Annotated in this window: 57 protein-coding genes (1 of these 57 running past the window's edge); 18 read left to right on the top strand and 39 right to left on the bottom strand. The window is 50.9% G+C overall.

Annotated features, from left to right (window positions below):
- On the bottom strand, window positions 1-194 hold the beginning of the coding sequence (locus tag PG728_RS01835; protein ID WP_270625439.1) for a serine/threonine-protein kinase. Its footprint begins 1,645 nt before the window's first position; the window shows 194 of its 1,839 coding nt (coding positions 1-194); its start codon is at window positions 192-194; its stop codon lies beyond the left edge, outside the window.
- Between the two features lie 110 nt (window positions 195-304).
- Between PG728_RS01835 and PG728_RS01830 the strand changes: the two genes are divergently transcribed.
- Window positions 305-1,579 carry a DUF4032 domain-containing protein gene (locus tag PG728_RS01830; protein WP_270625437.1) on the top strand — a complete coding sequence of 425 codons (1,275 nt, stop codon included), beginning with the start codon at window positions 305-307 and terminating at the stop codon, window positions 1,577-1,579.
- A 22-nt stretch (window positions 1,580-1,601) separates the two neighbouring features.
- Here PG728_RS01830 and PG728_RS01825 read toward each other — a convergent pair whose 3' ends face one another.
- Genes PG728_RS01825 through PG728_RS01815 form a run of 3 tightly spaced genes read right to left on the bottom strand, consistent with a single transcriptional unit; the run spans window position 1,602 to window position 4,772 of the window.
- Complete coding sequence (locus PG728_RS01825) at window positions 1,602-2,924, bottom strand: sensor histidine kinase (RefSeq protein WP_270625436.1); 1,323 nt, start codon at window positions 2,922-2,924, stop codon at window positions 1,602-1,604.
- 6 nt (window positions 2,925-2,930) lie between these two features.
- Complete coding sequence (locus tag PG728_RS01820) at window positions 2,931-3,611, bottom strand: response regulator transcription factor (RefSeq protein WP_072509300.1); 681 nt, start codon at window positions 3,609-3,611, stop codon at window positions 2,931-2,933.
- A gap of 60 nt (window positions 3,612-3,671) precedes the next feature.
- A complete protein-coding gene (locus tag PG728_RS01815; protein WP_072509299.1) occupies window positions 3,672-4,772 on the bottom strand; it encodes an adenylate/guanylate cyclase domain-containing protein in 1,101 nt (366 codons plus the stop codon).
- 337 nt (window positions 4,773-5,109) lie between these two features.
- Here PG728_RS01815 and PG728_RS01810 point away from each other — a divergent pair, with 337 nt between their 5' ends.
- Together PG728_RS01810 and PG728_RS01805 are read left to right on the top strand one after the other, a co-directional pair.
- The gene (locus PG728_RS01810; protein ID WP_270625433.1) at window positions 5,110-5,811 is read left to right on the top strand and encodes a Maf family protein; all 702 of its coding nucleotides are present in this window, start codon (window positions 5,110-5,112) and stop codon (window positions 5,809-5,811) included.
- A 37-nt stretch (window positions 5,812-5,848) separates the two neighbouring features.
- Entirely contained in the window at window positions 5,849-6,832 is a 984-nt protein-coding gene (locus tag PG728_RS01805; RefSeq protein WP_072509296.1) for a DapH/DapD/GlmU-related protein, read from the top strand.
- Window positions 6,833-7,104: 272 nt separating this feature from the next.
- On the opposite strand, the gene PG728_RS01800 is transcribed toward PG728_RS01805, so the two are convergent.
- From PG728_RS01800 to PG728_RS01755, 10 genes are all read right to left on the bottom strand, one after another.
- A complete protein-coding gene (locus tag PG728_RS01800; RefSeq protein WP_270625430.1) occupies window positions 7,105-7,335 on the bottom strand; it encodes a hypothetical protein in 231 nt (76 codons plus the stop codon).
- A gap of 1,223 nt (window positions 7,336-8,558) precedes the next feature.
- Entirely contained in the window at window positions 8,559-9,179 is a 621-nt protein-coding gene (locus tag PG728_RS01795) for a response regulator (RefSeq protein ID WP_072509294.1), read from the bottom strand.
- A gap of 148 nt (window positions 9,180-9,327) precedes the next feature.
- The gene (gene mutM, locus PG728_RS01790; protein ID WP_072509293.1) at window positions 9,328-10,236 is read right to left on the bottom strand and encodes a bifunctional DNA-formamidopyrimidine glycosylase/DNA-(apurinic or apyrimidinic site) lyase; all 909 of its coding nucleotides are present in this window, start codon (window positions 10,234-10,236) and stop codon (window positions 9,328-9,330) included.
- Window positions 10,237-10,294: 58 nt separating this feature from the next.
- Window positions 10,295-11,014 carry a ribonuclease III gene (rnc, locus tag PG728_RS01785; RefSeq protein WP_270625427.1) on the bottom strand — a complete coding sequence of 240 codons (720 nt, stop codon included), beginning with the start codon at window positions 11,012-11,014 and terminating at the stop codon, window positions 10,295-10,297.
- A complete protein-coding gene (locus PG728_RS01780) occupies window positions 11,011-11,601 on the bottom strand; it encodes a YceD family protein (protein ID WP_270625426.1) in 591 nt (196 codons plus the stop codon). Before PG728_RS01780 ends, rnc begins: the two co-directional genes overlap by 4 nt.
- 55 nt (window positions 11,602-11,656) lie before the next feature.
- Complete coding sequence (locus PG728_RS01775; protein ID WP_072509290.1) at window positions 11,657-12,346, bottom strand: hypothetical protein; 690 nt, start codon at window positions 12,344-12,346, stop codon at window positions 11,657-11,659.
- 15 nt (window positions 12,347-12,361) lie between these two features.
- Complete coding sequence (coaD, locus tag PG728_RS01770; RefSeq protein ID WP_072509289.1) at window positions 12,362-12,880, bottom strand: pantetheine-phosphate adenylyltransferase; 519 nt, start codon at window positions 12,878-12,880, stop codon at window positions 12,362-12,364.
- Window positions 12,881-12,941: 61 nt separating this feature from the next.
- Entirely contained in the window at window positions 12,942-13,556 is a 615-nt protein-coding gene (gene rsmD / locus PG728_RS01765; RefSeq protein ID WP_072509288.1) for a 16S rRNA (guanine(966)-N(2))-methyltransferase RsmD, read from the bottom strand.
- A gap of 62 nt (window positions 13,557-13,618) precedes the next feature.
- Window positions 13,619-15,907 (bottom strand): ATP-dependent DNA helicase RecG, encoded by a 2,289-nt coding sequence (locus PG728_RS01760; RefSeq protein ID WP_270625422.1) that lies wholly within the window; start codon window positions 15,905-15,907, stop codon window positions 13,619-13,621.
- The gene (locus PG728_RS01755; RefSeq protein ID WP_270625420.1) at window positions 15,904-17,841 is read right to left on the bottom strand and encodes a hypothetical protein; all 1,938 of its coding nucleotides are present in this window, start codon (window positions 17,839-17,841) and stop codon (window positions 15,904-15,906) included. The genes PG728_RS01760 and PG728_RS01755 overlap by 4 nt, the downstream gene beginning before the upstream one ends.
- 193 nt (window positions 17,842-18,034) lie before the next feature.
- Here PG728_RS01755 and rpmB point away from each other — a divergent pair, with 193 nt between their 5' ends.
- The 11 genes from rpmB (at window position 18,035) to PG728_RS01700 (ending at window position 25,590) form a co-directional block, all read left to right on the top strand.
- Entirely contained in the window at window positions 18,035-18,220 is a 186-nt protein-coding gene (rpmB, locus tag PG728_RS01750) for a 50S ribosomal protein L28 (RefSeq protein ID WP_072509285.1), read from the top strand.
- 210 nt (window positions 18,221-18,430) lie between these two features.
- Entirely contained in the window at window positions 18,431-18,745 is a 315-nt protein-coding gene (locus tag PG728_RS01745; protein WP_270625418.1) for a hypothetical protein, read from the top strand.
- A gap of 1 nt (window position 18,746) precedes the next feature.
- Complete coding sequence (locus PG728_RS01740; protein ID WP_270625416.1) at window positions 18,747-19,037, top strand: NINE protein; 291 nt, start codon at window positions 18,747-18,749, stop codon at window positions 19,035-19,037.
- Between the two features lie 282 nt (window positions 19,038-19,319).
- Complete coding sequence (gene infC, locus PG728_RS01735) at window positions 19,320-20,033, top strand: translation initiation factor IF-3 (RefSeq protein WP_270625414.1); 714 nt, start codon at window positions 19,320-19,322, stop codon at window positions 20,031-20,033.
- 60 nt (window positions 20,034-20,093) lie between these two features.
- The gene (gene rpmI / locus PG728_RS01730) at window positions 20,094-20,294 is read left to right on the top strand and encodes a 50S ribosomal protein L35 (RefSeq protein WP_072509282.1); all 201 of its coding nucleotides are present in this window, start codon (window positions 20,094-20,096) and stop codon (window positions 20,292-20,294) included.
- 21 nt (window positions 20,295-20,315) lie between these two features.
- A complete protein-coding gene (gene rplT, locus PG728_RS01725) occupies window positions 20,316-20,696 on the top strand; it encodes a 50S ribosomal protein L20 (RefSeq protein ID WP_072509281.1) in 381 nt (126 codons plus the stop codon).
- Between the two features lie 23 nt (window positions 20,697-20,719).
- Window positions 20,720-21,550 (top strand): TrmH family RNA methyltransferase, encoded by an 831-nt coding sequence (locus PG728_RS01720; protein ID WP_270625412.1) that lies wholly within the window; start codon window positions 20,720-20,722, stop codon window positions 21,548-21,550.
- A 107-nt stretch (window positions 21,551-21,657) separates the two neighbouring features.
- Complete coding sequence (locus PG728_RS01715) at window positions 21,658-22,701, top strand: ABC transporter ATP-binding protein (RefSeq protein ID WP_270625410.1); 1,044 nt, start codon at window positions 21,658-21,660, stop codon at window positions 22,699-22,701.
- A 1-nt stretch (window position 22,702) separates the two neighbouring features.
- Window positions 22,703-23,587 carry an ABC transporter permease gene (locus tag PG728_RS01710; protein ID WP_072509279.1) on the top strand — a complete coding sequence of 295 codons (885 nt, stop codon included), beginning with the start codon at window positions 22,703-22,705 and terminating at the stop codon, window positions 23,585-23,587.
- Between the two features lie 69 nt (window positions 23,588-23,656).
- On the top strand, window positions 23,657-24,853 hold the full coding sequence (locus tag PG728_RS01705; RefSeq protein ID WP_270625408.1) for a sensor histidine kinase: 1,197 nt from the start codon (window positions 23,657-23,659) through the stop codon (window positions 24,851-24,853).
- A gap of 116 nt (window positions 24,854-24,969) precedes the next feature.
- Window positions 24,970-25,590: a response regulator transcription factor gene (locus tag PG728_RS01700; RefSeq protein ID WP_270625406.1), complete on the top strand. Its 621-nt coding sequence runs from the start codon at window positions 24,970-24,972 to the stop codon at window positions 25,588-25,590.
- Between the two features lie 2 nt (window positions 25,591-25,592).
- On the opposite strand, the gene PG728_RS01695 is transcribed toward PG728_RS01700, so the two are convergent.
- The 17 genes from PG728_RS01695 to ftsZ all read right to left on the bottom strand — a co-directional run bounded on the left by PG728_RS01695 (window position 25,593) and on the right by ftsZ (window position 39,800).
- A complete protein-coding gene (locus PG728_RS01695; protein WP_270625404.1) occupies window positions 25,593-25,871 on the bottom strand; it encodes a type II toxin-antitoxin system YafQ family toxin in 279 nt (92 codons plus the stop codon).
- Window positions 25,868-26,143, bottom strand: coding sequence for a type II toxin-antitoxin system RelB/DinJ family antitoxin (locus tag PG728_RS01690; RefSeq protein ID WP_270625403.1), 276 nt, complete (start codon window positions 26,141-26,143; stop codon window positions 25,868-25,870). Before PG728_RS01690 ends, PG728_RS01695 begins: the two co-directional genes overlap by 4 nt.
- 84 nt (window positions 26,144-26,227) lie before the next feature.
- Window positions 26,228-27,895 (bottom strand): sensor histidine kinase, encoded by a 1,668-nt coding sequence (locus PG728_RS01685; protein ID WP_270625401.1) that lies wholly within the window; start codon window positions 27,893-27,895, stop codon window positions 26,228-26,230.
- Window positions 27,888-28,640, bottom strand: a complete 753-nt coding sequence (locus PG728_RS01680) for a response regulator transcription factor (RefSeq protein WP_270625399.1) — start codon at window positions 28,638-28,640, stop codon at window positions 27,888-27,890. Before PG728_RS01680 ends, PG728_RS01685 begins: the two co-directional genes overlap by 8 nt.
- Before the next feature lie 72 nt (window positions 28,641-28,712).
- Complete coding sequence (locus tag PG728_RS01675) at window positions 28,713-29,495, bottom strand: hypothetical protein (RefSeq protein ID WP_270625396.1); 783 nt, start codon at window positions 29,493-29,495, stop codon at window positions 28,713-28,715.
- Between the two features lie 176 nt (window positions 29,496-29,671).
- Window positions 29,672-30,067: a Fur family transcriptional regulator gene (locus tag PG728_RS01670; protein ID WP_270625394.1), complete on the bottom strand. Its 396-nt coding sequence runs from the start codon at window positions 30,065-30,067 to the stop codon at window positions 29,672-29,674.
- A gap of 33 nt (window positions 30,068-30,100) precedes the next feature.
- On the bottom strand, window positions 30,101-31,069 hold the full coding sequence (gene holA, locus PG728_RS01665) for a DNA polymerase III subunit delta (protein ID WP_270625392.1): 969 nt from the start codon (window positions 31,067-31,069) through the stop codon (window positions 30,101-30,103).
- A 3-nt stretch (window positions 31,070-31,072) separates the two neighbouring features.
- The gene (locus PG728_RS01660) at window positions 31,073-32,665 is read right to left on the bottom strand and encodes a ComEC/Rec2 family competence protein (protein WP_270625390.1); all 1,593 of its coding nucleotides are present in this window, start codon (window positions 32,663-32,665) and stop codon (window positions 31,073-31,075) included.
- A 6-nt stretch (window positions 32,666-32,671) separates the two neighbouring features.
- Window positions 32,672-33,433, bottom strand: a complete 762-nt coding sequence (locus tag PG728_RS01655; protein ID WP_270625388.1) for a ComEA family DNA-binding protein — start codon at window positions 33,431-33,433, stop codon at window positions 32,672-32,674.
- A gap of 343 nt (window positions 33,434-33,776) precedes the next feature.
- Window positions 33,777-34,049 (bottom strand): hypothetical protein, encoded by a 273-nt coding sequence (locus PG728_RS01650; protein ID WP_270625386.1) that lies wholly within the window; start codon window positions 34,047-34,049, stop codon window positions 33,777-33,779.
- A 131-nt stretch (window positions 34,050-34,180) separates the two neighbouring features.
- Window positions 34,181-35,062 (bottom strand): RluA family pseudouridine synthase, encoded by an 882-nt coding sequence (locus tag PG728_RS01645; RefSeq protein ID WP_270625384.1) that lies wholly within the window; start codon window positions 35,060-35,062, stop codon window positions 34,181-34,183.
- A gap of 46 nt (window positions 35,063-35,108) precedes the next feature.
- Window positions 35,109-35,642 (bottom strand): signal peptidase II, encoded by a 534-nt coding sequence (gene lspA / locus PG728_RS01640; RefSeq protein WP_072509267.1) that lies wholly within the window; start codon window positions 35,640-35,642, stop codon window positions 35,109-35,111.
- Between the two features lie 144 nt (window positions 35,643-35,786).
- Window positions 35,787-36,593, bottom strand: a complete 807-nt coding sequence (locus PG728_RS01635) for a DivIVA domain-containing protein (protein ID WP_270625381.1) — start codon at window positions 36,591-36,593, stop codon at window positions 35,787-35,789.
- Between the two features lie 206 nt (window positions 36,594-36,799).
- Window positions 36,800-37,105, bottom strand: coding sequence for a YggT family protein (locus PG728_RS01630; RefSeq protein WP_072509265.1), 306 nt, complete (start codon window positions 37,103-37,105; stop codon window positions 36,800-36,802).
- A gap of 3 nt (window positions 37,106-37,108) precedes the next feature.
- The gene (locus PG728_RS01625; protein ID WP_072509264.1) at window positions 37,109-37,573 is read right to left on the bottom strand and encodes a cell division protein SepF; all 465 of its coding nucleotides are present in this window, start codon (window positions 37,571-37,573) and stop codon (window positions 37,109-37,111) included.
- A 109-nt stretch (window positions 37,574-37,682) separates the two neighbouring features.
- Window positions 37,683-38,429, bottom strand: coding sequence for a peptidoglycan editing factor PgeF (gene pgeF, locus PG728_RS01620; RefSeq protein ID WP_072509263.1), 747 nt, complete (start codon window positions 38,427-38,429; stop codon window positions 37,683-37,685).
- Window positions 38,430-38,435: 6 nt separating this feature from the next.
- Window positions 38,436-39,800 (bottom strand): cell division protein FtsZ, encoded by a 1,365-nt coding sequence (gene ftsZ, locus PG728_RS01615; RefSeq protein WP_270625378.1) that lies wholly within the window; start codon window positions 39,798-39,800, stop codon window positions 38,436-38,438.
- A gap of 196 nt (window positions 39,801-39,996) precedes the next feature.
- Here ftsZ and PG728_RS01610 point away from each other — a divergent pair, with 196 nt between their 5' ends.
- A complete protein-coding gene (locus tag PG728_RS01610) occupies window positions 39,997-40,425 on the top strand; it encodes an HIT family protein (RefSeq protein WP_270625376.1) in 429 nt (142 codons plus the stop codon).
- A gap of 131 nt (window positions 40,426-40,556) precedes the next feature.
- Here the strand turns inward: PG728_RS01610 and PG728_RS01605 are convergent, their stop codons facing one another.
- Window positions 40,557-41,159 carry a DUF6912 family protein gene (locus PG728_RS01605; protein ID WP_270625375.1) on the bottom strand — a complete coding sequence of 201 codons (603 nt, stop codon included), beginning with the start codon at window positions 41,157-41,159 and terminating at the stop codon, window positions 40,557-40,559.
- Window positions 41,160-41,417: 258 nt separating this feature from the next.
- Between PG728_RS01605 and PG728_RS01600 the strand changes: the two genes are divergently transcribed.
- Window positions 41,418-42,041, top strand: a complete 624-nt coding sequence (locus tag PG728_RS01600; RefSeq protein ID WP_270625374.1) for an Rv3235 family protein — start codon at window positions 41,418-41,420, stop codon at window positions 42,039-42,041.
- Between the two features lie 58 nt (window positions 42,042-42,099).
- Here PG728_RS01600 and secA read toward each other — a convergent pair whose 3' ends face one another.
- Complete coding sequence (gene secA / locus PG728_RS01595; protein WP_270625372.1) at window positions 42,100-44,877, bottom strand: preprotein translocase subunit SecA; 2,778 nt, start codon at window positions 44,875-44,877, stop codon at window positions 42,100-42,102.
- A 521-nt stretch (window positions 44,878-45,398) separates the two neighbouring features.
- Window positions 45,399-46,592: a methionine adenosyltransferase gene (gene metK / locus PG728_RS01590; protein WP_072509257.1), complete on the bottom strand. Its 1,194-nt coding sequence runs from the start codon at window positions 46,590-46,592 to the stop codon at window positions 45,399-45,401.
- On the opposite strand from metK, the gene PG728_RS01585 reads away from it, so the two are divergent.
- A complete protein-coding gene (locus PG728_RS01585) occupies window positions 46,591-46,782 on the top strand; it encodes a hypothetical protein (protein ID WP_270625369.1) in 192 nt (63 codons plus the stop codon). The genes metK and PG728_RS01585 overlap by 2 nt on opposite strands.
- Before the next feature lie 75 nt (window positions 46,783-46,857).
- Here PG728_RS01585 and PG728_RS01580 read toward each other — a convergent pair whose 3' ends face one another.
- Together PG728_RS01580 and PG728_RS01575 are read right to left on the bottom strand one after the other, a co-directional pair.
- Window positions 46,858-47,040 (bottom strand): Txe/YoeB family addiction module toxin, encoded by a 183-nt coding sequence (locus PG728_RS01580; protein ID WP_270625368.1) that lies wholly within the window; start codon window positions 47,038-47,040, stop codon window positions 46,858-46,860.
- The gene (locus PG728_RS01575; RefSeq protein WP_072509255.1) at window positions 47,033-47,290 is read right to left on the bottom strand and encodes a type II toxin-antitoxin system RelB/DinJ family antitoxin; all 258 of its coding nucleotides are present in this window, start codon (window positions 47,288-47,290) and stop codon (window positions 47,033-47,035) included. Before PG728_RS01575 ends, PG728_RS01580 begins: the two co-directional genes overlap by 8 nt.
- Window positions 47,291-48,422: 1,132 nt before the next feature.
- Between PG728_RS01575 and PG728_RS01570 the strand changes: the two genes are divergently transcribed.
- On the top strand, window positions 48,423-49,673 hold the full coding sequence (locus PG728_RS01570; protein ID WP_072509253.1) for an ATP-binding protein: 1,251 nt from the start codon (window positions 48,423-48,425) through the stop codon (window positions 49,671-49,673).
- Window positions 49,674-50,519: 846 nt separating this feature from the next.
- Here PG728_RS01570 and PG728_RS01565 read toward each other — a convergent pair.
- From PG728_RS01565 to PG728_RS01555, 3 genes are all read right to left on the bottom strand, one after another.
- On the bottom strand, window positions 50,520-51,422 hold the full coding sequence (locus PG728_RS01565; RefSeq protein WP_270625367.1) for a universal stress protein: 903 nt from the start codon (window positions 51,420-51,422) through the stop codon (window positions 50,520-50,522).
- A 74-nt stretch (window positions 51,423-51,496) separates the two neighbouring features.
- Window positions 51,497-52,876, bottom strand: coding sequence for a class C sortase (locus tag PG728_RS01560; RefSeq protein ID WP_270625366.1), 1,380 nt, complete (start codon window positions 52,874-52,876; stop codon window positions 51,497-51,499).
- Window positions 52,877-53,127: 251 nt separating this feature from the next.
- Complete coding sequence (locus tag PG728_RS01555; protein WP_270625364.1) at window positions 53,128-56,352, bottom strand: SpaA isopeptide-forming pilin-related protein; 3,225 nt, start codon at window positions 56,350-56,352, stop codon at window positions 53,128-53,130.
- Window positions 56,353-57,365: the final 1,013 nt, after the last annotated feature.

The following is a 57,365-nucleotide window of genomic DNA, read 5'->3' as shown; positions in this document are numbered from 1 at the left end:
GAGCTGACCCGGTTAATCGCGTCTGCTTCCCGCTCCAGGCGTTTTCTGGCAGTGGGATCATTAGCTATCTGCGGATGCAGGAACTTTAAAGCAACCAGGCGACCATCGGCAGATTGGGCTTTATAGACCGAAGCCATTCCCCCTGCCCCCAGGGTTTCAAGAACCTGGTATCCGCCTATTTGCTGCTCGACCACGCTTTCCCCACCTGTTTCGTAATGTTCCTAAATCGAGTTTAGCTAACCACGTTCGCACTTACCCAACCACTTGTGAAACAATTGTCCGGTGTTAGGTAAGAGGAGGAAATATGCCAGGTAAACAAAAACTGCGAGTCACTACCTCGGGAACCTCTTCTTTTTATTCTCTGATTCCCTCTCTGCCCTGGTCACTACCATTAAAGGACTGGCCTAACGACTTATTGGCTGCGCTTCCACGCGGTATTTCTCGTCACGTGGTGCGTTTCATTAAGGCTGGCGGGGCGATTTTCGCGGTAAAAGAGATACCGGAAGAGGACGCGCTTCACGAATACCAGATGTTGCGGGAGCTGCACCAAAAAGAACTCCCTTCCGTTAGTGTTGCCGCCGTGGTTGCCGGGAGGGTTGAGGAGAATGGCGAAGAGCTTTCCGCCGCCTTAATCACCCATCACCTGCAATACTCTCTCCCCTACCGGGTATTATTATCGAAGCATTTATCTAGGGATAACTTGGAACGGGTTCTGGATTCTCTAGTAGTTTTGCTGGTACGTCTCCATTTGAATGGTTTTTATTGGGGGGACGTATCTTTGTCTAACACTTTGTTCCGTCGGGACGCGGGTATCTATGCCGCTTACCTGGTAGACGCGGAAACGGGACGCTTTTACGATAATCTGTCCGACCGGTCTCGCGAATACGATGTTTCCTTGGGTGCAATGAATATCATCGGAGAATTGATGGATTTGCAGGCCGGGGGTCTGGTAAACGCCGATATTGACGTTACCGCAATCGGCGATTATCTAGAGCAGCGCTACCAGGATTTATGGAATGATTTAACCGGTTCTGAGCGTATTCCCGCCGATGAGATTTGGCGGGTTGGGGCGAGGGCGGAAAGACTTGGGCAGCTGGGTTTCGATATCGGTCAGGTTGATATTGAATCTGACGAGGACGGCGATTTTCTTCGTTTCCAACCCCGCGTGGTCGAGGCGGGGCATTTTCAGCGTCGCGTAAAAGATTTAACTGGTTTGGAAGTTCAAGAGGAACAGGCAAAACGCATTTATACCGACATTTTGACTTATCAGCGTCGCAAAAAACTTGAGAAAACCCCGCTGCGTCTGGTGGCGAACACCTGGATGGATCGGATTTATCTGCCCACTATCAGCGCGATTCCCGATGATTTGCAAGCAAAACTTCAGCCTGCCCAGATTTTCCACGAAGTGTTAGAACATCGCTGGTTTATGTCAGAAAAAGCTGGACATCATGTCCATACCCGCAAAGCCGTCAAAGATTATATTCGCACCCAACTAGCGGCACGTCCTGATGAACAGGTGGTGCTACCTATGCCACTGACGGCACCTGTGGATTCGGCCGGGTTCATGGATTCTGAATAAGAACCCAAAGGCGCTAGCTACCTTAATGCCGTCCGTGCCGCCGTCCCACTACTACCAGACCGCCTTCTGGGAGCAGACGGTCTGGGGACATGGATTCCGAAACTGCCGATAGTGAAATCGTGAACATCACCGGTTTACGGCTAGTTAGCTCAATCCGTCCCCCATCCGCTTCTATCAGGTCTTTTGCGAGCGCCAGACCGATTCCGCTAGAGCCATGACCGCTAACTCCCCGCCGGAAAATATCGGGAGCTATTTCTTCGCTCACGCCCTCGCCCTCGTCAGTAACTTCTACGAAAATCGAGCGTTTTGACACTCCTTTGCGGGTCGAAACCGTAACTGTACCTGCCCCATATTTGAGGGAGTTTTCTACTAATGTGGCTATCGCTTGCGAAAGTGAGGAGGGCGTGGCTAGGGGTAAGCGGTCACTCACCTGGTTAATAAACAGAATTTCGCGTCCTTTTGCCGCGAATTGACCTGCCCATTCGTCCTTTTGCTGACGGAAAATTTCCTCTATTTTTACGGCTTGAGTATTGCCATGGGTAGCTTGTCGGGCACGTTCTTTCAAGTCCCCAACTACTTGAGTTATCCGTTCTATTTGCTCTAGACAGGCTTCGGCTTCGTGTTTTACTTCCTCATTGTCGGTTAAATACTCGATTTCTTCAATCCGCATTGACAGCGCGGTTAGCGGGGTACGCAGCTGGTGGGTGACATCGGAAGCGAACTGACGTTCTTTCGCGATTCTGCCGATAATGCGTTCTCCTGAGCGGGAAAGCTCCTCACTAACCAGGTCAATTTCTTCAATCCCTGTGGGTTCAATCCGGGCTTGAACTGCCCCTGAGCCTACTTGTTCTGCCTGTGCAGACAGATAGATTAGGGGCGCTGCCAAGCGTCTAGAGCCGCGGAATGCAAAAGCAGTACCCGCGCCGAGCGCCACTGCTGCGCAGATTAGAACTGCACAGACGGCTCCGATGGAGGACCAGATTACTGGAACAGCGGAGGAGCGGATAGTGATATACAGACCGCCTGCACTGCGGGTATGGGATTGTAGTTTCCACCTGTTAGCGATAGCACCAGAATCATATATTCGTTTTTCTCGCTGGTCAATGGTGATTTGGGATTCGGGAACGTTTACCTTTTGCCATTGGGATACCGCTTGGCGCATCCTCTCTAGGTCATGCACCCCAATCTGGTCGAGATAACGCGACAACGTAGCGACCTGACCGTTTTGAGCACTTTGAGCCGACTGCCACACATAGGAGGGAGCCAATACCGCCAGGGGAAGCCCGAGCAGAGTCAGGGATACCAGGACGGATTGGAAAACCATTAGCAACGCGCGGCGGCGCATCGCTGGCTACTTTCGTTCAGTCTCGAAACGGAAACCCATCCCTCGCACCGTGGAAATGTAATAGGGATAGGCGGCATCGTCGCCAAGTTTGCGCCGCAACCAGGATATATGCATATCTAGGGTCTTGGTAGAGCCAGCGGGATCTGAGCCCCACACCTCTTGCATAATTACTTGGCGGGAAACCACGTTACCAGCTTCTTTAATCAATATCCGCAGTAAATCGAATTCTTTAGCGGTCAGCTGCAATTCTCGCCCATCTTGGAAAGCTCGATGAGCAGAGACATCAATTTTTATGTCTTGTGCTTCGAGGGTGTCATCTTGAAAGTCACTACCGGCACGGCGCAAAAGGGCGCGCACCCGGGCTAACAGTTCCGCTAGGCGGAAAGGCTTGGTTACATAGTCGTCTGCTCCCGCGTCTAGCCCGACTACCATATCGACCTCATCGGTGCGCGCGGTGAGCACCAGAATCGGCAGAGATGACCCTTGGGAACGAATCTCCCGAGCTACGTCTAGACCGTCAATATCCGGTAACCCTAGGTCTAAAACCACTAAATCAGCACCGATAATGTCGCCGAGAGCTCCCCTACCGGTACCGTGGGAACGCACTTCATATCCCTCACGCCCTAGGGCGCGCGCCAATGGTTCGGAGATTGCGGGATCATCTTCAACAAGTAAAACTGTAGTCATATTTCCATGGTAATCTAAACAATTCTTTAGCGCTAGCGGCTCAGATTTATATTAGCTTTACTATTCCTTTGCCACCGTTGGAAGTATCTCTAAGATAGTACGACGAATCAAAGGTTTGGAAGCACCATCAGTTTTACCGCGAGTAAGCTGCCAAGCTTCCACTTCCCCCAATCCCTGCAAGTCGGCAGTCTCTGCCTGTTTGACTGTAAACAGTCCCTCTCTGTCCAGTTCGCGAAGCTGGTTCGCCGAGGTAGCATCCATTAAGATTTGCCCGCGAGGAGCAATATCAACCAGGCGCGAAGCCAGATTAACTGGGGGACCAAAAATATCTCCAGAACGCGAAACCACCCGCCCATGCACCAGGGAAGCACGCACCGGCAAAATCTCGGGGCGAGAGTTCAAGAAATCAACCATGGCACACACAATATCGGCGGCAACTAGCAAATCGTCAGCGACAAACAGGACGGCATCCCCTAAGGTCTTGACCACTCGTCCTCCCCGAGTGGTTATCACGTCCCGACAAGCCATTTCAAAACTTTGCACTAAATCCGCGAGCGCCGCTCCGCTCATAGTTGAGGAGCGACGTGTATAGGCAACCATATCCACGAATCCCATGCAACGATCGAGAGGATAGGAATCAGATACCGCGGCTTTCGCGTCGCGCATTTCAACTTCTCGGTTGGTGTTGAGCAAAAGGTATGCCATTTGCCGGCGCCAGGCATATCCCAGTTGGGATTGCAGCAGCTCTATATATTGGTCAATCTCGTCCAAGACGACTAAACGGGCAGAGGTATCGTCCAGTTGCATTCGTTCCTGAAAGTCAGCCACGATTGCTTCTAGTTGCCACAACACCAGGCGATCGGCCATATATGATTGGGCGCGTAGCAGAGAAGTTACCGTATTGCGGGCGAGTGCCCCCTCCCCGACTTCTTGATTCCATTCTTTAATTGCTTGCGCATCTTGCTCGGTGAACATATAGGTGTCGGGGTCAGCTTTAGGGAAACCGCAGGAAGTCCAAAATCGATCAACTACTTCAATTTCTACCCCTAATTGTTCTGCCATTTCCCGCATGGTCATAGTGGGTGCACCCCCTATAAGTTTCCATACCGGACGCATCACGGTATTTCGCGCGAGGTGGGCAGCTGACATGAAATCACTCACTCTTCAACCTTAAGGTGAACGACCTCACTTTTCCTAACAGACGCGGTATTTCGGTAACTTTATTTGAAAGTCTTTTCTGTGTTCCGTAGTTTTTCTGACGTTTCGGTCTTCGTAGTGGGAGAATTTGTTTTATTTTCGGGACTTTTCCTGTGCTTTTGCTTTTGCCGCTCAGAGGAGGCTTGCTTTTTTGTTTCCGTCTTTTCCCTCCCGATTCACCCACTCTCCCTCCCGATTCACCCACTCTCCCTCCGGGTTCACCCTCACTCGCTCCCTAGCACCCCCTCTCTCCTTCTCCTATGCCTCTCCCTGCACGCGCCATCTTCTTATGATAGAGAGTATGACTGATCGACTTCTTTTAGCCTCTGCGTCCTCGGCGCGCGTAAAAGTCCTGACTGGGGCGGGGATTTCCCCTTTGGTTTGGGCGGCCGATATTGACGAGGACGCAGTGCGCGCCCGACTGGGTGATGCTGCCCCTTCACAGGTGGTTACGGCATTGGCGCACTCGAAAGCCCATAAAATAGCAGATTTATTAACTGTCACCAGTATTTCTGACTTGGGATCTTTACCGGCTGAGACTACGACCCGGCAAGCGATTTCCCGCATTTCAGTCGGAGACCGCCTGGTGGTGATGGGGTGTGACTCGATGTTGTTGCTGAACGGGCAACTGCGGGGTAAACCCCATACTTTTGAGCGCGCCCTCTCCCAAATCAGGGAGCTTTCTGGAGCTTGCCCAATACTGTTTACCGGTCACTGCACACTTTCTTTACTTCGCACTGAAAACGGCTTTAGCTTTGATAAAGAGGCTGAGGGACATTCTGAAGCGACCCTTTACTTTAGCGAAATTTCCCAGGACGAGGCGCGAGCCTATGCTGAAAGTGAAGAGCCTTTGGAGGTGGCAGGAGGATTCACCATTGATGGCTTAGGGGGAGCGTTTATTGATTCAATTAAAGGTGACCCTCACGGTATCATTGGTATTTCTTTGCCATTAACTCGTAAACTATTAAACGAACTTGGGATTTTTTGGCCAAATTTATGGTAAAAGCTACCATTCAAAGCCCAAAGGATAAGGTTAAGTTATGAATGAACGAAAAGCACGCGGAGTAGGGCTCGCTACCGTCAGCGAAAACGGGCAAACCTTGGATGTATGGTATCCGCGTCCTTATCTAGGCGAGGAACCTCAACCTATCGATGATGATTTAATAGCTAAACTCAGCCAAATTGAGGGGCGTGATGAGGGGCGAGGCGTCAGCCGTACCGTCACCGTGGTAACTATTGATTTGGATGAGTCTGCCCGTTCTACTGCCGATGCTTATCTGCGTCTGCACTTACTGTCGCATCGTTTAGCGAAACCGAACACCATCAACCTAGATGGTATTTTTGCTCGTCTGCCAACGGTGGCGTGGACTACGGAAGGCCCTTGCTCGATTGAAGACTTTGAGGAAACCCGGATGCGTATGCGTTTGCAGTACGGACATCCTATTCACTTACTCAGCGTGGATAAGTTTCCACCGATGGTGAACTATATTATTCCCTCGGGGGTACGTATTGCCGATGGCGCGAAAGTCCGTTTAGGTGCATATTTGGCACCGGGCACTACGGTTATGCATGCCGGGTTTGTGAATTTTAATGCCGGCACTTTGGGGGCTTGCCTAATTGAGGGTCGGGTTGCTCAGGGAGTTGTCATTGGTGATGGCTCCGACATAGGTGGCGGAGCCGCTACTGAAACCACTATTCCTGGTGAAAGTGGTAAACAGATTTCCTTAGGTAAACGGTGTTTGTTGGGTGCTAATTCGGGACTCGGTATTGCTTTGGGAGATGACTGTGTGGTTGAGCCGGGTCTAATTTTGACTGCTGGCACGAAGGTTTCGGTGCTCCCTCATGCCGGGGTTGCCCCCTCTGCCGAGGGTTATTTCGCAGAGCCGGTAGTAGTTACTGCGGTTGAACTATCAGGGGTTTCGGATGTTATCTTCCGCCGTAACTCTCAGTCAGGTCGCGTTGAGGCATTGCCCCGTGCTGGGAAAGAAATCAAGCTAGCTGCCATTTCTCGCATCAACGCCTAGTTTTCTGCCCTCCCTGATTAGCTACAGGAAGTGCGGGGAGCGGTTTTATGCCGAAGGACAGGATTTCACAACACAAGGGGCGCGACCGGCAAAAAATGGGAGTAATAACAGGAAAAGCAGGGGAAAGTTCAGTCCGAGTGGGCGGGGTGGAGGATTTATGCCGAGGGGTAGACACCCTAGCCACCAAGATTCCATAGAATCGGATACCCGGTAACAAATCTAAAAATCTGTAATTCTTAAGGCGTTAAATCCGTAAAAATGCGAAAGCATTTTTACGGATTTCGGGGCGCGAGGCAAAATCCTCCTCCCCGCAACACCCCAACAAAGCCGGTAACAGAATCCCGGAGTGCTTTTACCGAGCCAGCCCCGACACAGGAGACAACCAACCCCCGCACCCACAACTTCCAGGCATATAACCAGACAATCACGCTCACCTGAGCAACATTTTCGCCCTCCCAAGACAAAACCACCCTCCCGATTTCAGGCATACGCGCCGTTTTCACCCTCCCGAGACAAAACCACCCTCCCAATACCGGCAAAACGCCCCAATAACGACCACAATTCCCATCTCGGGAGGGCGCAACCGCACCCGGAGGGCGAAAACGTCACCAAAAGAAGGGGCGCGACCGGCGAGAGAAGCGGAAGGACTGACAAGAAGGGCGGGGGAAAGTTTGATCCGAGTAGGTGCGGTGGGCATAAGAATTCGGAAAACGCCGCCACGTTTTCCAAAGTCTTGGGCAGAAGGACAAACTTTCCCCCGCCCCCACAGTTTTCAGACAGGCAAGGGGCGCGGCCGGTAAAAGATACGAGAGGGGCTTGACCGGCGAAGCCGGTCACGGGGTCCCCGGAGTGCTTTTACCGAGCCAACCCCACACCACGACATCTTTCAGACAATCACGCCCACCAAGGCAACATTTCCACCCTCCCAAGACAAAAACACCCTCCCAATAACGGCAAAACGCCCCAATAACGACCACAATTCCCATCTCGGGAGGGCGCAACTGCACCGGGAGGGCGAAAACGTCACCAAAAAAGGGCGCGGCGGGTAAATATGCGGAAGTAATGACAGGAAAAGCAGGGGGAAAGTTTGTCCTCCTGCATCCACAGCTTCCAAACACGCAAGGGGCGCGACCGGTAAAAGATACGAACGGGGCTTGACCTGCGCAGCAGGTCACGGGGTCCCCGGAGTGCTTTTACCGAGCCAGCCCCACACCACGACATCTTTCAGACAATCACGCTCACCTGAGCAACATTTTCACCCTCCCAAGACAAAAGCACCCTCCCAATCCGGGCAAAACGACCCAATTCCGACCACAATTCCCATCTCGGGAGGGCGCAACCGCACCGGGAGGGTAAAAACGTCACCCAAAAGGGCGCGGCGGGTAAAAGATATGGGTTTAAGTACTGGAAGTGCGGAGAGCAGTTTTATGCCGAGGGATAGGATTTCGGAACATCAAGGGGCGCGGCCGGTAAAAGATACGGGAGTATTGGCAGAAGGGCGGGGGAAAGTTTGATCCGAGTAGGTGCGGTGGGCATAAGAATTCGGAAAACGCCGCCACGTTTTCCAAATTCTTGGGCAGGAGGACAAACTTTCCCCCGCCCCCAGCCCCGACACGGGAAACAATCACCCCCCGCACCCACAACTTCCAGGCACCCAAGAGACGCGGCCGGTAAAAGATATGGAAGTAAAGCGGGGACTGCCGGGGCGGAAGTAATGCGCGGGCAGTTATGACTGATGACGCCAACCGGCACTGCGCTGACTGGCAACCCACGCAGCAACCTGCGTGCGCCGCTGCAACCCCATTTTTGCCAGTAACGAAGTGATATGGTTTTTAACAGTCTTTTCCGCTACCCCGAGTTTCTCGCCGATTTCACGATTAGATAACCCCTCACCGATTAGGTTTAACACTTTGCGCTCGGCGGGAGTCAGATTAGCGGTGGGGTCTTCATTTCCGGCGCGTCGGCGGGTAACTGTGCGTTCATCCAGCAGTACCCGTCCTCCTTCGACTGCTCGGATAACATCGGTTATTTCTGCTCCCCGCACGGTTTTCAACACATAGGCTTTTGCCCCTGCCTGTAGGGATTCTGCTAAAGCATCATCATCGTCAAAGCTAGTGAGCACAATAGCCAATGATTTGGGTGAAACCTCACGCAACTGTTTCATGACGTCAATACCGGTTCCATCAGGCATTTGTAAATCTACCAGCACCACGTCGGGGTGAACCAGTTCGGCGCGACGAACCGCGTCTTCAACGGTTCCAGCTTCTGCCACAACCTCCATTCCCACGGTTCGATCCACTATGTCAGCAATGCCTCGCCGCACGATTTCGTGGTCGTCAATTATCATCACCCGGGTGGGGTGTTCCTCCGTCCTTGACTGTTGGATGCTCATTTTTTGATTCTATCTAATCGCGGTAGTAGATAAATACTATTTTTACAATAGTTTGCTCTGCTGGGCGTTGCCACCAAAATATATATCCTTCAGAAAACTATACCTAGTTATCTAGGGGCTGACATTTGGGGCAGTAGGTGGCATTGCGCCCTGATTGCTGCAACTTTTCTAGGGTCGCGCCACAGATTTTGCAGGGTTCTCCGCCTCGCCCATACACCATTAGTTCCTGCTCGAAATAGCCAGGGTTGCCGCTGGTATCTACGTATAGCTCATCGAAAGATGTACCGCCTTGTTTGATGGCAGCTTTCATGATTTCACCTGCACATCTAAATACTTCCTTGATTCGCTCTGCGGGAAGGGAATTAGCGCTTTGTGCGGGGCTCATCTTGGCAGCAAATAGAGCTTCATCTGCATAAATATTACCGATTCCGGAAACCAGTTTTTGGTCTAGTAGGGAGTGTTTGATGGAGCTCTTGCGTTTTTGAACGGTGTCAATAATTTTTTGGCAGTCTACTCCCGGATCAAGCACATCTCGAGCCACGTTTTGTTCTACCCGCCGGGGAATCAAGCAGGAGTTAGCACCCCAACCGGCAGGTTTCTTGTCCTTGGTTTCTACTAGCGGTTCAACCAGCATCCGTCCGAATGTCCGTTGGTCTACGAAATTAACTTTGCGTCCATCGACTAGCTCTATCGCTACCCGCAGGTGTGCGCGATTTTTTGAGGAGATATCGATTCCTGGTTGGTTAATAAGAATCTGCCCGGACATCCCGAGATGAATTACCAGCGAATACTGGGTTTGTTCCCCGGTATTATCTTTGCCTAGCAACCAGATAAACTTCCCGCGCCGCACGGCGTGAGTAATACTCCATCCTTCCAGGGCTTCTATGAAACGTTTCGGTTCCTGTCCGCGCAAAGATCCGGGAAATAGTACTTTAACGTTTTTTATTTGCGCTCCGATTAGTTGTTTTTCTATGCCGCGACGCACAACCTCAACTTCTGGTAATTCTGGCATTTTTGATTCCCCTCAACCTTAGTGTCGTCTTTTGATCTCAAAATATTAAAGTCAATGGTTAAAAACCTAGTGGCGTTGTGATTCCGTGTTCGTCTCTTAGGTTCATGACCGCTTGCCTGGCAGCTTCGTGTTCTGCCACTTTCTTTGACCGTCCTTTTCCAAATCCTATTTCCCGTTCGCCGAGTATCGCTCGCGCACTGTAGCGGCGGTTGTGGTCTGGCCCGGTTCCTGTGACTGTAAATTCTACGGAATGCACTCCTAGCTGCCCGGTTAGTTCTTGTAAAGTTGTTTTCCAATCCATTCCGGCACCGCGTTCTAGGGCGTGGTCAAGCAAATCTTTTAACAGGTTTTCTACAACTTCACGGGTAGCTTCCAGACCGTGGCAAAGATAGGTGGCTCCGATTAGGGCTTCTACCGTGTCAGAGAGGATGGAGTCTTTTTCTCGTCCTCCGGTTTTTTCCTCGCCGCGTCCTAATAAAATGTAGTCCCCTAATCCGATGTTTCTAGCTACGGACGCTAATGGTTCTTGGGAGACGGTGGCCGAGCGCATTTTGGCTAAATGCCCTTCGGGGTGAGAGGGATAGGAACGGTAGAGGCGTTCGGTAACTATCAGTTGCAGAACCGCGTCTCCTAGGAATTCGAGACGCTCATTTGTGGGTAGCCCGTCTTGTTCGTGTGCAAAAGAGCGGTGGGTTAAAGCCAGCACTACCATTTCGGGGTCTAGTTCTATCCCCCATTTAGATAGCAGTTTCGCTAAATCTTGCGAACCGCGGTTCATTCTTTCTTCTTTCCCTGCTCATCAAATATCCCTGCTAGCGCTGACCAGCGTGAATCTATCACCTCGTGGTGGTGATCTTCTTCAGCGGCGGCTAACGAAATTCCGCATTCAGGGCAAAGTCCCAGACAGTCTGGGGTGCAGAGCACCGAATAGGGAATTTGTGGAACGATTGCGTCTATCAAAAGTGGTTCTAAGTCTATGCGAGAATCAGAGCGAACTTGATAGGCATCGTCTAACTCATCATACACGCTTGAGTCGTCACTCACCTCATTGAGGAGGCGCGCTAACACATCGGGATAGTAGTAGATGCGGGTTAGAGAAAACTCCAGGGACTTTTCTACCGGCGTCAAACAGCGTACGCATTGACCTTCAGCTCTACCGCTACCGCTAACGCTGAGGGAAACTCCCTCCGAAATAGCTACCGCCAACAGGTCTAATTCCAGTGATTGCCCGGCGCGAACCGCCATATTTTCGGTGCCGATAGCGGCAGGAATGTCTACTGTTACCTGCCAGCTTTTACTGTCTCCCTCAGCAGAACCTAGCCCGGTTAATTCCAAAGGAATTACGGCTTTATTTTCTTTTCTCACTCCCCATAGCCTAGGCGCTATTGTCTTTTAACGCCAGCAGCCAAGGCTGGGCAGTTTAGAACTGAGGACGTTCTTGGCGAGAAAACTGGGCGCGCCCTTGGCGTGTTTGTTCCGCAATCCCTCCGAGCAGCTCTTCAAGCTGTGCCAATGATTCATTTACATATTGGTCTGATTGGTTCATAAAGTCGCTGGCTTGCTGGCGTGCCTCTTGAACGGTTTGCCTTGCTGCTTGCTGCGCTTCTCTATAGATGTTTTCTTGAGAAACTAGCTGGTCTGCACGCTGGCGTGCCTCTTGAAGTATCTGATCAGCCCGCTGATTAGCTTGGGCAATGGTTTCTTCGGCTTGCGCATCAGCATGGTTTATCGTGGACTCTGCCCGTTGATTCGCCTCTGCAATTGTCTGTTCGGCTTGCGCATTTGCTTGCGTAACCGTGTTATGAGCTTCTTCTTCAGCTTCCCGAGTTACCTGTTCTGCTTCAACGCGAGCATCGGATATAGTTTGCGCTGCTTCCTCATCGGCAGCGTCCAAAACCTTGTTAGCATCAGCCACAATTCTGTCCGCGTTCACCAGGTCAGCGGGTAGGGCGGCGCGAGCGTTATCTAGCAGCTCCACTCCCTCTGCCTGGTTAATCATCACCGAAGCTGAGAAGGGAACACCACGCCCCTGTTCAATCATTTCGCTCAGACGGTTTAATACCGCGATTACATCTGAGGGTGCATACTGGGCTTCTTCCTGGGGAGCCATGATTATCCTTTCTGTTTATAGAGGTAAACTTGGGTTTGAGCTTGGATTATTTTCCGAGGACGCAGCAAATGCTTTTTGTAGGGCTTGAGCTACCTGTGGGGGAACAAATCCGGATACGTCTCCGCCGTAAGCTGCGATTTCTTTAACTACTGAGGAAGAAATCAAAGCGTTTTCGGGGGAAGTCGGAATTAAAACTGTGTCAATGCCAGATAGTTGTCGATTCGCGAAAGCCTGGGTCAATTCACTGTCGGTATCTGTTGAGTTCCGTATTCCTTTTACCAGGGCTTTCGCCTGATAGCGGGCAGCTAAATCGCAAGCTAGCCCCGCCCAAGTAACTACCTGGACATTAGCTAGAGTTTCGGTTGCTTCCGTGATAAATGTAGCCCGCTCGGCTACGTCAAATAGATAGTTTTTCTTTGAGTTTTTCGCTACTGCCACGATTACCCGGTCAAAAAGATGGGCTGCGCGGTCGATAACATCTAGATGACCATAGGTTAGAGGGTCGTAAGAGCCGACACACACAACAGTACTCATAGCTACAAAATACCCGCAAGCTGCCACTTAATGCGCTGTCCCACGCGGAAGAGGACGTAAACTATTTTTCTTCTTGAAGATTTGTAGCGTTTTCCGGGACATCTTTTAGGGCTGGACGCAGGAAATAGATAATGCTTTCTCCATAGATTTTTTGGGATTGTTCTTCCCAAAATTCCCTGTCCCATTCCGGGGCTTCATCACGGGCGGAGCGCTCTACCACTATCCAGGCGTCCGGGTCGCATAGCGGGTGCAGATTGCTGAGGGTTTTCAGGATTTCCGCATTTTCCATAGCGTAGGGCGGGTCAATAAATACCAGTTCCCACTGGGGATTAGGGTTGGCTCCCACCCATCGAGAGGCTAGGAAAGCTAGTGCTGGCTGCACATACAGTTTGGCTTCTTTGAAAACTGGATTGGCTGCCAGGTTCTTTCTGATGGCTTTGGCTGCTTCTTGAGATTGATCAACTAGGTCGAGACTTAAGGCGCCTCGGGACAGGGTTTCAAACCCGTAGGCTCCGGAACCGGCGAAAAGGTCGAGAACGCAGGCATTTTCCACAGCTCCTCGGGCTTGCAGGGCGGAAAAAACTGCCTCTCGAACCCGGTCTTGGGTAGGACGCGTACCGCGGGAGGGAACACTTAAATGAGTCCCCCTAGCAGTGCCCGCTATTATTCTCATCATGATGTCAGTCTAACCCGAGCAAAGTATCAAGCTAGAAACTACGGCATTACCAGCGTTTACATCTATCCGCGCTCTAGATATTCTTGCTCTTCTTCACTGATGCGTCTGCTAATTGCCGCTTGTAAATAGGGATGTTTCCGTAGCTGAGAATCGCCCGCTATCAGACTTTTCGCGTCTTTTTGCGCCTGGGAGATTACTTTCTCATCCGCTAGCAAATCAAGAATTTTTAACGAGGAGGAACGTCCCGACTGGTTTTGCCCCAGAATGTTCCCACTTTCTCGTAAACGCAGGTCAATCGCGGCAAGTTCAAAACCATCGGTAGTGTTTACAAATGCTTCTAGGCGACGGCCTGCCGGACTTTGAGCTTCGACTCCTGACCACACTAGACACACTCCCCCATGTTTGCCTCTCCCGATACGTCCGCGCAGCTGATGTAGTTGCGCAATCCCGAAACGGTCAGCATCAAGAATCACCATCATCGTGGCTTCGGGAACATCAACTCCCACTTCAATCACCGTGGTAGCTACCAGTAGTGGGGTTGTTCCGCTTATAAAATCTGCCATGGCGCGGTCTTTTTCTTCCGCGCTCATTTGCCCATGCAATACTCCGATTCTTACGCCCGCTAAAGCGGGCAGGTTTTTGAGCTGAGCAGCCGTTTCACTGACGTTAGCTATTTTTCTATTCTCGTTTTGAACCCGGGATTCACCCCAGTTCTGCCCGGAACCTGCTGTTCGCGCCCCTTTTAGGCAGGTTACATTTCCCCTCTCGTCCTCGTTATCGGAACCGTTTTCTGTCTCTTCGGTTCCCGGATTAATCGCGGGACACACCACAAATACGCGATGACCTGCCATGATTTCTTCTTTGGCGCGTTGCCAGGTGCGCTGCGTCCAAGATTGATTAGCGCTGTTCACTCGATAAGATTCCACTTTTGCGCGCCCAGGTGGCAGACCTTTGAGGGTGAGTAGGTCGAGGTCACCAAAAGAAGTCATAGCAACTGAGCGCGGTATCGGGGTTGCGGTCATTACCAACAGATGAGCAGTGCCAGTTTCGTTTTGCCGCAGCCTGTCTCGTTGCTTGACCCCAAATTTGTGTTGTTCATCAATAACTACTATTCCGGGGCAAGTCGGGGCTACCTGATTAGAGAGCAGGGAATGAGTACCGACAAAAATACCAGCCTGCCCCTGATTTAAAGCCGCTAAAGTCCGCTGCTTTTCGCCGCTAGGAAGAGAAGAAGAAAGCCGATAGATAGGTATGCCCTCCCCTCCGCGCAGGTTAAACCCACCCGGTTGCGCCAAATCCCCTAACAGAGCGCACAGGGTAGAAAAATGTTGATGCACCAAAACTTCGGTGGGAGCCATAAAAATGGCTTGCCGCCCACAATCTAATGCCCGCAGCATTGCTAGCAGCGACACTACGGTTTTACCGGATCCCACGTCTCCTTGTAACAGCAGATTCATAGGGCGCGGGGAAGAAAGTCGCTGCGAAATATCGTCCAAGACTTCGCTTTGGAAAGCGGTCAGGGTGAAGGGTAGTGAACTTGCTACCCGGTCGCTGAAGCCGCCAGGTATTTTTTTAAGGCAGGGTGCGTCCTCGGATAATTCCGCCCGACGCTGAGCCAGTGCCACCTGCAAAATAAAGGCTTCCTCGTACCTAAAACGTGCTTGTGCCTGCGCGAAATCTTTGCGTGATTGGGGGCGATGAATCTTTTCAAAAGCCTCGTTTAGCTCTAATAGCCCCCGCTTTTGACTAATGTCCTCGGGGAGCGGATCTGGTAAGGGAATTGTTTTTAGCTCATCAAGCAGCACCGCGATTGCCTTTTGGGTGGTCCAAGTGGGCAGTCCCACTTTCGCGGGATATATCGGTTCTGGACGCATAGCTTGTGCTTGAACCTGCTGGTTATTGCCCACGTCCAAATTCTCATCATCGACTTCCTGATAGGAGGGGTGAGAAAGTTGCAGCCTACCTCGATAAAGGCTGGGTCGGCCGGAGAATAGTTTAGTTTGCCCCACCTGCATTTGCGCAGACATCCAGTTGATTAAATACTGGTTTTTTGCCCAAAATACCGCATCCATCCGGTTGTTACCGTCACTGAGTTTTAGGGAAAGCATCCATTTTCCACCGTGGGTACGCCGCCGGCTAGAGTCTACGATTTGAGCAATCACTGATTGTTCTTCCCCGATAGTTAGCTGCGCAAATGGCGTGAGCTCACCTAGTTGATGATAGCGGCGCGGAAAGAAATATAGGAGGTCAATAGTAGTTTTTAACCCGAATTTGCTATCGAGTTTTCCCGCTACTCGTCCTAGAATTTTCTTTAGGGGTTCCCCTCCCCCTAGGGAAGTGTCTCTATTCACTGCGAAAGTACCCCCACTAAAGTGGCTCCGCTTTGCCCGCCGCTAATCAGCTCGATGCGTATTCCCGGAGAGCCCTGGGAAAAAGCGGTTTGTACCCGGGAAATAATGTCAGGATCTTCTCCGCTGCCGATAAGGATTCGCGCTTGAATATCTGTGGGGGTAACGGCAGAAGATAGCAGTTCAAACGGGGTTTTAGAATCAACACTCCAGGTGCGCTGAGTTGCTAAGGCATCGAAAGCCCGGCTACGCTGCAATTGCAGCAATTCTGGCGGTTCGATAGCCGAAGATACCACTTGTGTCAATGCGCGAGTAACCTCTAGAACTTGCAGGTCATCTTGGGTTGGTGCGACCAAAAGTTCAATTCCTTTATCTTTGGCTGGTCTTACCAGATTGGCAAGCTCTGCTGCCGCCAGTTGATTACAGGGCAGCACTGAGACTACCTCTTGTTCCATTTCCGCGATTACCGGCAACACTTCTAGCGGAATTCCCTGGCGAGATAGCACCACGACCGCCCCCAGGTTGGCAAGGTCCCCAACTAATCCCGGCGAGGAAGTATAGGCTAAAACAGCCGGTCTAACCGGACGGATTTCCCGTGAGGAATCGAGACTGACCAAATTGGAGTTAGTGGGATTTTCTGAGGTTACCGGCAGCGGCGGTCTGGTCAAAATCATTCCCGTTTTATCTGGTAAAAGTTCAATTACCCGCCGGGGATGTCGCGTACGCACCAGCAGCATTCTGGAACCTATCCCGAGCATATCGGCGCGACCAGTCATAGCCCCGTATACCCCGTTTTCTTCTAGCTGGGTTCGCAGCTGTTCAAATCGGGGATTATCGGCTTGCCCACGCCAGGTAAGTACCAGGGAGTTAAGACGCGAAACCGCCGCTAGGCGCTGATTAGAGGCGGGCACCATATCGCTAATCATTTGTAAACTGGTGTTTACCGCCCCGGCTTCTTGGTGATTCTCTAGGGCGTAGGTTTCCACCATTGCCGCGATTAACAGCATCAATACCGCTGCTCTCGCATCGGGACGCCCATGATTTTCTTCGGCTCCCTCTACTAGCGCCACCTGACTGGATAGCCATGCACGTGAGAGGATGTCTTCAATCGACATTTGTTTCGGTTGAGTGTCTAGTTCCGCGTTTACATCTTCTATCAATCCTGACAGAGTTGGTGGATCTAAGGTTTCTACTGCTGGTAGCAGGCAGCGATTTGGAACTTCGCGGCTAGAGCGTAGCACCTTTAACAGCTGCACCGGATTTAGGGCGGCAGAGTCGGTTATTCCAGCGGCAATGTCGGCTAGTTCGCACAGCACTATCCCAATCATGCCTCTAGCTCCCGCCAAGGCGGCATCGGCGATAGCTTCCAATACCCATTTAGCATCCCTATCGGCACTAACGGGTAAGGAAGCCACCGTCAAGGCGACTTTATCCCAGGTAAATAAGGCATTTGAACCGGTGTCAGAGTCCAGCTCACTGAGTCTGTCCATAGCATCTAAGGCGCTTTGCCCCGCTTGGAGCACCTCAGCACACATTTTTACCCAACGTCGAATATTTCTTCCGGTCACCAGGAGGTCTAGCCGTTCTGTGGATTCCAGCGCCGAGGCAACGTTTTCTCGTTTTCGTTTTGTCTTCGGTTTCGCTGCTTTCGGAGGAAGTGTGGGTACTTCAAAATCTAATAGTCCGGTGCTGCCAGTAGTTTCATAACTGTTACTGGTTTTTTTAGTTTTTTCTCTTTGGCGAGGACGCGGGGCAGTTTTGGCTTTTTTCTCGCTTTGGGCGGGGCTATCTTTTTTGGTTTTCCCGCTTTGGGCGGGCAGATATTCCTGTTTCGAGGACGAGAAAGAATTTCCTACCTCACCTGAGTGTTTTGCGCGTGAGGCACGAGCGAAATCTGCGAAAGAAAACAAATCCGCTAAGGGTTGTTCTTCGCCCACTATTGCCTCCTTGGGTATACAAAAGCTGCGAGCGCTGCTATGCCCGCTCTCATAGTCTAGCGAGTTTTCAGTGAAGCCCGGCACAATAACTACCTGGTAGTTGGCTGTTGGTCAGTAAATCAGTTAATCTAGTCGGGTTGTGAAACTCTGGACGGCTATGTCCAGACTCAAAGAATACTTGAAGGAGACTATCGTGGCTGCCACCTGTGACATCTGTGGGAAGGGTCCCGGTTTCGGGAAGAGCGTTTCGCACTCCCACCGGCGCACGAACCGCCGTTTTAACCCCAACATTCAAAGCGTGCGCGCCGTTGTTGGTAGCATGCGCAAGCGCATGAATGTTTGCACCAAGTGCCTAAAATCTGGTCGGGTAACCCGCTAGATTCCCAGGTTAAACTGGACGCCGTCTACTTTTAGTAGGCGGCGTTTTTCCTACTAGCGCGTCTTTGGTTGGAATTAGCAGGCTAGTAGGGCTAATAGGGGGCTAAGGGCTAATACCCAAATGGGTGAAAATCTGGATTACCGAGCTTCCTTGAGTTTTTTACCGGTAAACTTATACCCAGTTGTTAATACCTCAAACTAAAGGACACTTATGACTTCCAATATTCCTAACCAGCCAGCCAGTTCCCCTAATCCATCTGGTCAGTCACTACCCCCAAATCAGGGAGGCATGAACAACGGGAACTTTGGTAACGAAAACAACCCAGGTAATCCCTACCAGGCTTCTCAGGAGAATCAATACCACGCTCCTATGGTTAATAATCCTGGTAATCCGCAAGGCAATGGCTATGCTGCCCCCTCAAAACACCCCTTACCCGCAGGCACCGGGCAACTTCCAGCAGCAGCCTTACCCGCAGGCACCGGGCAACTTCCAGCAGCAGCCTTACCCTGGTCAGCCAGTACCTAATATGAACGGTGGCTACCCCGCCCCCGGGGCGTTTGCGCAGCCATATCAAGATCAAAAATCCAAGATGGCTGCCGGTCTGCTGGGGATTTTCTTAGGTGGTCTTGGAATACACAATTTCTATCTTGGATATACCGGCAAAGCTATCGCGCAGCTGCTAATTTCCCTGCTTTCTCTGGGATTCTTAGCGATTATCTCGGGCATTTGGGGACTAATCGAAGGTATTCTAATCCTGACTGCAAAGCCCGGTACTCCCTGGTCGTTGGATGCAAGCGGAGTTCCGCTTTCTTCCTAGGTTAAAAGCTACTTAACCAATAGTTTCCAGCAGTTGTCCGTGAGCCATCCGCTATGGCTCACGGACATTTTTTATCAGATTTTCTTTCTCGGCTGTGAGGAAGTTCAAAGGTTATCGGAGTGCTCTCAGCTTTCATCAAGGCCTGCTGGTCTGCTAGATTAGTTAGTAACCGACCAGGAAACTGGTACGAAAGTGGAGGTTTTCCCACCTGGATACTTTTGGGTATCGGGTAAGAACAGATGCGTTCGTATTCGCGCGCATTTTGCTGCCTCCACTAGCCAAGTGGGGGGTTTTCTTATTTTTAGGTTAGCTCCCAAAAATCTCAAGCAAGGAGCAGCTATCAGCACCGAGACACGGATTAATGACCGCATCCGGGTGAAAGAAGTCCGCCTAGTTGGCCCCAGTGGCGAACAGGTGGGGGTAGTCCGGATAGAGGACGCATTACACCTGGCCAGCGAGGCTGGTTTGGATTTAGTAGAGGTCGCGCCGACGGCGAAGCCTCCAGTTTGCAAGTTAATGGATTATGGCAAGTTCAAATATGAGGCTGCCCAAAAGGCTCGTAACGCTCGCCGTAACCAGGCAAATTCTCAGCTCAAAGAGATTCGTTTCCGCCTAAAAATTGACGACCACGACTATGAGACCAAAAAAGGTCACGTAGTGCGGTTCCTCGAGGGCGGGGACAAAGTTAAAGTCATGATTATGTTTCGCGGGCGCGAACAGTCCCGTCCCGAAATGGGGGTTAAGCTCCTAGAACGCTTAGCCGAAGACGTAACCGAAATGGCCATAGTGGAATCTATGCCCCGCCAGGACGGACGCAATATGACTATGGTGCTTGCACCCACTAAACGTAAACACCACACCAAGTCGGATCAGCGTCGCCGCCGTGATCAAAAACGTGGCGAAACTATGAACCGGCAACAACTTAAAGATGCCCGCAAAGCCCGAAAAGCTAAAGAAGCTCAGGAAGCTGAAGCCGCATCTAACAACGAAAAATAAGGCTCGTCCTAGAGACAAAAGCAGGCAAAACCACCGGCTTGCCGGTAGAGAGGAAAAAAGATGCCGAAGATGAAGACGCACTCCGGTGCGAAAAAGCGTTTCCGCAGAACCGGAAGTGGCAAACTAATGCGGGAAAAGGCTGGCAAACGCCACCTATTAGAACACAAGTCTTCCAAACTGACCCGCCGTCTCAGCCGTGATCAGGTGGTAGCACCCGCGGACACTAACCGCATCAACAAGCTGTTGGCTGGCAACAAGTAGGCAAGGAGAGGATTAAGAGATATGGCACGCGTAAAACGAGCAGTTAATGCCAAGAAGAAACGTCGCACCGTACTGGATCGCGCCTCTGGTTACCGGGGTCAGCGTTCCCGCCTGTACCGTAAGGCCAAAGAACAGCTACTACACTCGGGCGTTTATTCCTACAACGACCGCCGCAAACGCAAGAACGACTTCCGCAAACTGTGGATTCAGCGTATTAACGCTGCTTGCCGCGCTCAGGGAATGACCTACAACCGCTTCATCCAGGGGCTACGTCTAGCCGAAATCGAAGTTGATCGCCGGATGCTTTCCGAACTTGCGGTTTACGATATCGACACCTTTAATCAGCTGGTAGAAAAAGCTAAAGCTGCTCTACCCCAGGACGTAAACGCTCCAGCTGCTTAAAGCCTCTAACAGAAGTTAGCTTTTTGCTTAATCTACGCCTAGACACGATTGATAATCCTCGCTCCCAGCGGGTGCGGACTCTGGTCAATCTGTCTAGGCGTAGTTTTCGTTTAAAACAAGGTCTGCTCCTGGTAGAAGGACCGCAATCTTGCGCGGAACTGCTGCGCTTTTACCCGGAAGCTGTTCGGGATGTCTATCTGTGCACCGATGCGCCCTCTCCCGCGATCCAGGTAGCGAGGACGGCTTTAGGGATTACCCGCTGGGTACACCCGGTTGCCCCTTCGGTAATGAAGTTATTCGCGCCCTCGGCGCAAGGTATCGCGGTAACTGCTGACCTCTCAGCGCTCCCGCGCGAAGAACTCCCGTCCGCGGAGGTTTTGAAAGAGGGCGCCTGGGCAGTATGCGCACGAGTACAAGACCCCGGGAACCTGGGAACTATTATCCGGATTGCTGATGCCTGCGGCCTAGCCGGGGTTTTAGCCCTTTCGGGCTGCGCTGATGTTTCTAGCCCGAAAGTTATTCGCGCCAGCGCCGGGAGCCTTTTCCACTTGCCGGTTTATTCCGGTGCTGCTTTTGCCGATTTAGCGAGGCTGAGCGAGGAAAACGGCGGCTGCCTAGTGGGATTAGCGGGAAAAGCGACTGTCGATTTACCCAGCTTTACTGCCTCCAATAACGCTACCGCCTCTCCCCTATTTATCTGCCTGGGTAACGAAGCCCAAGGTTTAAGTAACGAGGAAATCGCCCTCTGTAATCAAACTATTGCCATCCCTATGTGGGGCCGGACTGAATCCTTAAACGTGGCAACAGCCGCCGCCATCGCCCTGCACGCCATCGCGAGTGCCCGCACTCGCTAAAGGCAATCCGCCTCACTTCGCCTTATGCAGGGAAAATGACAAATATCATTTCTAAAAAGTGACAAACCCTGATGGTATAGCTGCAGATTAACCGCGATAATTTGGGTATGAAAGAAGAAACAGACCCCAACCTATCTACCTCCATAGAGGCAGTGGATAAAGAAGCATTAACAAATGCTGCCACAATAGCAGAAAGTTACGAAACTACCCGGAACAGTAGAGAAAATAAATCCCTTATTTCCGCTACCCCGAAGCCGGCAATAGCGATTGAAAACCTGACCCAAACTTTTGGCGCAATCCGCGCCCTGAACAATATAACTTTAGCTATTCCTGCCGGAAAAGTAACCGCCCTGCTTGGACCAAATGGAGCCGGGAAATCAACCCTAATTGATTTAGCTACCGGACTTACCAAACCAAAATCCGGGAACATTAAAGTATTCGGTTTTGATCCGTTACGTGCCGTTCGCTCCGGCAGGATAGGAGTCAGTCAGCAAAGCGGTACCTTTCCGGAAATACTCACGATTAAATCCGCTTTACAACTCCTAGCGGCAGCCTGGCCAAAACATTTGCCAATAGAGCAATTAATGGAGCTTTGCGACCTGAATAAAATAGCCAAACGGAAAATAAAAAAGTGTTCCGGCGGAGAAGTTCAACGGCTTAAACTTGCTTTAGCGCTCCTGCCTAATCCGGATTTACTTATTCTTGATGAAGCCACCACCGGAATGGATGTAAACGCGAGAGCAGCATTTTGGCAGATTATGCACCACCTAGCCCAGCAGAAGCGCACTATTGTTTTCGCCACCCACTATTTAGCGGAAGCCGAAGATTTCGCGCACAATATAGCCATCCTAGATCACGGGCAGCTGGCGGCAAGCGGCAGTCCCGATAAGATTCGCTCCTTGGCCCGCTCGCACCTATCAGCCCTATTAGCGGAGCCCTCACGCACCGGTGCTCAGCGCGCCCTCACCAAAGTTCAAGGAGGGCGAAACTGGAATATCTGGTTCGATAACGAGCGCATCCATATAGATGGGGCTGACCTTGATGATGCGTTACGCACCCTCGTCCAATTCGATGAAGCCGCCGATTTCAGCCTGACCCGGGCATCCTTGGATGAAGCCTTTACCCATATCACCCAGGAAGCGAATCGTTAAGATGCCTATTGCTAATACCTACTCGTCCTTAAAAAAGAGAAATACCATGTCGAAAAATAATGATTTTGCTCTAAACCTAAAAACCGATAATAAAATGTTAAAAATGCTTGATTTTCCCGCCTCCTCTAAAAGTCAATCCCCCTATAAGTCCTGGCGGAATCTGGGATTAATTATTCGGCGTTGCTTTTTTGTTTGGGTGCACCCGGCTACTTTAATTCTGTTTACATTTATCCCGATTGCCTGTTTCTCGATTTTCGGTTTAGGGCAGGAATACTCGAATATCGATTTAGGGGAAACCACCATTTCCGGTTCCATCATGTGCAATATGTGTCAATACTCGGTAGTATTTGTCGCCGCCTGTATCACTGCCCGTATCGGCACCGAACAGGCAACCGGCTGGACGCGACAAATCGCCCTCACCCCGATAACTTCCCGGTTGTATGGCACTGGCCGAGTTATCGCGACCGCTATTTCTTGCCTGGCAATGACCATTATTACTTACAGCTACGGGTTCGCTACCGGGGTACGCATGAGCGCAAAGGCTCTAATATTATCCCTAGGTGTTTTAGTGATTTCCACACTTTTTGGAGCGGTATTTGGATTATTAACAGGTCTGCTCATCCCCTCAGATGCGGCGCAAGGAGTAGTTGGAGGTGGTTCGTCACTAATCGCTATTTTTTCGGGAATGTTTACTCCTTTAGAACAGATGGGAGCGTTTGTCCAAAAACTGGGTGAGTTTATGCCTATGTGGGGATATAATCAGCTTTTACAAGCCACATTTAATAATCAAACTATTTTGGGGTGGAAAATCTATTTGAATATAGCAGTGTGGACTGTGCTGCTATTGGGAATAGTGTTAGCGTTACTGCAACGAAAAAAGTCGTAGTTACCGCCTAGAACTTTATCGCCGATAATGCCAGCAAAACTGACTAGCGACTGGTGGAAATGAGGGAATATGTTAAAAAATAGGGACTCTTGGGCTTTCGCTTTCCCTCCCCTACTATTTCTTATTCTGCCCCTTTACTATATGTCGGCAGGATTTCCACAAATCAGTTACCTTGTCGCTTTCTTTTTGATGATGCTGTTTGGCGCCTTCTACGTGGCGGCTTGGCTACAAATCCCCTATCGTCCGCGCAGTTTATCCTCGCTTAATATCGCTATTCTAGCCGGGCTAATCGCCACCTATTTGGGAGGATGGTGGATAGCTGGAATTAACGCCCCGGTAGCCTTTCAAGCTTCCTATCTTTGCTCGGTAGCTATATTTTTACTACCTGCCCGTCTTGACTATTACGCATTAGGGATAATTTATCTGCTGACAATGCTGCAAGTAGCTATCTCTCCCTCTATAACCAACTGGTCGGCGGTGCTGATAACTATCTTTACTTCTTTAGCCTGCTTTGCTGGTCGCAGCTCCGTTGAGGCTGAAAAACGCCGGACGCTGGCGGCAGCTAGTGAAACACAGGCGGCTAAAATGCGCGAGCGAGCCAGGATTAACGCTGATTTGCATGATGTTTTAGGGCAGACCTTAACGGCTATTTCCTTAAATGCTCAGCTCAGTTCCCGGCTTTTGCAACAAGGCAGGAATCAGGACGCGGCCTCGGCTCTCCGCACTGTTCAGCTCCTTTCACGACAGGCTCTCGCGGATGTGCGACAGGTGGTTAGCGCTTCTCGCGAGATTGTAATCGCTGAAGAAATAGAAAATGCACGGGCACTTTGCCAGGCAGCAAATATTACTTTTTCTGTTAGCGCCCTGGATACTATCAAGCCCGAAATCGAGAATCTGGCTGCTTGGATGATTCGCGAGGGAATCTCTAATCTGGTTCATCATTCCGGCTCCGATAAGGCCTGGCTGCTCTGCACCGCTAAAAGCGTTTGTTTAATCGATAACGGTAAAGGTTACCAGGAGCTAGTTTCAGATAGTGATAACGCCGAGTCAAATGGTAACGATGCTACCGGTAATGGTCTTTGTGGTCTTAAGGACAGAGCCAAAAATCTAGCAGTTATTTCTTACGGTAACCTGTTTAGCTCGGCTTGGGAGCAGCTAATAGCGATAGACCCCGAGATTTCTACTCGGGCAGATGAGCTGATTTTACCCCCTAAACATCCTCGTAAACGGCCTCAGGGATTCTTCCTTGCGCTTTATACTCACTAGCTTACGGATCGGTTTATTTAAGGCATTCACCGAAAACCAGCCATTTGTCGCTACTGCGACTGTTGTGCCTAATGCTTGTCGTACTTACTCAGCTAGCGCTATGGAATAATTGGAACATGATTTCGCTACTGCTGGTAGATGACCAAACCCTGGTGCGACAAGCTTTATCCAGTTTGCTTAGTTTAGAGGACGACCTCAAAGTTTTAGGGCAGGCTGACAGAAACCAGGCAGCGTTACAGCAGCTGCACGCCCTACAAAATAGTGGACAGGCAGTTGATGTGGCGTTGGTAGATATTGAGATGGGCTCAGATTCCGGACTGGATTTAACTCGCGAAATCAAACAGGCTTTCCCAGACACAAAAGTGCTGATAGTAACGACTTTTGGTCGTCCCGGATATTTAAGCCGGGCGCTTGCGGCAGGAGCTAGCGGTTTTATTGTCAAAGACACCCCCGCGGATCAGCTGGTGAGCATTATTCGCAATATCTATGCGGGAGCTAAACATATTGACCCTAAATTGGCTGCCGATGCCCTAGCCCAAGGCCCTAATCCTTTAACCCCGCGAGAAATCGAGACTCTGAACTGTGCCTTAACTGGGGCTAGTATCGAGCAAATAGCGGCTACAGTTTTCCTAGCTCCCGGTACGGTACGTAATATCATTTCCGGTGCAATGACCAAGCTGGGAGCTAAAAGCAGAATCGAGGCTGCTCAAACCGCTAGCGCCGCCGGTTGGCTATAATCCTACTGTAATAAGTCCGAGTGCGTTCCCGTTCGTGTTAGCAAAAGCGCAATTTGGTTAGAACTGATTTTATATATCAGTAGCCAATCAGGGCGGATATGGCATTCCCGATGCCCCAACCAGTTTCCCGTTAGTGCGTGATCCTTTAGTGCTTTTGGAAGCGCTTCTCCAGCTGCTAACAACCGGATAACGTCATCTAGCTCCTCGATGGGCAGCCCGCGCCGAATAGCCTGCTTGTAGTCTTTCTTAAACCGGCTAGTCCATTGAATCTGGTAGCTCATGATTTAAGTTCTTTTAACGCCTCATCGACATCCGAATAGCGTTTTGCATCCGGGTCAGCTAGTAATCTCTCTGCTTCTGCTAGAGCCATCTGGGTTTGATAGTTGGGCGATTTTTGACGGATTTCAAACGGAAATCCCCCCGCCTGGATAGCCTGACGCAAAAAAATATTAATCGCGGTAGTCATATTAACCCCTAGACTTTGAAAAATATCTTCGCTTTGCTGCTTAACATCCTTATCCATGCGCACACTGAAACTGGTTGTACCAGACATATCAATTCTCCTTTACCCAATAATATGTATCTAATACAACTCTATTATCTAGGCAGTAGATACACAATAGCTATCTAATTTATGCTAACTGCGGGGCAGGGTTAGGGCGAAGACGGCTCCCGAAGGGGCTCGGTTTTCGGCTGTGACGGCGCCCCCCAGTGCCTCGGTCAAAGTTTTTACGATTGCCAGCCCTAGCCCGGAGGATTCGCCGGGAGTGCGGGCAGTGTCAGCCCGCACGAAACGATTAAACAGCGTATCGGAAATCCGCGGATCTATCCCCGGCCCGTTATCTGCCACTTGTACCTGCAGTTTATCCCCTGCCACCAGATAGGCACTGACCTGTATTTTTGTCCCGACCGGGGTGTGCTGAGCGGCGTTAGTTAATAGATTAGAAATAATCTGGGTGAGGGCGGATTCGCTGCCTACTACCGTAACTTCCGCTAAGTCTTTCGAGAATTCCAATTCCCAATGATGCTCCGGGTAAGTGATACGCATATTGGTGAAAGTTTCCACTATCACTCCCGCGATTGGAACTTCCTCTACCTGGGCATTTTGCCCCGCATCCAGGCGTGCCAGCAAAATCAAATCCGAAACCAAATCTGCCAGCCGCTGACTTTCCCGCTCAATCCGCCCTACCGCGTCACCGGCTTGTTCACCCAGGTTTTGCCGCGCCAACAATTGGGCATAACCGCTGATTGCCGCCACTGGGGTGCGAAGTTCATGGGAGGCATCAGCCACAAATTGGCGCAGTTGCGCTTCGCTTTCCTCTCGCAGTTTCAGCGAGGATTCCACATGTTCGAGGGCGCGGTTTAAGGAACGCCCAAGCTGGGCGGCCTCAGAATCTTTGCTGGTAACCTCGTCCCTTACCCGGGTAGGTAAGTGACTTTCGCTTTCCAGATTAACGTTTTCAACCGTGCGTGCCACTTTTTCTACCTGGGTTAAATCCCGCAGTTCGCGGCGGACTAAGAATCGCGCCAACAGGTAGGCCCCTAGCAGAGCCGCGAGCGACCCTAAAGCATAAAACAGGATAAACGAATGTAGGGTTTGGTTTACTTCCCGCAAAGGAAGCCCGCTGGCAATGCGGGCAGTACCTTCAGGGGTATCGACCTGGCGCTGCGATACTCGATAGTCCCCTAAATCCGTCAGACTAACGTTTTGAGGGCGAGTGAGAGTTAGGGATAACACTTGGCTTACCTGGGTGCTGGAAAGCTGGCGCGATGCTGATCCCGGATCGACCAATAAAGAGGTAGCCTGACCGGCTTGATAGATCAGGCTAAATGAACCGGCAGTTACACCGGGAAAATCTCGACCGGGACGACCTCTACCTGGATCTTCGGGTTTTTCAAATCTTTTTTCCTCAGCTTGTCCCCTAATAGAATCCGGGATTTTACTGGGGCGAGAAATACGGTTCGCTGCTTCGTCCTTAGTATGGGCTTTCAGCGAGTCCTCGTCCTCGGTAGGGGTCTTGGAAGAATCTGTCTGCGGAGTATTTTTCTCTTCCCCTCCTAACGGGGTTCCTAAAACCTCTTTTCCCTGACCGGCCCGAGCAATCTGGGCGAGTTGATTCACCGATTGGTTAAGGGAAGTGTCGAGTTGCTCATAGAGCGCCCCGCGCAACGCCAGCCCCGCAAAAGTTCCCACCCCGGCAATTACCAGGAAACATACCCCTAGCACCATTACCGGTAGGCGGCGCGAAAGACGGCGGGAGCGAGAAGGTAACAACTTGGTTAATCCCCGCTGCCCCTTAGCCACGCTTTCTCTCCGAACGCATCACGTAGCCAACTGCCCGCACGGTTTCGATTAACGGGTCTGCCTCCTGATCAATCTTTTTGCGCAAATAGGAGATGTAAAGCTCCACTACACTGGCTTTACCGCCAAAATCGAAATGCCACACCGCGTCCAAAATCTGTTCTTTACTCACTACGCGGTCACAGTTTTCCATTAGAAACCGACAGAGCTCGAACTCGGTTTTAGTCAGCTCAATTGGCTTTCCCGCTCGACTAACCTGGCGGCTATCCACCTTCATTTCCAGGTCACGCACCCGCAAAATCTGTTCGGTGGTGTCATTGGCATCGGCGAAACCGCTACGGCGCAGCAGTGCCTCTAGGCGCAATTCCACTTCGGTTAAATCAAAAGGTTTAGTGACATAATCGTCCGCCCCGCTACGCAGTCCAGTGATTTTATCGGCGATAGCATCTTTGGCGGTGAGCATCAATACCGGGATATCTGGACAGTCTTTACGGATTCTCTCCATGGCTTCAATACCATCCATGACCGGCATCATCACGTCCATCACAATCGCATCAGGGCAGTGTTTTCGAGCTTCCTGCACCGCCTGGAAGCCATCATTCGCGGTGAAAGTATCCCAGCCTTGCACGCTAAGAGCCTGTGCCAACAGGTCTGCCAGCATTTTTTCATCATCCACGATCAGGATTTGTGGCGCCTTTCCTGAGCGCGCCAGGGAGCTGGCGCGCTCAGGATTTTTATTGATTCTCATGTTTTTATTATGCCTTTAGCTAAAGAAATCCGGACTTTTCAGCTACAATCACCGAAAGTGCTGATTTTCTCTTTAAGAGTTAGAAGTATCAGCGCCGCCATTTTGGGAACTGTTTTGTTCTCCTGGTTTCTCGCCGTTTTGAGGGCTTTGATTATTGCCACTTTGCTGCTGAGAATCATTTTGATTATTGCCATTTTGATTCTGATTATCTAAGTTCCGCGAATTTTGTCCGTTTTGATTTGATTCGCCCGGCGGTAATTGCCGATTTGGACCTCCCGGTGCCATTTTTCCTCCCGGTCGCATCTGCCTATCCATTTGCTCGCCTGGAGCCATTTGCCCACCATGTCCCGGCGGCATATGGGGATGTCCTCCACCACTATGAATCGCCATCCCCACCCCCAGACCGCTTAGGAAAGCAATAATCGCCGCCCCCACCCAGGACACTACTTTCACCCAGGTTTTCTGAAACAATCTGGCAATTCGTCCCGATTTCTTCCCCTTTTCGACTTTGAAACTAGCCGGGGTAAAAGATTCTTGTGTTAATGTCCGCTCGGCCGCAGCTACAGTCGATTCGTCCTCATTACCTGAAATAGACCCGGTAGCAACGCCCTGAGCAGCCCGGCTTTCTGCCCCCATAGGAAGCGGGGCCGGTAATTCTGGGGCCGGGATTTCTTCGGTTATTTCCGCATTCGCGCTACTAGCATGAGTTTCTGACTGGTTTTCTTGTTCTATAAAACCGGGTTCAACTGATTGCGCATTTGCTTGCGGTTCTTGACTTTCCAGATTCTCACTCGGCGTCGCGGAACTATTAGCCTCATTTAGATTCTCTGGTTTAGGTTCATTTTCGGAACTCATATTTCCTCCTAGTCGTTTCTTTAACTGATACCTACAAGTTAAAGAAACGATTTATGAGACTAAGAGGAGTAACCTATGAATTCCCTATGAGTATTGATTTTTTAAAACCTCCCCACCCCATAAAGCTAACCTAAACCCTTTCCCACAGCGCTTTCCCTACGAAAAGGACGCGCGCCCTATTTTTTAAGTTTCGATTCGCAGCTCTCACATAACCCAAAAACATCAGCCATATGTTCAATATCGCTGAACCGGTAGCGCCGAGCAATCTTGCCAATCCACTGTTCTAACTGGTCATCTTGAATATCTACCGTGTAGCCACAGTTTCTACATACCAAGTGGTGATGATGACGGCGCTTCGCGCAACGCCGATAAAGGGTTTCTCCGTCCTCGGAACGTAAACTATCCAACTCCCCTGCCTCAGTTAGAGCCTGCAGGTTTCGGTAAACAGTAGCTAATCCCACGGTTTGCCCAGCTACCACCAGGGCAGTGTGCACCTGTTGAGCAGAACGAAAATCCGTCTCATCAGCCATGATTGCCATAATCGCGTCCCGCTGCTTCGTTTTACGCTGCATTACCATTGATTCTCCTAACTTTTTCCCCGCTCTTTAACGCTGCCGTAAAAGACAGATTTTCCTAACCGCAGCCTCGAGCGCATACTGAGGATCGCGACTAGCGCCCTTCGCGTCCTCGTCAGCTTGGGCAATAACCCTAATCGCCTCCGCCAGCTGCGAGTCAGTCCAGCCGCGCACCTCCCGCCGAGCTTTCTGCACCTGCCAAGGCGCCATCCCCAACTCGGCAGAACTAACTCCCCGACCACTTACTTTCGCCAGGCTACGGAACTTTAAGGCAAGCGCACCCCCAATCGCGACCGGCTCTACCCCGGAAGAAAATGCTTGCCGCAGCAAAACAAGGGCGCGCGACAAGTTACCGACAGCTACCGCATCTGCCACATTAAAACCGCTAGCCCCCACCCGCGAGCCATAAAACTGTTGCACTGCCTGCAAAGTTACCGCCTGCGGATAATCGGAAACCAGTTGCCTAGCCGCCCCGATTAGTTCCGCCAAATCTTCACCAAGCGCATCTACCAGCAACTGCGCACCGGCTGGCTCTATGCGTCCCCCAACCGTGCGTACTTCCTCAACCACTAAAGACAGTTTGTCGCGGGCATTTTTGATTTTCGCGACTTTAACTTCCCGCGCCCCCGCCTTTTTTATTTTATCTACCTGGCGTTTCCCTTTATTAGAGCCGTCGTGACAGGCAATAATCCAGCAATCTGGCTGTGGAGATGCCAGATAGGTAGCTAAATCATCCCCCAGGGTTTCATCAGCGGATTCAAAATCTGGAACGATAATCAAACGAGCCTCCCCAAATAGAGAGGGAGAAGTAAGCGACCCCAAAGCTCCCGCCTGGTAACTGCCAGCAGTCACTTCGGTAATAGCTAGAGCAGAATCCTGGTTACGCCCTAACTGTTTCAGGCGGGAAACAGCTCGATCCATCAACAGTTTCTCCGGACCTCGAATCAACACCAAAGGCGCTAAGGTGCAGTCTCGCCAAGTCATCAATTTTTCCGCCATGCTTCAACACTGCCATCTCTTACCCCTTTTTGGAAAGTAGCAGCGCCAAATAAAAACTATTCCTGCCACCAAAGCTCCCAGTGCCAATAAGCCGGGTATTCCTTGCGGCCAAGGCAAAATCGCGAAGCGATTAGCGGATATAGCCCGGGCAACAACCATCACCCACTCACACCCGAAAGCAAGTATCCTAGCCAGTAAATAACCAGGTAGAGGCAGGAAAACTAAAATAGCGCCACCCCAAATCAGCAAGGTAACCACCGGGGCAATAGCTACATTTGCGAGGACGGACAAGGTATTGATTCCGGGACGGATTAACAATTGCCCCGGCAGGCAAGCAAGTTGTGCCACCAGGCTAACCAACCCCACGCTCAGCAAGGACTGAAAGCCCTTTTTCAGGTAGTCACGATACTTGCCAGCAATTATTTTTAATGAACGGCGGGGAAACCTAGAGCCCCACAAGGTAGTTAGATTCTGTACTTTTCCCTCAATATAGGGAACCGCCAATACAATCGCGGCAGTGGAACTGACTGAAAGCAAAAAACCTATATCAGAACCAAAAGCAGGATTAAAAATGAGTAAACCAATTATAGCTGCTGCTAGGGAACTAAATGAGCAAGGTTCGCGCCCTGCTGCCAGGGCTAATATGCTAACCATTCCCATGACACTGGCGCGCAGTAACGAGGGGGATGACCCGAGCAGTAGACAATACCCGACTAACAAAGTTCCACATATTAACAGACGCCATCGTCTAGCAAATCCCGCGCAAAGCAGCGCCACCAGGGAAATCAGAACCGAGATATGCATCCCTGATACACAGGTAATATGAACAATACCCGCAGTTTTTAACGCTTCGGTATCTGCCGATGCATCAGCTCTGATTCCTAGAATCATGGCCGGCAGCAGCGTTGCTGCTGCCGGGGATTTTACTGCCGCCAGTTTTTCTTCCAGCCGGGTCGCGAACTTTTGTTTCAGGGCCGCCGCTCCGCCAGGTCCGGCTCTAACCACGGGGGTAGACAATAGTTGTCCCCGAATTTCAAACAAACTATTAGCACTTATTCCGCCATTATTTGTAATGTCCAGATTTGCGCTACTAGGAGATTTTTCTAGTTTTATCGCGGATTGCAGGATAGTGCCGCGAGGATATGTAGGCATACCGCTACCGAATGCCATAATTTTCAACCCGGTATTAACCGGGGCGGAACCCGGTATTTGCGCTTTTTGCAGTTTTAATTGGACTATCTGCTGGTCACTGTCTGGCGCATACTTTCGTGGTGGCGTCTCAACCTGAGCTATCACTTTAATATTCGCGATATTTCCTTGCCAGGCACGCGCTAAAGGATCAGCTGCTAGCGTCCTAGCCGACTGGGTGAGGCTCATCCCTACCCCACCTAATGCTCCGACAGCTAGAGCCGAGACCAATCCCAATGTTGCCAAGCGCCCTTTATATACGGCGATTAAGAACCCTACGCTAAGAACGAGGGCTAGTGCACTAATAACCGCTATCCATTGAAGTGGTATGGCTGGCAGCAGCAGCGCCCCCAGCCAGGCACTTAATACTGGCGGCGCTAAACGCAGGTCAAGGACTTTCTTGTTCATGACCGCCTACAAGCTAATCATGTCAGCGAGAGCAGCATATTTTTTCTCACCTATTCCCGACACGTTTTTCAAATCCTCAACGCTCTGAAATTTTCCCTGCTCCTTGCGATAGGCAATAATTCGTTCCGCGAGAGATTCCCCCACCCCCGGAAGCCTTTCTAACTGTTCTTTTGTGGCTTGATTGATAGAAATTTTCCTATTTCCTCCCGATATTTTCCCTCCCCCATCCGCAGTCCCCCCGGTTTCACCGTTTGCACTAGAGTCTGCGCCCTCAACACCTACTAAAATCTGTTCACCATCATTAACTTTTCGCGCCAGATTAAGAGCGCTCACATCGGTATTGGCAAGCACTCCACCGGCAGCGTTAATGGCGTCTTCTACTCGCGAATCCGCATCTAGACGTACCACACCCGGTTTCTTTACTTTCCCAGCTACGTGCACCAATACTTTTTGGGCAGCAACTGGCGAGGACACGACTGGGGAAGCGTCTGAGGAGTTTATCGACGTAGAGGAGGGGAAGGAGGAGGGCGAGGAGGTCTTGGCGGTCGGGGTTTTGCCTTGCGCCCAGCCCGCCATAACTGCCACAATCACGATTGCTACCAGTGCAGCGGCAACTACTGTCGGTGAGGGCACAAGTCGCGCTTTTAACCCACCTTGTTCAGAGCGTAATCGCTTTTCAGCTTGCTCTAGGAGTTGCTCTCCTTGGCGTGCAGCGCGGGAAGCGTGCAGGAATTGGGAACGAGTATAGCTTGGTTTTTCCTCAGGCATGGGGTGAAAATACTTCCTAGCGACTTACCTAGGCAAGATTTCTTCTGTCCCCAACAGCACCGCTTGTCATTATCTACTACTGGGGACAGGCTTTAGTTGTAATCCTCCCACACCCGGAGGGTGATTCCGCAAGCTTAAAGCACATAGCCAGCAACAGAAACCTATTCCCAGCAGATAGTCCCACACCCGGAAGGCGATTCCGCACCCGGAGTGTCATTCTGCAAGCACAAAGCACCTAAACACCAGCAGAAACCTATTCCCAGCAGATAGTCCCACATCAGGAGGGTGATTCTGCACCGGGAGGGCAATTTCACCAGCAAAACCCCTGGTAACCAGCACGCCCCTAACCATTCCACCCTCCCCAGACACTTCCGCCCTCCCAAAACCGCCAAAATCCCGCATCACCCAAACAATCAGGAGGGCGATTTTGTACCGGGAGGGTCATTTTGTATCCGGAGGGCGACTCTGCAACCACAAAGCACATAGCCAGCAGCAGAAACCTATTCCCAGCAGATAGTCCCACATCAGGAGGGTGATTCTGCACCGGGAGGGCAATTTCACCAGCAAAACCCCTGGTAACCAGCACGCCCCTAACCATTCCACCCTCCCCAGACATTTCCGCCCTCCCGACTCAACACCACAGCAGCCCAGAAACCACTCCACCCTCCTAGACCCGCAAAACCGCCCTAGCACTAAAAACCCAAAACCACAGGGCATTTCCCAGGCGGGAAACTTCAAATATCAGGCTTAACAGTCCTCTTGGGCTCGTAGTATTTCTAATGCCACTGCTAAATCTTTAGTCAGGGGCGCATTAACGGTCAGGTCTTTTTGGGTTCGTGGATGTGTAAAGGTCAAACTGACCGCGTGTAGCCACTGGCGTTCTAGCCCGAGTTGTTTCGCTTGAACCGGATTGCCTCCATAGATAGGGTCGCCCACAATACAGTGCTGAATTGCCTGCATATGCACCCTAATCTGATGAGTTCTCCCAGTTTCCAGATGAACTTGAACCAGAGAAGCCCCCAAAAACCGCTCTAAAGTGCGATAATGCGAAATAGCTGATTTCCCCCCCTCAACCACGGCCATTCTAAAATCTCGGGAGGGATGGCGACCTATCGGAGCCTCAATTGTGCCCTCTGCTGGTTCAATATACCCCTGAACCAGGGCGTGATAAATTTTTTGCACCTTGCGATCGTGAAAATCCCGCTTGAGAGCCTCAAAAGCAAGTTCCGTTTTCGCCACAACCATGACACCGCTAGTCCCCACATCAAGGCGATGCACAACCCCACAGCGTTCCTTCGGTCCCGAGGTAGAGATTTGGCAGCCCTTTGCCAAGAGCGCGCCAACAACGGTAGCTCCCTCCCATCCCGGCGCTGCGTGCGCAGCCATTCCTACCGGTTTATTAACCACCACTACATCGGCGTCCTCATAAAGGATAGGCAGCTCAGCTGGAGTTTCCAGGCTCTTTTCAGAAGTATCCGGTAACAGGATTTCCACCTGATCTCCCGCGAAAACTTCGTCCGATTTCCGAGGACGACGCCCATTAATTTTGAGGTCGCCCTGTTTTATTAGTTTGGCAACCAGAGAACGAGAAATCCCCATTTGCGAAGCAATTGCCTGATCTAGACGCATTTGAGAGACCGAATTTCCAAGGCGGATTGAAAGGTGCTCGCGCATTTTAGGCTCGCACACGCTCCGGCTTATAAGCATGATTCGTCTTTACCGAGGGAACGCCTAACACCACAAGAATCACTACGGATATTACTGCTACTACTATCGCAATATCGGCGATATTGCCTACAAACAGCGAGCGATAGTTCAAGAAATCAACGACGTGACCGCGAAATATCCCTGGTGGCTGCGCAATCCGATCCACAAGGTTTCCCAGCGCTCCACCCGCTAGCAGACCAAGAGATATTTGCCAGGAAGTAGCGGTCATATTACGTCCGCTCCAGATAATTATTGCTAAAACCACCAGAGCTATCAGCGAAAACACCCAGGTGAAACTCTCCGCGAGGGAGAAAGCAGCACCGGGATTGCGCACCAGTTGCAAACCGATAAAGTTCCCCAATAAGGGCTTGGGTTCTGCCCCGATTTCCAGAGTACGTAGCGCCCAGGTCTTGGTAGCTTGGTCAATAATCAACACCGGGATGGCCACGAACGCAAATATGACCAGAAGCGGTGCCAGTTTTCCCTTTTTTTGGTGTTTCATCTTCTTCCCAGGTCGGCTAAATCTAAATCTAACTTTAGGGGGTAATACCTAAATTTAATAAAAAAGTGGCGATGTCACCACTTTGGTGGTGGCATCGCCACTTTCACCCTCCAGGCAATATGGAAGGGACTATAAGCAAACTATTTATGCCTCTTGGGCATCTAGCTGACCGATTAAAGCGTGTAAATGTTCACGTACTTTCTGGCGGTAATCATTCTCGAATGCTTTGAGGTCATCTACTCGGGCTTCCAGGTCTGCCCGTTCGGATTCCAGCTGTTCTAGTACGCGACGACGTTCATCGTTTGCTTCCCGTACAATCTGGTCACCCTTGAGGCGGGAATCTTCCAGAATCTGGTCGGCTTCCTTTTGACCGTTGCGAACATATTCGTCATGTACGCGTTGCGCTAGAGCCAACATAGAAGTTGCATCTTCAGGCTGTTCAGCGGGGGCTGGCTGGGCAGCGGCTTGCGCATTCTGTTCTGCCTGTGCCAACTGTTCACGCAGCTGCTCGATTTCGGCGATTGCCTGCTGTGTCTCGGCTTGGGACTGTGCCAAAGCTGCTTGAGACTCTTGCTGTGTTTGCGCCAAGTGAGCCTGTAGCGCCTGGATTTGCTCGCCCGCCTGCGGATTACCCTCGGCAGCGGCAGCTTGATATTGCTGCACTTCGGCTTGCATTTGAGCAATCTGCATATTTGCAGTGTCCAGTTGCGCCTTGAGTGCGGCTACTTCTTCGTTATTGTCGCTGGAAGCGGGAGCTACCCCACCGGAAGCTGCCTGTTGGCGAGCTTCATCTAGCTCGGATTTTAAGGAAGCATTCTGATCTTGAAGTGTCGCGATAGTTTCTACGACCTCATCTAAGAACTCGTCTACTTCTTCCTGATCGTAGCCTTCGCGAAATTTGGTCGCCTGGAATTGCTTCCAGTGGACATCTTCAGCAGTCAGCAGAGCCATACCTGTCACCTCAGTTATCTATTTTCTTTCTCCCAGGGTAGGCATCTTACCTGCCGCGGGGAACTTCTGCGCTATAGGTTGCAGTTGGAAACAAGCATACCGGAGATCTGCTCAACTTCCACATCTTCAACAATAGTAACATCTGTGGCTTTCGGCAACATTTTAGGTATTTTTCTGCGGTTCTAACTCTGCAGCAGAACTAAAAATCAGCTAACGATAAAAATCCAAACCTTAATTAAGATTGTGACCAGCAAGAATAATACGATAAAACTCAAATCTAGGGCGATAGTCCCAAGCCGTAAAGGTTTAATGAATTTTCCTAAAAACCTTAGGGGCGGGTCGGTAATCCCAAAAATCAGATTACAGATAAACAGCGTAAACGAGTTACTAGGACGCCACGAGGGATTCAACGCCAAAACCCACGACAGCACCGCCCTAACTATTAACGCCAAAAGGTAGAGCTGAAGAAGTAATCTACCTATCTGACCAACCCAATAGACTAAAGCAACCATCTACTAGCTTTGATTAAAGAAGTCTTTTTTGGAACTCAGGGAGGACGCGCCCTCGTCTACTTGCACCGACTTTGGCGACAGCAAAAATACCCGGTTAGTTACTTTTTCTATTCCCCCATCGAGGGCGAAGCTAAGACCGGCAGCGAAATCAATCATTCGCCGTGCTTCCAGGTCATTCATTGCCCCCAGGTTCATAATTACCGGAGTGCCCTCTTTGAAGGCTTCCCCAATGCTTTGAGCCTCGTTGTAGGTGGTAGGACGAATAGTTACGATTCGTTTCAGCTCTACTGCGGGTTCTGCGGAAGATTTGACCGCATGGGGAAAACGCACCGCTGGTTCTACTATCCGAGGACGAGGGGCGGGGACTTCAGAGTCGGGAACTTCGCTTTGTAGCTCGTCACTGTAAGCTTCGTTCTCTTGCGGTTCGGATAGACCGAAATAGTCCATCGTTTTCCTCAAAGCGCCCATCAGGTTCTCCTTCTTTTAATGCGGGTCTATAGAAACGTTAATTGTCGTAAAGGTTTTTTTGAAGTATTGCCACGGCGTGTTTTGAAAAACACAAATAAAAAAGCACAGTTCAGCCGGAAGTAAGTTTAGTTTTCCCTAGAATAATCCCCGCGAAACGTCCGGTAGCGTTATCACGCCGATATGAATACAGGTTACGGTCTTCAAAGGTGCAGCGTTTAGACACAAAAGTAATGCGTGCTCCTGCCGCCCTAAGCTGCGAAATTACTCCGGCTTTCAAATCCAGACCGGGACTGCCTTCCCGAGTGCGTGACCAAGCAGCCGGGACGTGCCCGGTAACGTGTCGGCGCATCGCTTCTGGAACTTCATAGCAGGCTCCGCAGATTGCCGGACCGATAGCAGCATATATTTTGCCGTTTTCTGCCCCCAGTTTGCGCATTGCGATTACGGTTTCTCGCACAATTCCGGTTACTGTCCCGGCTCTACCGGCATGGACAGCTGCTACCAGCAATCCGTCATCGGAGGAAAGCAGTAGGGGAACGCAATCGGCAACCATTACGGCCGCTGCGGGGGTGGTTAAACCCAGTTCAATGAACTCCCGGCTATCAATAATTACCGCGTCCCCTTCGGCAGGAGCGTCGGTATAACCGGGGTGAACTTGCACCACCCGATTGGAGTGGGTTTGATGCATCCAAACCACTTTCCGTCCAATTGCATCGGCTACAATCCTCCGGTTCTGCGCAACTATCTCTAAGTCATCACCTACGTGATTTCCCAGGTTAAGAGTTGCATATGCTCCAGTTGATTTTCCACCAATCCGATTGGTAAAAACTGCTTGCGCACCGCCTATTTTAAACATGGCGACCTACCGCATAAAGTCGGGTACATCCAGTCCCGATTCGCGCTCGTCGTCCTCGAATACCCGAGGCACGGTGAGCGTAGAGTCATCTTCGCTCCGGTTATTTATTCCAAAGTTATCCTGGTAGCTACGTCCGCTGCCCCCTTCGTTGCGGTTAAAAGCATCTCTGGAGGGAGGGGTCACCGGTAAGCGGTGCGCCCCTCCTGAGGTGCTAACTCGGGGTAAATCTCCAACGCTGCGTTCGTCCTCTTTTAAGGCTGCTCGGCGTGGAAATGTGGGGATAGAGGTAGTGAGCGTGGAGTCCTCGGAGCTAACCGGCGTTTCTTTCACCGCCGGAGCGCTGGTGGAAGTATTTTCAGACCGCGCGGCAGAGCCGGGAACTTTCGGTTCTGATTTCATGCTTTTAGCTTTACCTTTAGCGGTTCTAGGCTCATCAAATCCGGCAGCGATAATGGTTACTCTGATTTGGTCGCCCAGGGATTCGTCTACGTTGGCACCGAAAATGATATTGGCTTCGGGGTGTACCATTTCCCTGACCATATCGGCAGCGCGGTGTACCTCGATTAGCCCCATATCTGAGCCGCCTTGGAAGAACATCAACACCCCGAGTGCTCCATCAATATCGGCTTCTAGCAGCGGGGACATAAAGGCGGCTTCGGCGGCGCGAATCGCGCGATCCTCGCCGGTGGCAGAACCAATCCCCATTAGGGCGGTTCCTGCTCCTTTCATCACGCTTTTTACGTCTGCAAAGTCTACGTTGATGAGGGCGGAGGTGGTAATCAGGTCAGTTATGCCCTGTACCCCGGAGTGGAGGACTTCATCAGCAGCGGCAAAGGCATCAACGATTGATATGTTTTGATCGGAGATTTCTAGGAGGCGATCATTGGGAATCACGATAATGGTATCGACTTCTTTACGCAGCGCCTCTACCCCGGCTTCTGCCTGGGTTTGACGGCGTTTGCCCTCGAAAGCAAAGGGTCTGGTTACTACCCCGATAGTGAGTGCTCCCATTTCTCGGGCTACTCGCGCCACAATCGGAGCGCCACCAGTGCCAGTTCCGCCCCCTTCACCGGCGGTCACGAACACCATGTCTGCACCTTGTAGGGTGTCTTTTATTTCTTCTTCGTTGTCGGCGGCTGCCCGTTCACCGACTTTGGGGTCGGCTCCTGCCCCTAGACCGCGAGTTTCTTCGCGACCGATGTCGAGTTTTACATCAGCGTCGGACATCATCAGTGCTTGAGCATCAGTGTTAATGGCGATAAATTCAACGCCTTTTAATCCGAAATCAATCATGCGGTTTACGGCGTTTACCCCGCCTCCGCCGATGCCTACGACTTTAATATCTGCCAGGTTAGTGTCTGGTACTGTCACGGTCGCCCTCCGATATAACCCTAAACCTTTAGTTTAGGGTTAGTATTGTTTGCCCTCTTGGTCAAACGAAAATCCTACGTAATAGGATTCGTTCAGCAAGTATTATCGGCGCGTGTTGCGGATTTTGCTCAAAAACTATTCTCAGCCCGCCCTCGTCCTATTATGAAAGATATAAGTATCGACCCGAGGAGGAAGTATGTCCACCATTTTTACTCGCATTATCTCCGGGGAAATTCCTGGACATTTTTGCTGGAAAGACGATATTTGTGTCGCTTTTGCCGATATTAATCCCATCACCCCGGGACACGTATTACTGGTTCCGCGCCGGGAGGTCGAAAACTATTGGGACGCTCCCACTGAGGAACTGCAACATCTGATGAAAGTGGCACAAATTATTGGACGTGCCCAGCGCGAGGCTTTCGCCACTGAGCGCTCCTGTCTGAGCATCGCCGGGTTTGATGTACCCCACCTGCATTTGCACTTAATCCCGGCAAATTCGATGGAGGACATCAAATTTGCACACGCCCACCCCGCCTCTAAGGAAGATTTAGCAGACAGTATGCATCAGTTACGTAGCGTTTTAGCTGCCCAGGGATATAGACAGGAAGCAGAGCAGGACTGTTAGCCTCCTCAGACCACCCGCAAAGGTACACAGGTACGTACAGCTCTAGGAACAGGTAGCCCCAGACTCTCGCCGGCTAGTTACTTTAATCAGTTGGCATCTAGGCGCTCTAAGGACTTGACGCTTCGCCGCTCTTAGGATTCGCGCAGATAGCGACGCAAATACTCAAGTTCACTTGCGTCAAACCAAGAAAGCGGCTCTGCTGCTAGCTGCTGCCACAGCTCAAGCCCCTGGGCGGTACTTTTTGCATTTTCTGCGCCCGTAATATCAGTGTTTTTCCCCGCCTCTATATCGTTTACCCCAAGCGGCTCATTACTAGCTGAACCATCGGGAGTGCTAGTAAAATCTCCGCGACACCAGGCTTTAGCTTGCGCCATGGTAATCGCACGTCTTACCTGTTCACAAAGGGGAAGATTTTCGCTCAAATCAAGATGCACACTGACCAGGCGCTGCCAGGGAAAAGCGTCTTTTACCGCCAAAACCCCGGGAGCGGTCTGCCCATTCAGCTCGCTTATATCTGCATCTAAGGCTGCAACTATGCGACCTTGATAGCCCTCGATAACTTTCCCCAAGCAGTCCATAGCTGCCATAGACATTGCCATATCCTCTGCTTGCTCACTATCTAGAGGATCCAGCCCCCAAAGATCGCTAAAGCTCTGATTGCCCGTCCAACAATAGGGCGAATATAGCTGTGGCTCAAAAAGGTCGTTGGCTGCCAGGGGGAGGTAGATTCGCACATACTGATTCTAACCAATAACCTCTTACTTACCTCTATCAACACCACCCACAGCCACACTTCTCCAATTTTACTAATCTCACTTTAATGATTACTTAATACTTGGCTTTACACAGCCCTTACAGGTACTTTTGCCCCGCAGGTAAAAGTGATCTAGCTCTCTAATAACGCGCAAGCGATAACCGGCAGTGACGCCCGTTCCCCCAACGCCCCTAACGGACTAGGGACCGAAATTTCTCAATTTAAAGGAACCAAGCCCATGAGCCTAGCACTTAGGCAGCCCTTCCTCCGGGAAGTAGCGCCAGCAGAATCCAGCCCTATACACAGCGAGCAACCCGCCCGCGAACTATTTCCACCAGGAAAACCAATAGTTACTATCTGCCCTCAAGACGGATCAAACTCCGGACCGGTAGCGATAATCTGTCCCGAACTCCCCCAGATTCCCCTCAGCCCAAAATATGGAGCTCTTGAAGTACAAACACTCCTACCCCCATCAAAAGTAAAACCAGAAGTACTGTCCACCTCGAAACAAGCCGAATCCCTCAGCGCTCTACCTCAGATAAAACCGTGGGTAGCCGCGGCAGTAAAAACCATATTTGAAGTGTTTTCTGGCAGACGCTCCGTACAAGCAACCGCCAACTGGTTTACCGCCGAACTGCGCAAACCTTTTCTTGCATTAGCACGCAGCGAACTTCACCATCCGTTACCCCAGCCGATTCAAGTACGACGCATCTGCTACCGGCGAGTAGGTGAAGGAACCCTCGGATTTGACGGAATAGAAGTAGCAGTCAGCATCAATGACGGCTCCCGGGTACGCGCAGTAGCCATGCGTCTAAAACCCTGGGGAAAAACCTGGCGAATCTGCGCCCTCGAAATCGGATAAATACACCGGAAAAGACCCTCAAATCCGATAAGGACGCAGACCGTGCAAACCCCACAAACTAGCGGCGTTTCTTAGCTTTCTTTTGGGCGCGGCGTTGAGCACGATTACCACCATTAGCGGCCACTTGCCGAGCAGCGTCACCACCGAATGCCGCACCCTGCTCAGACTCTCCAGCGTTCGCCGGTAGAGCCTTTGAGGATTCCTTATGTCCGGTATCCCCCATTACCGAGCCTTCAGCCAGAGCCTTCTTTTTAACCTGCTCTTCTTGCTGCTTTTCTGCCTCCAGTTGTTGTTCATAGACTTGCTGGAACTGGTGAGAGAAGTTAAAAATACCGGTAATAGTATCTTCACGCACCTGCCCCATCATGTTCTCGAACATGAGCGCGCCCTCGGACTTGTATTCCACCAAGGGGTCACGCTGCCCCATAGCTCGCAGACCAATACCCTCTTTCAGGTAGTCCATCTCGTAAAGGTGCTGTTGCCACAGCCTATCCACCGTAGCCAGCAAAACGCGGCGCTCCAATTTCGCCATCGGCTGGTCGCCAAGCTGATCAATCGCAATCGGGTTCTCGTTTACCTGATCCAGAATCTCTTCATAGGCATCGGCAATATCGTTTTGCAGCATTTCCTCTAGTTCAGAGGCGGTGATATGCAAGAAATTGCCGTCCTCGTCCTTTAAATCCGACAGCGAAGCCCGAACCGGATAGAGGGCGCGCAGGTTATTCCAAAGCTTCTCCAAATCCCATTCGTTAGAATCAGCCCCCTCGGCGGTAGCCTGAGACACTGCCTCTTTAATTAAGCTGCGCATATAGGAGGGAACCAGCTCGTCAAGATCAATTTCCTTTTGCAGAACCTCTTGGCGTTCCCGATAAATCAAATCACGCTGATCAGTCATTACGTCGTCATATTTGAGGACGTTCTTACGAATCTCGAAGTTTTGAGCCTCGGTTTGATGCTGAGCAGATTGAATCCGCCCTGACACCAGCTTGGATTCCAAAGGCAAATCTTCTGGATACATGGAAGAATTCATAAAGCGGGTAACAAACGCCGCCATATTCTTCTTCATTAGCGGATCGTCCATTGCCAAGTAGAAACGGGATTCCCCCGGGTCACCTTGACGACCAGAACGCCCTCGCAACTGGTTATCAATCCGGCGCGCATCGTGGCGTTCAGTACCGAGGACGTACAATCCCCCCAGTTCCACGACCTCTTCATGCTCGTCAGCAACCTCTGCCTCTGCCTCAGATAAAGCATCCGACCAGGCTTTACGCCATTCATCGGGAGTTTCTTCCGGGTCAAGTCCCTGCGAACGCAACTTCTGGTCAGCAATATGTTCCGGATTGCCACCCAGCATAATGTCGGTACCACGACCAGCCATATTGGTGGCCACCGTAACCATGCCTTTACGTCCCGCCTCGAACACCACCTGCGCCTCGTGAGCGTGCTGTTTAGCGTTAAGCACATTGTGAGGCACGCCGGCCTCGTCCAGCATTATCGAAAGCTCCTCCGACTTGGCAACATCGGTAGTGCCCACCAGAATCGGCTGACCTTTCTCGTGACGTTCCTTAATATCCTCCACGATTGCCTTGAGTTTTCCGCGCCGGGAAGGATAAACCAAATCCGGCTGGTCAATGCGAATCATCGGTTTATTAGACGGAATCGGAAGTACCCCAATCTTGTAGGTATTCATGAACTCGGCCGCCTCGGTTTCAGCCGTACCGGTCATGCCCGCAAGTTTGTTGTACAGGCGGAAATAATTCTGCAAAGTAATGGTGGCCAGAGTCTGATTCTCGGCTTTGACCGGGACGTGTTCCTTGGCCTCGATTGCCTGATGCATTCCCTCGTTGTAGCGCCGTCCCTCCATGACGCGACCGGTGTGTTCGTCTACGATTAGCACTTCCCGGTTGCGCACAATATAGTCGCGATCCCGTTTGAACAGCTCTTTTGCTTTAATCGCATTGTTGAGGAACCCGATTAGGGGCGTGTGGGAGGCTTCGTAGAGGTTATCAATTCCCAGGAAGTCCTCTACCGCGGCGATTCCCACATCGGTAACCCCCACGGTATGTTTCTTTTCATCTACCTCGTAATCCATGTCTCTTTCCAGGCGGGTCACCAGGGAAGCAAACTTGTTATACCACTGGTCAGCTTCACCTTGGGCAGGACCGGAAATAATCAGCGGAGTCCGCGCTTCGTCAATGAGAATCGAGTCCACCTCGTCCACGATGGCGAAATTGTGACCACGCTGCACAATGTCCTCTACTCGCTGCACCATATTGTCGCGCAGGTAGTCGAACCCGAACTCGTTATTAGTACCGTAAGTAATATCCGCTTGGTACTGTTTTACCCGCTCGGTTGGGGTTTGCCCATTGACGATACAGCCCACGGTTAGCCCCAGGAAGCGATAAACCCGCCCCATCAGTTCACTTTGATAGCTGGCCAGGTAGTCGTTCACCGTGACGACGTGCACGCCCTTGCCGCTAAGGGCATTTAGGTAGCTGGGCATGGTGGCAACCAGGGTTTTACCTTCACCGGTTTTCATCTCGGCGATATTGCCGTTATGGAGGGCGATACCCCCCATTACCTGCACGTGATAGGGCTTTTGCTTGAGGACGCGCCAGGCGGCTTCCCGCACGGTAGCGAAAGCGTCCACCAGGATTTCATCTTCACTGGCTCCATGTGCCAGTGCGTCTCTAAATTCAGCAGTTTTATCTTTCAGTTCTTCATCGCTTAACTCAGCGTATTCGTCCTCTTTTGCGAGTACTTCGCTGGCTTTACGGTCAAGACGCTTCAGGGTGCGTCCCTCACCCATTCGCAAGATTTTTTCAAAAAAAGACATTAGTTCTCCCGTGTTTTCGCTCCAGTACAGATTCTATAATTGCTTATAGCAAAACCACGATTAGGTTTTCCTCAGGGCTTAGCGGAACAAGGTTGCCCCAGGTAAAACTAGATTCCGAGCTTTATGGTTCGCGGGTGTGTTAGCGCTGGATAACCACCTTTTGCTTTAGTTCATATCAGGCCAAGCCCTGTACCGAGTGAGTCCCGATACTGTGGGGCGAACCTTGATAGGACGCACGTCACCTCGACATAGCAAGGGTCACGCCCTGCGCGAGTGCGTCCTAGGTAAATCGCGCTGAGCGCGTCCTATCTCGACCGCGGTGGCTTCATTCTAGCTAGATTGTGACGGGTACGCCCTAGCTAGATTCCTAGCAGCAATCCGAGCTAATCCCCTAGCAGCGCGAGCAGCTCAAGTTACGGTCTTAAATTTACCCGTCGGTTTTATGTTCCCAGCTTTGTTCGCAGGTGATCGCCCCCAGCCTTGTGTGCTTGTTTTACGCCCTTCAAGCCTGTTCGCCGGTTTTACGCCCCTAGTTTGGCGCGTAACTCCCGCGCCATATCGGTATCTTCCCAGGTGAACCCGGAACGCCCGAAATGCCCGTAGGCGGCGGTGCGCGAATAGATAGGTCGGCGCAGCGAAAGCCGGTCGATAATAGCGGCCGGACGCAAATCGAAAGTTTCCCGGACTGCCTGCAAAATCTGGGTCTTATCCGCTTTTTCGGTACCGAAGGTTTCCAGTTCCATCGAAACCGGGTGCGCCGAGCCGATAGCGTACGCCACCTGCAGTTCCGCCCGATCTGCAAGTCCGGCTGCCACCACGTTCTTGGCTACCCACCTGGTCGCATAGGCGGCGGAGCGATCAACTTTGGAAGCGTCTTTTCCAGAGAACGCACCCCCGCCGTGGCGCGCCATGCCTCCATACGTGTCCACAATGATTTTCCTGCCGGTAACGCCAGTATCAGCGGCCGGGCCTCCTAATATGAAGCGTCCCGCCGGGTTTACGAGGGTGCGGAAATCACTATCCTCAACCCAAGGCACCTGGGCGATAACCGGGTCAATCACCGCGGATTTTACTTCTTCGCGCAGGTCTTTTAGGTTTGCAGATGCCCGGTGCTGGGTAGAGAGCACGATGGTGTCGAGCCCTACCGGGCGTCCGTCCTCGTAACGTACCGTCACCTGGGTTTTTCCATCGGGGCACAGGTAGTCGAGGATTTTTTCGCGCCGTACTTTTTCGAGCTGCTTTGCTAAGCGGTGCGCCAACCAAATCGGGGCGGGCATTAAATCAGGGGTTTCGTTGCAGGCGTAGCCGAACATCATCCCTTGGTCGCCGGCTCCCTGCTGGTCAAAAGCATCTACTGCTAATCCTTCGCGGGTTTCCCACGAGTCTTGCACCCCTTGAGCAATGTCGGGGCTCTGGCGGTCGATAGATACCAGCACTCCGCAAGAATCTCCATCGAAACCGATATCAGAGGAGGTGTAGCCGATTTCATTGATAGTTTCACGCACCAAGGTTTGCAGGTCTACATATCCAGAAGTGGTGATTTCCCCGGCCAGATGTACCTGCCCGGTGGTCGCCATAACTTCCACGGCAGACCGGGCTTCCGGGTCTTGTTCTAACAGGGCATCGACTATGGAGTCGGCGATGCGGTCACAGACTTTGTCGGGGTGACCACTGGTTACGGATTCAGAAGTAAAAATCGACTGCTTTGGGCTCATGGTTTCCAGTTTATGGCAGGGCTGGCGGTTGCGGGAATTTCGGGACTTTTTTGGGAGGTGGGCGAGGGGGGACGAGAGAAAGGAGAGGAAGGAGAGGAGGAAGGGTGAGAGGGGAAGGAAGGGAAGAAGGGGAAAGAGGGCGAGAAGGAAAGGAGAGGAGGGGAAGGAGAGGAGGGGAAGGAGGGCGTAAGCGGAGTTAAGCGTTAGAAGTCACCATAATGAGTTCCACAAGCGTCACCGGTCACCATAATGCGCCCTTATTATGTCACCAGAGGGTGCTCCAGTACCCCGATAGGTCTCCCTTTAAAGGTTCAGGTTTACCTATACAGTTGTACCCATTACGGTCAATCGACTGTATTAACTGTAATATCCGTCTTAAAGTTTTCTTGTCTTGCTTCAGCCAATACTGAAATTCTTCCCAAGAATAATCTGTCCACGCCTTAATCACCGGGCAGAACCTCGTGAACAGCGCCGCCTGTACGGTCCATCTGCGCTATTGAGCTGCGCAAACGCTTCATATTGGATTCTGAATAGAACGGATCAATAGACACCTCAAACGGTATCCGCTTCTCCCGCACGACCTTTGCAGCAAACATGGTGTATGCACTGGTAGCCGTAAGCCCCAGTTCTTTACACGTAGCTTCAAGAGATTTTTTCAAACTAGCATCCATCCGAAAATTGACAGTTGCTTGTGCCACTTCAATCACTCCTTAAATACAAACCTCAACTTTTGAAGTACATATTACAGCTTTTACAACACAAATGGATAGTTTTTTACATTTTGCACTCAACTACCATCACGTTCACCAGTCTGAGACCCCCACTTACACAGGCTCCCACCCCCTTAGTCGGCGCGGGAGGGTGTTTTGTCACCTTCTCCGCGCCGGAGGGCGTTCCTGTACCGGGAGGGTGATTTTGTCCGGGGAGGGCGATTCTGCACCCCCCCACAAGCCACCACAGCCACAACACCGACACTTCCACCCTCCTGAGCCAGCCCCACCCTCCTGAGCCAGTTTCGCCCCCCACTCTTCTCCCCCCCTCCCTGCGGAGCGATTTCACCGGAGCAATCTAGGGAACGGGAAACACCGCCAGCCCCCTCACCCAGAAGAAAAAGGGACTAAGAAACAGCATCACACCCTATTTACGCAACACACCCCTTATGTATTAGAGTTATTTAATGAGAAAACGGCACCTCTTTTATAATCTAGCCTGTGGATAACTTTCGCAAAATTTGCCTCGGAAATAGACACGACAAAAAATGCGCAAACTCTATTAATTCAGGCACTTATTTTCCTATTCTTTTAACAGTTACTAGCTTTTCTTTAGTAACTTTTATATAAATAAAAATAAACTTAAAGCATTTAAATTAATAAAAATCAAGGGCGAATCTTAAAATGCTTAAAAAGCATAATTTTAGGCATTTACTCGTGAGAATCGGCGAATCGGCTGCCCTCAGCCCCCACCAGATCCTCGCCACCACCTTCCTCTCAAGATTGACGCGACAAGGAACCGAGAGCAAGACGCCCAGTAACAACCAGCCGAACCGAGCATGAGGTAACGATTGCTTCAATCCGAGCTGATTTTCCACGCTGAGAGCGTGCGCACCCTCATGTTTGTCCCGCATCTCATGCTTACCCTCCATCTCTTGCTCGCCTCCTGGAACAAAACCCAGTGCGCTTCATGCTCAAGTTTCACCGCGTTTATCCGGAACGTAAATGAAACGAGAACCCACCCATCCCAAAGCAATTACAACGAAAATGCAACTCATTAGATTGCGTTGCATTTGCTTTGCACGCAAACTAAAATAAATCCCATAGACAGGAGGCAAATATGCGAGAATCCGCATTCTTGGAGTTCAAATCAAGAGTCAGCAACACCTTCCTCAAGATTGTAAGCGCCTACGCGAACTTCCATGACGGTGAAATACTGTTTGGATTTGATGACACGGGAAGCAAGGTCGGTCTTGAACACCTAGATGAAACCTGTCTCGCAATCGAAAACCGCATTAATGACTGTGTTACCCCACGTCCCAGATTTTCTATCCAGATAAACCCAAAGGACAGGACTATCCGTCTTCACGTGCAGGAAGGTCCCAATAAACCCTACCTTTACAACGGGAAAGCGTACCGCAGGAGCGACAGCTCCACGGTCGAAGTCGATAGGATTGAGCTGAATCGCCTGGTGTTAGAGGGAGAGAACCTCTCCTTTGAAGAACTTGACTCCCCCGAGAAAAATCTGGAGTTTAAGACTTTATCCGCAGCTCTTCACGATCAGCTAGATATTTCAGATACCAGCATAGATGTTCTTAAAACCTTGGGGTTAATGGGGACGAATGGTTTCAACCGTGCCGCTGCCATATTGTCCGATAAGAACAGTTATCCCGGAATCGACATCATCAAGTTCGGTGCTTCCATTAACGAAATCTTGGATCGCACCACTGTCGAGCACGTTTCTGTTCTACAGCAGCTAGACACCGCTATGGAGGTTTTCGATCGTTATTTGCGCTTTGAGAAGATTGAGGGCGCGACCCGATTCACCAAAGATTTGGTTCCGCGCGAAGCTTTCCGGGAAGCAATCGCTAACGGCTTGGTTCACCGGACTTGGGATATTAATTCTCGCTTACGGGTTAGTATTTTCCCTGATCGCGTCGAGGTGTGTTCTCCGGGAGGTCTTCCGACTGGGCTTTCAAAAGAAGAGTATTTACGAGGACGAGTATCTGTGCTCAGGAACCCGATTTTGGCGGAGGTTTTCTTTCGTCTGGGACTGATTGAGAAGTTCGGGACCGGTATTTTGCGTATTCGCGAGTCCTATCGTGATGAAAAAGAGCTTCCCAAATTTGAGCTTTTAGATAACTCCATTACGGTTACTTTACCTTTTATTGGTTCGTTATCGCAGATGTCTCCCCAGGAAGAACTGCTACTAAATTCCATGCTGCGGGGTAGGTACTATTCACGTTCTGAACTGGATTTACGTTCTGGCTTTGACAAGTCAAAAACAATCCGATTGCTGAACTCCCTGCTAGATAAGCAGTTAATTCTTGCGCATGGGGAAAGCAGAGCCCGGAGGTATTCCCGGCTTTGAGAAGCATATTTTCGGGTGAGGACGACGAGCAGGAAAGATTAGGACGAGAACGCAAACGGGCTTAGGTTAGGGCGTGTTCGCGGGGAGGACGAGGATAGGAACATCCCGGCTATTAGCTTTGATGGATTCTAAGGAGTACCCTTGCGCCAAAATGAGCATCCGCAAAGCACGAACAGCACAAGAATCAGCATTCAAACCGCCCACGCCTGACAAAAACACCCTCCCAAGACCAAAACACCCTCCCGAAACGCTCTAAAACCCTCAAAACAAGCGGTCAGCCCTAAATCAGGAGGGTGAAACTGTCACGGGAGGGCGATTCTGCATTAGGAGGGCAATTCTACACACCCCCACCAACAGTTCCAGGCACGACACCAACCATTCCACCCTCCCAAGACCAAATCACCCTCCCGAAACGCTTAAGAACCCCCAAAACAAGCCGTCAGCCCTTAATCAGGAGGGTGAAACTGTCACGGGAGGGCGATTTTGCACACCCCCGCAAGCAGTTCCAGGCACGACACCGACATTTCCGCCCTCCCGAGACCAAAACACCCTCCCCAACCCGGCAGCAACGCCCAACCAGGCGGCACAGCCGCCCTCAATCGCTAGCTCCGCTGAATCCTGCTCCCACCCGACACTAACCACCCTGCACTACCCACCCGGCGCTACCAACACAGCGCGACCAACACGCCAACTTAATCTGGGTTCAAAGTCCTCAGCACCCAAGGCTCCAGCTCCAGACAAGGCTCCGCACAAACCCCCAAAAAAACAAAAACCCCCAAAAACACAAACCCCTAAAACGCAAGCCACCAAATAAGAGCCATCAAACAGCCATCACAAATCCAGCTATTATTCTTCAGCTCCCCGACCGTCCCCGGTGGGCACAACCAGTACCGGGCAGGTCGAGTGCGCCAGCACTGATTGCGAGGTGGATCCCATCAACACCCCGGCGAATCCTCCACGTCCCCGCGTCCCTACTACCACCAGCTCAACGGCGGTTGAAAATTCGGTTAGCAGTGCTGCCGGGTTTCCGTCCAGGGCATGAGCATGGATTTCAACCCCACTACCAGCACTTTCTGCTTTGCATATGGCTTTTAGCTCGTCACGCACGTCCCGCAATATGCTTTCTCGATCCACTGTTGCAGGCAACCAGGCGAGGACACCCGCCGATGATGCCATCGGAACCGCGTCCACGGCGGTCAGTTGCGCTCCCCAGAGCGCCGCCTCTTCAATGGCTCGCCGCAAGGATTTGCGCGATCTGCTCGAACCGTCTACCCCAATTACGATTTTCTTTACTGGCGTGAACTGTTGGTCGGCGCCTCTGCCGGGAACCACCACTACTGGGCAGCGTGAATATGCTGGTAACGCGGATGATGTGGCTCCCAGTAGTCTGTCTGCGAATCCGCCTGTTCCCCTAGTGCCGACGACTATCAAATCGGCTTGTTCTGACAGTTGCACCAGTACCGCCGTCGGGTCACCGGGCTCTACTCGCCCTTCCGCCTGGTAGCCTAGCTTTGCTAAGTGGGTGAGCGTCTCGTCTACTACGGTTTGTGCGCTGGCGCGAATTACATCGTTGTCTATTACCGCGAATCCGCTTTCCATTGATGCTGCCGTGTATGAGGGTAAAGCGTATGCGCATACAAGTTGTAACTGGGCGTTGTTTAGTTTTGCTCTCGCCGCAGCCCATTCGGCGGCTTGGAGTGCTTCGCGCGAGCCGTCTACCCCAACTAGGATGTTTGGTTTTCCCGCCATCTCTTTTGCCCTTTCCGCTACGCCTTTACCTACTGGTTTCTATTTTATAGGGCGCGCTAAGGGGTCGGGCTAGATTAGGTATATTTGGTTAGGATTTTTTCTTTGTGCTGGCTGAGGGCGTGCTGTTGGGGACGCTGCGGGTTTTGGTCTGCTTCATAGGAGGGGGAAAGAGGGCGTGCCCGGCTGGGGTTTTTGGAGTCGCGGAGTTTTTTCGCCCGTTCTACGCGGCTTAGTCTTGGAGATTCGGTATCTGTCGCTGCCAGAGGGGCTGCGCTAATCGCGAATAATCTTTTTATTTCCTGGGTGCCAGTTTCTCCAGTAGCTTCGCTGGTCGTACCGATAGTTTCGCTGGCTTTTTTGACTGCACTGTTATCACTTTTTATGCTCGTCATGGGTGTTTCTGTATTTTGGGCAGCGCTGCCAGAACCGGCGTATTCTTCTCCACTCACGCCCGATCCCGAGGGCCCCGACGACCCCGACGCCCCCGGAGAGGCCGGTGAAGCATCCGACCCCGGTAACCCCAGCGACCCTGGTGACACATCCGAGCCACCTGAGCCACCCGAGCCCGCAGATCCAGCTCCCGCTGAACCAGAACCACCAGAACTACCGGAATCACCCTCACCCGTATCCTTATCTTTCCGGTTCTTCCGCAAATACCGCACCACGATTGTGCCTCCGATAGCGCAGATTATTATCGGGATTATCATCCACCAGCGCAGAGCATCCCACCAGGTAGGCCCACTTTCATTCATTGGGGGGGCTTGGTTTAACGCGATTCGCTCTGCAGTTACTACTAGGCGGTGGGTGTTGATTCCGTAGGGCGTGCAGGTGAAGAGGGTTAGCAGGTCACGCCCAGCTTGAGCTTCAAATAATTCTAGCTGTGTGGGTTTAATAATGTGGATTTCTTTTACTTTGTAGGCGAGTTTTTGTCCGGCTACCTGCACGTAGGCTATGTCGCCGACTTGTACGTCTGTTAATCCGTCAAATAGGCTGGCGGTTCTCATACCTGAATGGGCGGTGAGTACCGCGTTTACTCCTTTTCCGCCTACTGGCAGTCCGGTTCCGAATAGGTGTCCGGCTCCGCGCGCGATGGCGTCATCTTCGGTGCCGTGCCGTACTGGGAGGTCGATTTTTGCTGCTGGCACGACTAGGCGTGCCATGATGTCTCCGGGGAGGGTCGCTAAGTATTCTTGGTATTCTTCTGACCCGGTTTTGGTCATTTGATACAGGTAGGGGTCGAGGATGGGGATTCCGCGAATGCGGGCGTTGTATTTTTTGGCTTGTTCTAGTAGTTGTTGCGCTTTTTCTGGTTGAGTTTCTAGTTTTTTCATTTCTTGTGCTTGTTGCCGCGCGATATCTCCGATGTGGATGTTTCCGGCAAATACGGCTACTACTGGGTAAAGTAGCAGTAGCGCGCCTACTATGGTCAGTACGCTGATTAGGATTTTCCGCATGATTTTCTCCCCTCCTTTCTACCGGTATATATTTTTAGGTGATTACCGCTTCCTTTAGTTTAATCAGTTCTTAATGGAACGAAAACTTTTATCGCTGTATATCTTTTTAAGGAGCGCTAACCCTACTGGCTGTTATGGGGTTGCTCCTCTATTTTCGATTATGAGGACGAGCCGCGATTTTAGATAGGGTTGTCCTCTGTTTTACCGATAACAGCCAGTAGGGTCGTGTTTAGAGATAATACTTTGACCTTTTAGTTTCGTTTTCTTTCAAATAGGGTTATGGTCACGGCCGCCAGTAACAGGGATAGCCCGATTAGTAATACTTGCAGGGAACCGGCGTGTCCGGACAGGGGCAGTTTTCCTTCGGGGTAGTTAACTACTTTCAGGGTTTTATCTCCCCCGGTTACGGTGTTTACATTTCCGTTTTGTTTATCTATTGTTACCGTACCGTTCGCATCTACCTGGAATTCTATTGCCTGTGGCAGGAGGGCGTATCCGGGGTATGTCTGGGTTTCTACTAACCGATATTTAACTCCGGGCATAACCGTTAGCGTAGCTTTCCCGTCGTTTCCGGTGGTTATGTTTTGTACTGGTTTCTCAGGGTTAGCAGCTTCGTATAAATCGAATTTTACGTTCTCTAGGGGGATATCTTTATCGGATACTTTGTTTAGAGCGATATCGATTGTCTGTATTGGTTCCTTCAGGTTTGGGAAGTAGAACTCGTTATCAACCAAATCTCTATAGATTTTACTAATCCTGCGCTGAACTACACCATCAGACTTAACTTTCAAGACTGCAGCATTAGTATTCCGCTCATAACCCGCAGGAGCCTCAACCTCTTGCAACGTGTAATACTCATTTACCTGCAAATCAGAAATCTCAAGACCGTCCTTACCAACGACATACTCCCCAAGCCTATTAGCCTCATCAACCTTCTGCCCCTTATACAAGACAAACTTAGCACCCTCTAAAAGCTCGCCATCAGCAGCAGAACACATCTTCGAAGCAACCGTACAGTTCCTCACAAGCGCAGAATCCGTAACCCCCAACTTAAACAACTTAAACTTCACCGCAGGAGGCGCAGCTTTCTGGTTAGGAACAAAAATCTTATTATCTACAAAAAACTCTGAACCAGCATCCGTTTGATACTTAGCCTTACCATCAGCATCAACCTCAAACGTTAAATCAGTACGATTAACCTGATAACCAGCCGGGGACGTAACCTCTACCAAGCTATAAGTCTTACCCACCTGCAAACCAGGAATCTTCAACCCATCCTTGCCAACAGTAAAATTGTCCCCAACCTTATGAGCCTGATCAAGTACAGTCCCCTCATACAAGGCAAACTCAGCACCCTCCAAAAGCTCACCATCAGCAGCAGAACAAGAACTCCAATCACAAACCGCTAAATCCTTAACCCCCAACTTAAACAACGAAACCTCAGGTTCCACAGCCTTCAAGTTCGGGAAATAAAACTCGTTATTAACAAGTGTTTTAAAGAATTTCCCGCGCCCAACCCGGACTCGCCCCCCAGTCTGAACTTCCAAGGGTGCAGGATTAGGATTCACCTCATAACCCGCAGGAGCCTCAATCTCTTTTAACGTATATTTACCCGTCTGCAAACCAGGAATCTCAAGCCCGTCCTTACCAACGACATACTCCCCAAGCCTATTAGCCTCATCTACCCTCTGCCCCTTATACAAGACAAATTTAGCACCAGCAATAAGATCACCATCAGCAGCAGAACAAGTCTTTTGACCCGTCGTACAGCTCTTCACAAACGCAGAATTCGTAACCCCCAACTTAAACAACTTAACCGTCACCCCAGCAGGGGCAGCTTTCTGGTTAGGAACAAAAATCTTATTATCTGCAAACAACTGTGAGCCGTTATCCGTTTGATACTTAGCTTTACCATCAGCATCTACTTCAAACGTGTACCTAGCACCACTAACCTTATAACCAGCCGGGGACGTAACCTCTATCAAGGTATAAGTCTTGCCCGCCTGCAAACCAGGAATCTTCAACCCATCCTTGCCAACAGTAAAAGTCTTACCAATCTGATGATCCGTATCAGCCGCAGTCCCCTCATACAAGGCAAACTCAGCACCCTCCAAAAGCTCACCATCAGCAGCAGAACAAGAACCCCAAGAACAATCCGCTAAATCCTTAACCCCCAACTTAAACAACGAAACCTCAGGAACCGGAGCCTTCAGGTTCGGAATATATAACTCGTTATTATTTCGGTTTAACGACCTAAGGTCTTTGACTTTCACATACCTAACATTGCCAGTCTTATCAACTGAAAGTGTATGAGACGTGGGATTCAGTATATACCCCGTAGGAGCCGCGACCTCTTTCAAGACATAAGTCTTGTTGGGCTGCAAAACAGGAAGCTCAACACCGTCCTTACCAACAGTGAACTCCCCACGCTTGTTAGCCTCATCAACCACAGTCCCCTCATACAAGGTAAACTTAGCACCCTCTAAAAGCACACCATCTTTAGCCGTACAAAGCCTATCGGTATCGCAATAAGCAGTCTCAACCCCCAGCTTAAATAACTTAACCTTAGTAGACACCGACTTTACATTCGGGAAATAAAACTCGTTATTCTCGAAGTAACGAGTGAACTTACTATACTTATATTTAGCCCTTCCACCCTTCTCAACGGTAAACTTGACGGCTTTAGGATAAGGCTCATAACCGTCAGGAGCCGCGACCTCTTTTAACACATACTCACCCGGCTGCAAACCAGAAATCTCAAACCCATCCGCGCCAACAGTAAAATTCTCCCCAACCTTCTTAGCCGCATCAACGCTAGCGCCCTCATACAAAGCAAACTCAGCACCAGCAACAGGCACACCATCAGCAGCAGAACACAACTTTCCCGAACTACAAACAGGATCCTTAGGTGAGAAAAGCTTCTCAACCCCCAACTTAAACAACTTAACCGTCACCTCGGTAACCGGGGCGCGCCTGGGGGATGCACAAGCAGCGCCCGAGCATTGGGAACGAGCACTGTCGGTCGAGCTAGGTTGAGCCGCGGAAGTTTCAGCAACTCCCTGATTGCGGGAAGGAGCCAATGCCCCCCCTGCCTTTGGGGTGTTGGAAACATCAGCAGGGTCTAGAACTGAATGGTAAAAGTTGCTAGCGGTAGAGAACTCTGCCGGTTTTAGCTGGGCAAACGCAAATATGGTGTTTTCGGAAACTGTTTTAGCGTCAAATTTGGGAGCGGAGGAAGCGGAATTGTCTGCGGAAGTGGAAAATAAAGTGACCGCCAACAAGGACGCGAACAGTAACCCCAGAACCGAGGCTACCCCCAGGGTACGCCGATTAAAGGCGGGAGCTTTAATGTGGTCGCTGTAGGTAGTGTCAGGGTTGCCGTGGTTAGCAGCGGATAGCTGATGGGGTTGAGCTGCGCGGTCAGCAGCATTTAAGTCATTGTTTTGACCGTTTATGTTACTTCCTGTACGTTTCACAGCTACCTCATCACATATTCGGAGGGAAATTGGCGTCTTTTAGCTAAATATTTAAGTTATATAGCAACCAATTTAGCATTGCGGTTCTCTAATAAAAAGCCAGAATAAGAAAATGGGAGATTTGAGGGAAGAAACACAAATACCCCTACAACCTGGTATTTTAGTTAAAACTTGTTCATGCAGCTTTTCTAGGGGGGGGAGAACCTTAGGCACATTTTTTCTCGTTAGTTTTTGTTCGTTTTTTGTGCGAAACTCCACGATTGAGAAACACAATGACAGCTAGCCGCTCTTTTACGTGCTGAAGTGAGTAAGAAATCTTTAAGAGAGGTAGGGCTACAGCTCTAGCCGGACAGTTGCAAACGGCAGGTTTCACGCCAATGAGCACCTTGAAAATGACCTAGCGGGCGGGTTTCCAACTTAGAGGGCATGCCCTGTTTTTGCTTTTCCCGCTGGGGACGTAACAAACCTCCCTATCATCATTAGGCTGTAGCTCGCCTTGTTTTTTGCTTCTCCGGCTTGAGGGGTTTGTTTGGGGTAATCTCCCGTATGGGGGGTTGTTTTTGTAGGGCGGGCTGTCGGGTTTCCAACTTAGAGAGCGTGCCCTGTTTTTGCTTTTCCCGCTGGGGACGTAACAAACCTCCCTATCATCATTAGGCTGTAGCTCGCCTTGTTTTCGGTTTTTCTGCTTGAGGGGTTTGTTTGGGGTAATCTCCCGCGTGGGGGGTTGTTTTTGTAGGGCGGGCTGCCGGGTTTTCGGGAACTGCCAACCAGGGTATCTTGATCCCGAATGCTGGGAAGGTAAACCACGGTACTCCTTCTAATAGGGTTCTTTCCAAGCACGGCGATATCGTAATCAAGAAGATTAACGGAGACGGCACCAAAAACCGGTGCTGGCTTTTTTGGGGAAAAAGGGCGTGCCGGTTTTTTGGGGTTATATGGTTTACCGCCCCTCCCTATTTGGGGGGGCGGTAAACCGTTTGGGGGTTATTTCTTTTAGTATTTACGGGTTCGGG

Origin of the sequence: Varibaculum timonense (assembly GCF_027694345.1) — a bacterium.
Taxonomy (GTDB): domain Bacteria; phylum Actinomycetota; class Actinomycetes; order Actinomycetales; family Actinomycetaceae; genus Varibaculum; species Varibaculum timonense_A.
The sequence above is the reverse complement of the archived record's forward strand: the minus strand, read 5'-3'. Positions and strand labels throughout refer to the sequence as shown.

What these genes read in the sequence shown, in the direction of transcription:
- PG728_RS01610 (WP_270625376.1), top strand. Translation starts at nt 39,997, where the DNA reads ATGTCCACCATTTTTACTCGCATTATCTCCGGGGAAATTCCTGGACAT.
- PG728_RS01630 (WP_072509265.1), bottom strand. Translation starts at nt 37,105, where the DNA reads ATGGTTGCTTTAGTCTATTGGGTTGGTCAGATAGGTAGATTACTTCTT.
- rpmI (WP_072509282.1), top strand. Translation starts at nt 20,094, where the DNA reads ATGCCGAAGATGAAGACGCACTCCGGTGCGAAAAAGCGTTTCCGCAGA.
- PG728_RS01695 (WP_270625404.1), bottom strand. Translation starts at nt 25,871, where the DNA reads ATGAGCTACCAGATTCAATGGACTAGCCGGTTTAAGAAAGACTACAAG.
- rnc (WP_270625427.1), bottom strand. Translation starts at nt 11,014, where the DNA reads ATGAACCGCGGTTCGCAAGATTTAGCGAAACTGCTATCTAAATGGGGG.
- rplT (WP_072509281.1), top strand. Translation starts at nt 20,316, where the DNA reads ATGGCACGCGTAAAACGAGCAGTTAATGCCAAGAAGAAACGTCGCACC.
- PG728_RS01650 (WP_270625386.1), bottom strand. Translation starts at nt 34,049, where the DNA reads ATGTCTGGGGAGGGTGGAATGGTTAGGGGCGTGCTGGTTACCAGGGGT.
- PG728_RS01635 (WP_270625381.1), bottom strand. Translation starts at nt 36,593, where the DNA reads ATGGCTCTGCTGACTGCTGAAGATGTCCACTGGAAGCAATTCCAGGCG.
- PG728_RS01810 (WP_270625433.1), top strand. Translation starts at nt 5,110, where the DNA reads ATGACTGATCGACTTCTTTTAGCCTCTGCGTCCTCGGCGCGCGTAAAA.
- PG728_RS01715 (WP_270625410.1), top strand. Translation starts at nt 21,658, where the DNA reads ATGAAAGAAGAAACAGACCCCAACCTATCTACCTCCATAGAGGCAGTG.
- pgeF (WP_072509263.1), bottom strand. Translation starts at nt 38,429, where the DNA reads ATGTTTAAAATAGGCGGTGCGCAAGCAGTTTTTACCAATCGGATTGGT.
- holA (WP_270625392.1), bottom strand. Translation starts at nt 31,069, where the DNA reads ATGGCGGAAAAATTGATGACTTGGCGAGACTGCACCTTAGCGCCTTTG.
- PG728_RS01670 (WP_270625394.1), bottom strand. Translation starts at nt 30,067, where the DNA reads ATGCAGCGTAAAACGAAGCAGCGGGACGCGATTATGGCAATCATGGCT.
- PG728_RS01645 (WP_270625384.1), bottom strand. Translation starts at nt 35,062, where the DNA reads ATGCGTCTAGATCAGGCAATTGCTTCGCAAATGGGGATTTCTCGTTCT.
- PG728_RS01795 (WP_072509294.1), bottom strand. Translation starts at nt 9,179, where the DNA reads ATGATAATTGACGACCACGAAATCGTGCGGCGAGGCATTGCTGACATA.
- rsmD (WP_072509288.1), bottom strand. Translation starts at nt 13,556, where the DNA reads ATGATGAGAATAATAGCGGGCACTGCTAGGGGGACTCATTTAAGTGTT.
- metK (WP_072509257.1), bottom strand. Translation starts at nt 46,592, where the DNA reads ATGAGCCCAAAGCAGTCGATTTTTACTTCTGAATCCGTAACCAGTGGT.
- PG728_RS01825 (WP_270625436.1), bottom strand. Translation starts at nt 2,924, where the DNA reads ATGCGCCGCCGCGCGTTGCTAATGGTTTTCCAATCCGTCCTGGTATCC.
- PG728_RS01560 (WP_270625366.1), bottom strand. Translation starts at nt 52,876, where the DNA reads ATGCGGAAAATCCTAATCAGCGTACTGACCATAGTAGGCGCGCTACTG.
- PG728_RS01820 (WP_072509300.1), bottom strand. Translation starts at nt 3,611, where the DNA reads ATGACTACAGTTTTACTTGTTGAAGATGATCCCGCAATCTCCGAACCA.
- lspA (WP_072509267.1), bottom strand. Translation starts at nt 35,642, where the DNA reads ATGAAACACCAAAAAAAGGGAAAACTGGCACCGCTTCTGGTCATATTT.
- PG728_RS01680 (WP_270625399.1), bottom strand. Translation starts at nt 28,640, where the DNA reads ATGAGAATCAATAAAAATCCTGAGCGCGCCAGCTCCCTGGCGCGCTCA.
- secA (WP_270625372.1), bottom strand. Translation starts at nt 44,877, where the DNA reads ATGTCTTTTTTTGAAAAAATCTTGCGAATGGGTGAGGGACGCACCCTG.
- PG728_RS01745 (WP_270625418.1), top strand. Translation starts at nt 18,431, where the DNA reads ATGACTTCCAATATTCCTAACCAGCCAGCCAGTTCCCCTAATCCATCT.
- PG728_RS01570 (WP_072509253.1), top strand. Translation starts at nt 48,423, where the DNA reads ATGCGAGAATCCGCATTCTTGGAGTTCAAATCAAGAGTCAGCAACACC.
- PG728_RS01805 (WP_072509296.1), top strand. Translation starts at nt 5,849, where the DNA reads ATGAATGAACGAAAAGCACGCGGAGTAGGGCTCGCTACCGTCAGCGAA.
- PG728_RS01700 (WP_270625406.1), top strand. Translation starts at nt 24,970, where the DNA reads ATGATTTCGCTACTGCTGGTAGATGACCAAACCCTGGTGCGACAAGCT.
- mutM (WP_072509293.1), bottom strand. Translation starts at nt 10,236, where the DNA reads ATGCCAGAATTACCAGAAGTTGAGGTTGTGCGTCGCGGCATAGAAAAA.
- PG728_RS01740 (WP_270625416.1), top strand. Translation starts at nt 18,747, where the DNA reads ATGAACGGTGGCTACCCCGCCCCCGGGGCGTTTGCGCAGCCATATCAA.
- PG728_RS01565 (WP_270625367.1), bottom strand. Translation starts at nt 51,422, where the DNA reads ATGGCGGGAAAACCAAACATCCTAGTTGGGGTAGACGGCTCGCGCGAA.
- PG728_RS01705 (WP_270625408.1), top strand. Translation starts at nt 23,657, where the DNA reads ATGTTAAAAAATAGGGACTCTTGGGCTTTCGCTTTCCCTCCCCTACTA.
- PG728_RS01585 (WP_270625369.1), top strand. Translation starts at nt 46,591, where the DNA reads ATGGTTTCCAGTTTATGGCAGGGCTGGCGGTTGCGGGAATTTCGGGAC.
- PG728_RS01660 (WP_270625390.1), bottom strand. Translation starts at nt 32,665, where the DNA reads ATGAACAAGAAAGTCCTTGACCTGCGTTTAGCGCCGCCAGTATTAAGT.
- PG728_RS01775 (WP_072509290.1), bottom strand. Translation starts at nt 12,346, where the DNA reads ATGGCTCCCCAGGAAGAAGCCCAGTATGCACCCTCAGATGTAATCGCG.
- PG728_RS01625 (WP_072509264.1), bottom strand. Translation starts at nt 37,573, where the DNA reads ATGGGCGCTTTGAGGAAAACGATGGACTATTTCGGTCTATCCGAACCG.
- coaD (WP_072509289.1), bottom strand. Translation starts at nt 12,880, where the DNA reads ATGAGTACTGTTGTGTGTGTCGGCTCTTACGACCCTCTAACCTATGGT.
- PG728_RS01690 (WP_270625403.1), bottom strand. Translation starts at nt 26,143, where the DNA reads ATGTCTGGTACAACCAGTTTCAGTGTGCGCATGGATAAGGATGTTAAG.
- PG728_RS01830 (WP_270625437.1), top strand. Translation starts at nt 305, where the DNA reads ATGCCAGGTAAACAAAAACTGCGAGTCACTACCTCGGGAACCTCTTCT.
- PG728_RS01600 (WP_270625374.1), top strand. Translation starts at nt 41,418, where the DNA reads ATGAGCCTAGCACTTAGGCAGCCCTTCCTCCGGGAAGTAGCGCCAGCA.
- PG728_RS01675 (WP_270625396.1), bottom strand. Translation starts at nt 29,495, where the DNA reads ATGAGTTCCGAAAATGAACCTAAACCAGAGAATCTAAATGAGGCTAAT.
- PG728_RS01710 (WP_072509279.1), top strand. Translation starts at nt 22,703, where the DNA reads ATGCCTATTGCTAATACCTACTCGTCCTTAAAAAAGAGAAATACCATG.
- PG728_RS01655 (WP_270625388.1), bottom strand. Translation starts at nt 33,433, where the DNA reads ATGCCTGAGGAAAAACCAAGCTATACTCGTTCCCAATTCCTGCACGCT.